This window comes from Rhodopseudomonas sp. BR0G17 (assembly GCF_010907025.1).
Classification (GTDB): domain Bacteria; phylum Pseudomonadota; class Alphaproteobacteria; order Rhizobiales; family Xanthobacteraceae; genus Rhodopseudomonas; species Rhodopseudomonas palustris_H.
In genome coordinates, this window is sequence record NZ_QUML01000005.1 from 115,344 (window position 1) to 173,014 (window position 57,671).

The 57,671-nt window shown below is 66.0% G+C and carries 48 protein-coding genes (2 of these 48 cut by a window edge); 21 read left to right on the forward strand and 27 right to left on the reverse strand.

Features of this window, described 5'->3' with window-relative positions; translation table 11 throughout:
- A protein-coding gene (locus DY467_RS06245; protein ID WP_164634628.1) for an efflux RND transporter periplasmic adaptor subunit crosses the window boundary here: on the reverse strand, positions 1-939 show its 5' portion. 150 nt of this gene lie to the left of the window's left edge; the window shows 939 of its 1,089 coding nt (coding positions 1-939); the start codon lies at positions 937-939; its stop codon lies beyond the left edge, outside the window.
- A gap of 79 nt (positions 940-1,018) precedes the next feature.
- Between DY467_RS06245 and DY467_RS06250 the strand changes: the two genes are divergently transcribed.
- The 4 genes from DY467_RS06250 to DY467_RS06265 all read left to right on the forward strand — a co-directional run bounded on the left by DY467_RS06250 (position 1,019) and on the right by DY467_RS06265 (position 5,627).
- On the forward strand, positions 1,019-1,642 hold the full coding sequence (locus DY467_RS06250; RefSeq protein ID WP_107343920.1) for a TetR/AcrR family transcriptional regulator: 624 nt from the start codon (positions 1,019-1,021) through the stop codon (positions 1,640-1,642).
- A 111-nt stretch (positions 1,643-1,753) separates the two neighbouring features.
- Entirely contained in the window at positions 1,754-2,770 is a 1,017-nt protein-coding gene (locus tag DY467_RS06255; protein WP_164634630.1) for an LLM class flavin-dependent oxidoreductase, read from the forward strand.
- Between the two features lie 125 nt (positions 2,771-2,895).
- Positions 2,896-4,419, forward strand: a complete 1,524-nt coding sequence (locus DY467_RS06260) for a helicase HerA domain-containing protein (protein WP_164634632.1) — start codon at positions 2,896-2,898, stop codon at positions 4,417-4,419.
- Positions 4,420-4,517: 98 nt separating this feature from the next.
- Positions 4,518-5,627, forward strand: coding sequence for an S-(hydroxymethyl)glutathione dehydrogenase/class III alcohol dehydrogenase (locus tag DY467_RS06265; RefSeq protein WP_164634634.1), 1,110 nt, complete (start codon positions 4,518-4,520; stop codon positions 5,625-5,627).
- A gap of 280 nt (positions 5,628-5,907) precedes the next feature.
- Here DY467_RS06265 and DY467_RS06270 read toward each other — a convergent pair whose 3' ends face one another.
- The gene (locus DY467_RS06270) at positions 5,908-6,588 is read right to left on the reverse strand and encodes a TetR/AcrR family transcriptional regulator (RefSeq protein ID WP_164634636.1); all 681 of its coding nucleotides are present in this window, start codon (positions 6,586-6,588) and stop codon (positions 5,908-5,910) included.
- A gap of 162 nt (positions 6,589-6,750) precedes the next feature.
- Here DY467_RS06270 and DY467_RS06275 point away from each other — a divergent pair, with 162 nt between their 5' ends.
- Genes DY467_RS06275 through DY467_RS06285 form a run of 3 tightly spaced genes read left to right on the forward strand, consistent with a single transcriptional unit; the run spans position 6,751 to position 9,859 of the window.
- Entirely contained in the window at positions 6,751-8,763 is a 2,013-nt protein-coding gene (locus DY467_RS06275) for an FUSC family protein (RefSeq protein WP_164634638.1), read from the forward strand.
- Positions 8,763-8,972: a DUF1656 domain-containing protein gene (locus DY467_RS06280; RefSeq protein WP_011157507.1), complete on the forward strand. Its 210-nt coding sequence runs from the start codon at positions 8,763-8,765 to the stop codon at positions 8,970-8,972. Before DY467_RS06275 ends, DY467_RS06280 begins: the two co-directional genes overlap by 1 nt.
- Positions 8,973-8,983: 11 nt before the next feature.
- The gene (locus DY467_RS06285; RefSeq protein WP_164634640.1) at positions 8,984-9,859 is read left to right on the forward strand and encodes an efflux RND transporter periplasmic adaptor subunit; all 876 of its coding nucleotides are present in this window, start codon (positions 8,984-8,986) and stop codon (positions 9,857-9,859) included.
- 254 nt (positions 9,860-10,113) lie between these two features.
- On the opposite strand, the gene pqqE is transcribed toward DY467_RS06285, so the two are convergent.
- The 5 genes from pqqE to pqqA all read right to left on the reverse strand — a co-directional run bounded on the left by pqqE (position 10,114) and on the right by pqqA (position 13,482).
- Positions 10,114-11,208 carry a pyrroloquinoline quinone biosynthesis protein PqqE gene (pqqE, locus tag DY467_RS06290; protein ID WP_246701474.1) on the reverse strand — a complete coding sequence of 365 codons (1,095 nt, stop codon included), beginning with the start codon at positions 11,206-11,208 and terminating at the stop codon, positions 10,114-10,116.
- Positions 11,209-11,288: 80 nt separating this feature from the next.
- A complete protein-coding gene (pqqD, locus tag DY467_RS06295) occupies positions 11,289-11,597 on the reverse strand; it encodes a pyrroloquinoline quinone biosynthesis peptide chaperone PqqD (RefSeq protein WP_164634642.1) in 309 nt (102 codons plus the stop codon).
- 4 nt (positions 11,598-11,601) lie between these two features.
- Positions 11,602-12,366 (reverse strand): pyrroloquinoline-quinone synthase PqqC, encoded by a 765-nt coding sequence (gene pqqC, locus DY467_RS06300; RefSeq protein ID WP_349627614.1) that lies wholly within the window; start codon positions 12,364-12,366, stop codon positions 11,602-11,604.
- A complete protein-coding gene (gene pqqB, locus DY467_RS06305) occupies positions 12,363-13,289 on the reverse strand; it encodes a pyrroloquinoline quinone biosynthesis protein PqqB (protein WP_164634646.1) in 927 nt (308 codons plus the stop codon). The genes pqqC and pqqB overlap by 4 nt, the downstream gene beginning before the upstream one ends.
- Positions 13,290-13,401: 112 nt before the next feature.
- Positions 13,402-13,482, reverse strand: coding sequence for a pyrroloquinoline quinone precursor peptide PqqA (gene pqqA, locus DY467_RS06310; RefSeq protein ID WP_013503240.1), 81 nt, complete (start codon positions 13,480-13,482; stop codon positions 13,402-13,404).
- A gap of 331 nt (positions 13,483-13,813) precedes the next feature.
- Between pqqA and DY467_RS06315 the strand changes: the two genes are divergently transcribed.
- From DY467_RS06315 to DY467_RS06355, 9 genes are all read left to right on the forward strand, one after another.
- Positions 13,814-14,545: a GntR family transcriptional regulator gene (locus DY467_RS06315; protein WP_164634647.1), complete on the forward strand. Its 732-nt coding sequence runs from the start codon at positions 13,814-13,816 to the stop codon at positions 14,543-14,545.
- 146 nt (positions 14,546-14,691) lie between these two features.
- Positions 14,692-15,969 (forward strand): formyl-CoA transferase, encoded by a 1,278-nt coding sequence (frc, locus tag DY467_RS06320; protein WP_164634649.1) that lies wholly within the window; start codon positions 14,692-14,694, stop codon positions 15,967-15,969.
- Positions 15,970-16,137: 168 nt separating this feature from the next.
- The gene (gene oxlT, locus DY467_RS06325; protein ID WP_107355133.1) at positions 16,138-17,430 is read left to right on the forward strand and encodes an oxalate/formate MFS antiporter; all 1,293 of its coding nucleotides are present in this window, start codon (positions 16,138-16,140) and stop codon (positions 17,428-17,430) included.
- A 100-nt stretch (positions 17,431-17,530) separates the two neighbouring features.
- Positions 17,531-18,511: a 2-dehydropantoate 2-reductase gene (locus DY467_RS06330; RefSeq protein WP_164634651.1), complete on the forward strand. Its 981-nt coding sequence runs from the start codon at positions 17,531-17,533 to the stop codon at positions 18,509-18,511.
- Between the two features lie 218 nt (positions 18,512-18,729).
- The gene (locus DY467_RS06335) at positions 18,730-19,515 is read left to right on the forward strand and encodes a fumarylacetoacetate hydrolase family protein (RefSeq protein ID WP_164634653.1); all 786 of its coding nucleotides are present in this window, start codon (positions 18,730-18,732) and stop codon (positions 19,513-19,515) included.
- A 240-nt stretch (positions 19,516-19,755) separates the two neighbouring features.
- Positions 19,756-20,751, forward strand: coding sequence for an NAD(P)H-dependent flavin oxidoreductase (locus DY467_RS06340; RefSeq protein WP_164634655.1), 996 nt, complete (start codon positions 19,756-19,758; stop codon positions 20,749-20,751).
- Between the two features lie 45 nt (positions 20,752-20,796).
- Entirely contained in the window at positions 20,797-21,765 is a 969-nt protein-coding gene (locus tag DY467_RS06345) for a zinc-binding dehydrogenase (RefSeq protein WP_164634657.1), read from the forward strand.
- Between the two features lie 123 nt (positions 21,766-21,888).
- A complete protein-coding gene (locus DY467_RS06350; protein ID WP_107343903.1) occupies positions 21,889-23,268 on the forward strand; it encodes a cation-efflux pump in 1,380 nt (459 codons plus the stop codon).
- 217 nt (positions 23,269-23,485) lie between these two features.
- Positions 23,486-25,795 carry a PAS domain-containing sensor histidine kinase gene (locus DY467_RS06355; RefSeq protein WP_164634659.1) on the forward strand — a complete coding sequence of 770 codons (2,310 nt, stop codon included), beginning with the start codon at positions 23,486-23,488 and terminating at the stop codon, positions 25,793-25,795.
- Positions 25,796-26,163: 368 nt separating this feature from the next.
- On the opposite strand, the gene DY467_RS06360 is transcribed toward DY467_RS06355, so the two are convergent.
- A complete protein-coding gene (locus DY467_RS06360) occupies positions 26,164-29,562 on the reverse strand; it encodes an autotransporter domain-containing protein (protein WP_246701471.1) in 3,399 nt (1,132 codons plus the stop codon).
- A gap of 465 nt (positions 29,563-30,027) precedes the next feature.
- Between DY467_RS06360 and DY467_RS06365 the strand changes: the two genes are divergently transcribed.
- A complete protein-coding gene (locus DY467_RS06365) occupies positions 30,028-31,050 on the forward strand; it encodes a helix-turn-helix domain-containing protein (RefSeq protein ID WP_164572182.1) in 1,023 nt (340 codons plus the stop codon).
- A gap of 100 nt (positions 31,051-31,150) precedes the next feature.
- On the forward strand, positions 31,151-31,402 hold the full coding sequence (locus DY467_RS06370) for a hypothetical protein (protein WP_164634663.1): 252 nt from the start codon (positions 31,151-31,153) through the stop codon (positions 31,400-31,402).
- Between the two features lie 57 nt (positions 31,403-31,459).
- Here DY467_RS06370 and DY467_RS06375 read toward each other — a convergent pair whose 3' ends face one another.
- The 5 genes from DY467_RS06375 to DY467_RS06395 form a co-directional block, all read right to left on the reverse strand.
- Positions 31,460-34,432, reverse strand: a complete 2,973-nt coding sequence (locus tag DY467_RS06375) for a bifunctional [glutamine synthetase] adenylyltransferase/[glutamine synthetase]-adenylyl-L-tyrosine phosphorylase (RefSeq protein WP_164634665.1) — start codon at positions 34,430-34,432, stop codon at positions 31,460-31,462.
- On the reverse strand, positions 34,429-35,877 hold the full coding sequence (locus DY467_RS06380) for a sensor histidine kinase (RefSeq protein ID WP_164634667.1): 1,449 nt from the start codon (positions 35,875-35,877) through the stop codon (positions 34,429-34,431). The genes DY467_RS06375 and DY467_RS06380 overlap by 4 nt, the downstream gene beginning before the upstream one ends.
- 228 nt (positions 35,878-36,105) lie before the next feature.
- The gene (locus DY467_RS26460) at positions 36,106-37,392 is read right to left on the reverse strand and encodes a methyl-accepting chemotaxis protein (RefSeq protein ID WP_164634669.1); all 1,287 of its coding nucleotides are present in this window, start codon (positions 37,390-37,392) and stop codon (positions 36,106-36,108) included.
- Positions 37,393-37,638: 246 nt separating this feature from the next.
- The gene (locus DY467_RS06390) at positions 37,639-38,319 is read right to left on the reverse strand and encodes a response regulator transcription factor (RefSeq protein WP_107346534.1); all 681 of its coding nucleotides are present in this window, start codon (positions 38,317-38,319) and stop codon (positions 37,639-37,641) included.
- A gap of 277 nt (positions 38,320-38,596) precedes the next feature.
- On the reverse strand, positions 38,597-40,168 hold the full coding sequence (locus tag DY467_RS06395; RefSeq protein ID WP_164634671.1) for a Do family serine endopeptidase: 1,572 nt from the start codon (positions 40,166-40,168) through the stop codon (positions 38,597-38,599).
- Between the two features lie 368 nt (positions 40,169-40,536).
- On the opposite strand from DY467_RS06395, the gene DY467_RS06400 reads away from it, so the two are divergent.
- The 3 genes from DY467_RS06400 to DY467_RS06410 all read left to right on the forward strand — a co-directional run bounded on the left by DY467_RS06400 (position 40,537) and on the right by DY467_RS06410 (position 43,417).
- Positions 40,537-41,445: a ferritin family protein gene (locus DY467_RS06400; protein ID WP_107355122.1), complete on the forward strand. Its 909-nt coding sequence runs from the start codon at positions 40,537-40,539 to the stop codon at positions 41,443-41,445.
- A gap of 53 nt (positions 41,446-41,498) precedes the next feature.
- On the forward strand, positions 41,499-41,987 hold the full coding sequence (locus DY467_RS06405; RefSeq protein WP_107355121.1) for a ferritin-like domain-containing protein: 489 nt from the start codon (positions 41,499-41,501) through the stop codon (positions 41,985-41,987).
- A 407-nt stretch (positions 41,988-42,394) separates the two neighbouring features.
- Complete coding sequence (locus tag DY467_RS06410) at positions 42,395-43,417, forward strand: formamidase (RefSeq protein WP_164634673.1); 1,023 nt, start codon at positions 42,395-42,397, stop codon at positions 43,415-43,417.
- A gap of 115 nt (positions 43,418-43,532) precedes the next feature.
- Here DY467_RS06410 and DY467_RS06415 read toward each other — a convergent pair whose 3' ends face one another.
- The 14 genes from DY467_RS06415 to DY467_RS06480 form a co-directional block, all read right to left on the reverse strand.
- Positions 43,533-44,030, reverse strand: a complete 498-nt coding sequence (locus tag DY467_RS06415; protein WP_164634675.1) for a cytochrome c-type biogenesis protein — start codon at positions 44,028-44,030, stop codon at positions 43,533-43,535.
- A gap of 13 nt (positions 44,031-44,043) precedes the next feature.
- Positions 44,044-46,026, reverse strand: a complete 1,983-nt coding sequence (locus DY467_RS06420) for a heme lyase CcmF/NrfE family subunit (protein WP_164634678.1) — start codon at positions 46,024-46,026, stop codon at positions 44,044-44,046.
- Positions 46,023-46,526, reverse strand: coding sequence for a cytochrome c maturation protein CcmE (gene ccmE / locus DY467_RS06425; protein WP_164571753.1), 504 nt, complete (start codon positions 46,524-46,526; stop codon positions 46,023-46,025). The genes DY467_RS06420 and ccmE overlap by 4 nt, the downstream gene beginning before the upstream one ends.
- 113 nt (positions 46,527-46,639) lie before the next feature.
- Entirely contained in the window at positions 46,640-47,746 is a 1,107-nt protein-coding gene (gene ccmI, locus DY467_RS06430; protein ID WP_164571752.1) for a c-type cytochrome biogenesis protein CcmI, read from the reverse strand.
- Between the two features lie 162 nt (positions 47,747-47,908).
- Positions 47,909-49,312: a hypothetical protein gene (locus tag DY467_RS06435; protein ID WP_107346533.1), complete on the reverse strand. Its 1,404-nt coding sequence runs from the start codon at positions 49,310-49,312 to the stop codon at positions 47,909-47,911.
- Between the two features lie 187 nt (positions 49,313-49,499).
- The gene (locus tag DY467_RS06440; protein WP_164634681.1) at positions 49,500-49,940 is read right to left on the reverse strand and encodes a hypothetical protein; all 441 of its coding nucleotides are present in this window, start codon (positions 49,938-49,940) and stop codon (positions 49,500-49,502) included.
- A 15-nt stretch (positions 49,941-49,955) separates the two neighbouring features.
- Positions 49,956-50,135 (reverse strand): hypothetical protein, encoded by a 180-nt coding sequence (locus DY467_RS06445; RefSeq protein ID WP_164634683.1) that lies wholly within the window; start codon positions 50,133-50,135, stop codon positions 49,956-49,958.
- 285 nt (positions 50,136-50,420) lie between these two features.
- A complete protein-coding gene (locus tag DY467_RS06450) occupies positions 50,421-50,885 on the reverse strand; it encodes an RT0821/Lpp0805 family surface protein (RefSeq protein WP_107343885.1) in 465 nt (154 codons plus the stop codon).
- A gap of 96 nt (positions 50,886-50,981) precedes the next feature.
- Positions 50,982-52,373: an ATP-binding protein gene (locus tag DY467_RS06455; protein ID WP_164634685.1), complete on the reverse strand. Its 1,392-nt coding sequence runs from the start codon at positions 52,371-52,373 to the stop codon at positions 50,982-50,984.
- A 15-nt stretch (positions 52,374-52,388) separates the two neighbouring features.
- Positions 52,389-53,063 carry a response regulator transcription factor gene (locus DY467_RS06460; protein ID WP_011157420.1) on the reverse strand — a complete coding sequence of 225 codons (675 nt, stop codon included), beginning with the start codon at positions 53,061-53,063 and terminating at the stop codon, positions 52,389-52,391.
- A gap of 111 nt (positions 53,064-53,174) precedes the next feature.
- Complete coding sequence (locus tag DY467_RS06465; protein WP_164634687.1) at positions 53,175-53,747, reverse strand: 3TM-type holin; 573 nt, start codon at positions 53,745-53,747, stop codon at positions 53,175-53,177.
- 2 nt (positions 53,748-53,749) lie between these two features.
- Complete coding sequence (locus DY467_RS06470) at positions 53,750-54,517, reverse strand: glycoside hydrolase family 19 protein (protein WP_164634689.1); 768 nt, start codon at positions 54,515-54,517, stop codon at positions 53,750-53,752.
- A gap of 130 nt (positions 54,518-54,647) precedes the next feature.
- Entirely contained in the window at positions 54,648-56,015 is a 1,368-nt protein-coding gene (locus DY467_RS06475) for a DUF2793 domain-containing protein (RefSeq protein ID WP_164634691.1), read from the reverse strand.
- Between the two features lie 9 nt (positions 56,016-56,024).
- On the reverse strand, positions 56,025-57,671 hold the 3' portion of the coding sequence (locus tag DY467_RS06480; RefSeq protein ID WP_164634693.1) for a baseplate multidomain protein megatron. 2,226 nt of this gene lie beyond the right edge of the window; 1,647 of the gene's 3,873 nt are visible here — the last part of the coding sequence; the start codon falls outside the window, past its right edge; the stop codon is at positions 56,025-56,027.

Consider the following 57,671-nt stretch of genomic DNA (forward strand, 5'->3'; position numbering starts at 1 on the left):
GGCATGGGTCTTCGGATCGACCACCCACACCGCAGCGCCGCTCTGATCGGCGGTCAGCGCGCTCCACGGCAGCACGATCTTGTCCAGCGTCTGGCTGAAGCCCTCGCCGACCACGACGCTGCCGAGCGTCATCTCGGGCGGCGGATTCTCGATCGACAGTTTGACCCGGACCGAACCGGTCTTCGGATCGACGGTCGGCGAGATTTCGCGCGGCTTGGCCACGGCGGTAATTGCCGGGTTCGACACCAGCGACAGCTTGATGGAGTCGCTGCCGACCGGGATCAGGAAGATCGCCTCATAGACGTCGAACACCGCATCCCGGGCGCCGTCTTCGGCGAGCGTGTAGGCCGACTGCGCCGACTGCGCGACCTGACCGACTTCGACGTTGCGTGCGGTGATGATGCCGGCGGCGCTGGCGCGCAGCTCGGTGTAGCCGAGCGCATCCTTGGCGATGCCGAGTTGCGCCTTCGCGGTGTCGACAGAGCCCTCGGCGGCGCGCAGCCCCTCCTGCGCCTGGTCATAGGCAACACGGGTGGTAAAGCCGGACCCCATCAGCGTCTTCTGGCGTTCGTAGGTCGCGGTGGCGAGACGGAGCTGGGCTTCGGCGGCAGTCAGGGCCGCCTGGGCGCCGACCAGATCGGCGCGCTGTTCGGTCGGATCGAGCCGCGCCAGCAGATCGCCGGCATTGACGTGGGCGCCGACGTCGACCAGGCGCTCGACCACCCGGCCGCTGACACGGAACGACAATTCGGTGGAAACCCGGGCCTGAACGTCGCCGGTCACCCGAATGACCGTGCTGCGGGGCTGGGTGTGGACCACCTCGGTCTTCACCAGGGTCACCGGGCGTTCCCGCCGGGCCTCCTCGCCGCATCCCGCCAGAGAGGCGGCAATCATCAGCAGCACCACGGGTCTGAGCCAAAGCATCAGGAATTCGCCCATTCGATCAAGCGCATTGCAGTGCAATATTATTGACTGACTCGAAAGTCAATATTAAAACTACGTGATCGGAGTTCGCCCCATGCCGCCTGCCGTCACCAAACGCGCCCGCCGCAAAGCCGAGCGCCCATCGGAAATCCTCGACGCCGCGTTCGAGGAATTCGTCGTGCACGGCTATGCGGCCACCCGCCTCGAGGATGTCGCGGCGCGCGCAGGCGTGACCAAGGGCACGATCTATTTTTACTTCGACACCAAGGAGCGGGTGTTCGAGGAGATGGTCCGGCATAAATCGCAGTCGTTTCTGCCGGGCTTGAAGGACCACGCGCTCACCCTCTCCGGCTCGGCCACCGAACGGCTGCGCGGCTTGATCGCCTTCACCTATGGCCACATTGCGGAGAACCGCGAGTCCCGCGAAATTCTGCGCTTCCTGATCGCCGAGGGCTGCCGCTTTCCGGATCTGGTCGACCGTCACTACGACGAATTCGTCGCACCGATCATGGATCAGTTCAGGCAGGTGATCGACGACGGCGTCGCCGCGGGCGAATTCCGCGATGCGCCGGCGGCTGCCTTCACCGAGATCGTGATGAGTCCCGCAGTACTGCTCAGCCTGTGGTCGCTCTTGTTCGGCACCCGCAAGGAAGTCGATTTCGTCGCCTTCACTGAAGCGAGTGTCGATCTGCTGCTGCGCGGCTTGGCGAACGATTGAGGCATCACGCGCGGCGCGCGTGCTGATCGATCACCGCCATGCGCCAGCGAAGGCTTTTCTGAAACGCCAGGCGCACTATCTACAGCCTTCACATCGTCAGGGCTGCCCTCCATGAAGAAGATCGGTTTTCTCTCGTTCGGCCATTGGTCGCCGCAATCACGCACGCGTTCGGCCGCCGATGCGCTGCTCGAAACCATCGATCTAGCGCAGGCTGCCGAACAGCTCGGCGCCGATGGCGCCTACGTCCGCGTGCATCATTTCGCCCGGCAACTCGCCTCGCCCTTCCCGCTGCTCGCCGCGATCGGCGCCAGAACCAAGCGCATCGAGATCGGCACCGCTGTGATCGACATGCGCTACGAGAATCCGCTGTACATGGCTGAAGATGCCGGCGCCGCCGATCTGATCGCTGGCGGCCGGCTGCAGCTTGGCATCAGCCGCGGTTCGCCCGAGCAGGTGATCGATGGCTGGCGCTATTTCGGCTATCAGCCCGCCGAGGGCGAGACCGACGCCGACATGGGCCGCCGCCACGCCGAAGTGCTGCTCGACCTTTTGCGCGGCCAGGGCTTCGCGCAGCCCAACCCGCGGCCAATGTTTCCCAATCCGCCGGGTCTATTGCGGCTCGAGCCGTATTCGGAAGGCCTGCGCGACCGCATCTGGTGGGGTGCCGGCTCCAACGCCACCGCGGTGTGGGCCGCCAAGCTCGGCATGAATCTGCAAAGCTCGACGCTGAAGAACGACGAGACCGGCGAGCCGTTTCACGTTCAGCAGGCGGCGCAGATTCGCGCCTATCGCGAAGCGTGGAAACAGGCCGGCCACACCCGCACGCCGCGCGTCTCGGTTAGCCGCAGCATCTTCCCGCTGGTCGACGATCGCGACCGCGCCTATTTCGGCCGCGAAGGCCAGCAGCAGGATCAGATCGGCTATCTCGACGAACAGACCCGCGCGATCTTCGGCCGCTCCTATGCGGCTGAGCCCGACGCGCTGATCGAACAGCTCAAGGCTGACGAGGCGATCGCCGAAGCCGACACGCTGTTGCTGACGATCCCCAATCAGCTCGGCGTCGATTACAACGCCCATGTGATCGAGGCCGTTCTCACTCACGTCGCGCCGGCGCTCGGCTGGCGCTGATTCGCGGCTTGTCACGCAACGCTGATGTGCGTGCATAACACCGGGCGGAACCGCCGCAGGTGCTCGACGCGGCGCGCCCAGGTTGTTAAGCCCCCTGCTCGCGAAAGGAGACCTCGGGCCGAGCCATGACCGTTGCGATCGAAATGGGGCAAACCAATTCAGGCGCAACCGCGGCTCTCGATCTCGAGGAACTGCTGGCGACGCGCCTGTTGGTGCAGGGCAATTCCGGCTCGGGCAAATCGCATCTGTTGCGCCGCCTGCTGGAGCAGAGCGCGCCCTGGGTACAGCAGGCGATCATCGATCCCGAAGGCGACTTCGTCACGCTGGCGGAGCGATTCGGCCATCTGGTCATCAACGCCGAAGACCACACCGAGCGCGGCCTGCAGGTTGCCGGCGAGCGCGCCCGCATCCATCGCGTCTCGGCGGTGCTCAATCTCGAAGGACTGGATGCCGAAAACCAGATGCGCCGCGCGGCGGCGTATCTCGACGGCATGTTCAACACCGCGCGCGACCATTGGTACCCGATGTTGGTGGTGGTCGACGAAGCACAGCTGTTCGCGCCCGCCGTCGCTGGCGAAGTCTCGGACGAAGCGCGAAAACTGTCGCTCGGCGCGATGACCAACCTGATGTGCCGCGGCCGCAAGCGCGGCCTCGCCGGCGTGATCGCGACCCAGCGCCTCGCCAAGCTCGCCAAGAACGTCGCGGCGGAAGCCTCGAACTTCCTGATGGGCCGCACCTTCCTCGATATCGACATGGCGCGCGCGGCCGACCTGCTCGGCATGGAGCGGCGGCAGGCCGAAGCGTTTCGCGATCTCGAACGCGGCCAGTTCATGGCGCTCGGCCCGGCGCTGTCGCGCCGCCCGCTTGGCTTGCGGATCGGGCCGACCGAGACGCATCCGCGCAACTCCACGCCGCGCCTGATGCCGCTGCCGGAAGCCGGGCTCGAAGACGCGCGCGCCGTGATCCTCGCCGCGCCGCCGCCGGAGACCACCGCAACGCGGCCGCAGCGCCGCGCCCCCGCGCCGGATCTGCTCAGCCAGTTGATGGCGGCGAAGTCTGTCGCGATCGACACCACGCCCGAGCCCGAAGCGCCGCCGCTCAGCGACGAACAGATCGCCGAGCGCCGCGAACGGCTCGACCGTATCCTGCGCGCGATCCTGGCCGAGCCGGACGCCGGCTTCCGCGCCATCGGCGTGCTGTATCAGGAATTCGTGGTGCGTTGCCGGATCGAAGGCCTGGCCACCGCGATTCCGGACATGACCGAGTTTCGGCGGATGCTGACGCACGCTCGCGCCGGCCTCACCACCGAGATGGCTGCCGATGATGCGTGGCAGGACGTGACGCTGCGCGCCTCCACCCTGCCCGACGATATGCAGGGCGTGTTCATGATCATCGCCCGCGCCGCCAAGGAAGGCTGGCCCTGCCCCGGCGACGCCGCGATCGCGCGGGCCTATGGCACGCACTCGCTGCGCCGCGCCCGGCGCCTGCTGACCTACATCGAAGAACAGGGCTTGATCGTCTGCCAATTCGACGGCGCCGGCCGTCGCACCGTGACGCTGGTCGAACTCGCCTGGGCCACCGCGCCCGGCGATCCCAACGCGCCCGACGACCTGCCGCTCGAAGACGATTGCCGCGCCGCTTCGGCATGAGCCCCGTCGCCTCACCAGGCTAGAAAACGGTTCAAGTCGGCGCGCCGATTTGCGATACGAGAGGCAATCGCAGTTTCGCTGATGCCAGGAGGATCGCCATGAAGACACGGGCCGCCGTCGCGTTCGAGGCCAAGAAGCCGCTCGAAATCGTCGAGCTGGATCTCGAAGGGCCAAAGGCCGGCGAGGTGCTGGTCGAGATCAAGGCCACCGGCATCTGCCACACCGACGCCTACACGCTCGACGGCTTCGATAGCGAAGGCATCTTTCCCTCGATCCTCGGCCATGAAGGCGCGGGCATCGTCCGCGAAGTCGGCGCCGGCGTCACCTCGGTGAAGCCGGGCGATCACGTCATTCCGCTGTACACGCCGGAATGCCGGCAGTGCAAAAGCTGCCTGAGCCAGAAGACCAATCTCTGCACCGCGATCCGCGCCACGCAGGGCAAGGGCCTGATGCCGGACGGCACCTCGCGCTTTTCCTACAAGGGCCAGACCATCTATCACTACATGGGCTGCTCGACGTTCTCGAACTTCACCGTGCTGCCGGAGATCGCAGTCGCGAAGATCCGTGAGGACGCGCCGTTCGACAAGAGCTGCTACATCGGCTGCGGCGTCACCACCGGCGTTGGCGCGGTGGTCAACACCGCCAAGGTCACGCCCGGCTCCAACGTCGTGGTGTTCGGCCTCGGCGGCATCGGCCTCAACGTCATCCAGGGCGCCAAGATGGTCGGGGCCGACAAGATCGTCGGCGTCGACATCAATGACGACAAGGAAGAATGGGGCCGCCGCTTCGGCATGACCCACTTCGTCAACCCGAAGAAGGTCGACGACGACATCGTCCAGCATCTCGTCGGGCTCACCGATGGCGGCGCCGACTACACGTTCGACTGCACCGGCAACACCAATGTGATGCGCCAGGCGCTCGAAGCCTGCCATCGCGGCTGGGGCGTCTCGGTGGTGATCGGCGTCGCTGAAGCCGGCAAGGAAATCTCGACCCGCCCGTTCCAGCTCGTCACCGGCCGTGTCTGGAAAGGCAGCGCGTTCGGCGGCGCCCGCGGCCGCACCGACGTGCCGAAGATCGTCGACTGGTACATGAACGGCAAGATCGAGATCGACCCGATGATCACCCACGTGCTGAAGCTCGAAGAGATCAACAAGGGGTTTGATCTGATGCACCAGGGCAAGTCGATCCGTTCGGTGGTGGTGTTCTAGAGCCGTTCATCACCTGATCGAAGCGGATTTGGCCCTTGCCAAGGGCAAAGGTCCTCATCCTGAGGAGCCCGGCAAAGCCGGGCGTCTCGAAGGATGAGGAGCCACATCGCCTGCGGCGCATGGTTCGAGACGGCGCTTCGCGCCTCCTCACCATGAGGTTGTGCCTGTTGTGAGCACTCCGAACCGCGGTCCCGGTTCTATCAAAAGCAGAACTACTCGAGCCCGAACTCACGACGTCTGGCTCTCTTGGGACGAAAGCGGCCAAAGTCCTGTTCGTCCCTCACCGCCCTGGCTCGCCGGAAAACATCAATTCCAGCTGCGCCTCGAATAGGCCTGCGATGTCGACCGGGTGGTCGCGATCGATCAGCTGGTTGTTGAGAATGCCCATCCACACCGGCGCGATCAGCAGATGCGGGTGGCGGATCAACCGATCATCCGGCAGCTCGCCGCGCCGGCGCGCCACCGGCGCCAGTCGTTTGATCTGGTCGAGCACCGGATCGAACATCTCGCGGCGATAGATCTCGACCAGCGCCGGAAACCGCACGCCCTCGACGATCACCAGGCGGGCCATCGCCGCCCTCCCCTTGCGCTCGATCTCGCCGAGCGCGATCAGCAGCGTTCGGCGCAGGAAAGCCTGCACGCTCTCGTCCCGCCCGCGCCTCTCCTCCAGGATATCACCGAGCGCGCCGACCAGCTCCTGCTGCACCACGCCGGCGAACAGTGCTTCCTTTGTGGCGAAGTAACGATAAGGCGTGCCTTTGGCGACGCCGGCACGCTGCGCCACGCCCGCGATTGTGGCGTCCGCAAAACCCTTGTCGAGAAACTCCGCGAGTGCCGCCCGCACGATGCTCGCTTTGGTTTGCGCGGTCTTGTCCGGGCTCGGCCCGCGCGCGACCCGTTTGGAGCGAACCGCCGCATTGCTGGTCAGCGTTTTTGCAGGCGTTTGTTTGGGCTTAGGCATGGTCGCGTCCTGAGCGATGAAGCACGGCACAATTCTGGCGGGTCGTCATCTTGACATAAAATGACCCCATGGTCATTTATGTAAAGGTCGCGCCAGATACCAGCCCTTTTCACCCGAGAAGGCGCCGCGCGTCCCTCCTTTTGGAATCTAGGATTTCCGCCGATGTCGCTGCCCGACGAGCAGCAATGGCTGTTTGCGTTCAAAACCTTCGCCGCTGCGATGCTGGCGATGGCGATCGGGCTGTGGCTCGATCTGCCGCGGCCGTATTGGGCGGTGGCGACGGTCTACATCACCTCGCATCCGCTCTCCGGCACGACGCGGTCGAAGGCGGTGTTTCGCGTCCTCGGCACCCTGATCGGCGCCTGCGTCGCCGTGGCGATCGTGCCCAATCTCGCCGGCGCGCCGCCGCTGCTGGTGCTCGCGATCGCGCTATGGTCGGCGCTGTGCATCTACGTGTCGGTGCTCGACCGCTCGCCGCGCAGCTACGTGGCGATGCTGGCCGGCTACACCACCGCGCTGATCGGCTTTCCGACTGTCGACACGCCGAACCAGATCTTCGACATCGCGCTGGCGCGGACCGAGGAAATCGTGCTCGGCATCACCTGCGCGGCCGTGGTCTCCAGCGTGGTGTTTCCGCGCTCGGTCGGCCCGCTCGCGGCGCAGCGGGTCAAGGCATGGTTCAAGCACGCCCATGCCAGCGTTCGCGACGCGGTCAGCCTGAACAAAAGCCCGGCGGCCGAAACCCATCGTCTGCAGGTCGCCGCCGACTCCGCCGACATCGAAAACCTCGTCACCTTCCTCAGCTACGACACCAATCTCGACCAGAGCGCGACGCGTTGGATCAAGCAATTGCAGCCGCGGATGCTGCTGCTGTTGCCGGTGATGTCATCGGTCGCCGATCGCCTCGACGAACTGCAGCCGCTGGGCGGCCCTTCGGCCCCGGTCGCGGCGCTGGTGGAGCGCACCCGCGTCTGGATGGAAGGCGACGAGCCCGGCGACGCCGCGGTCCGTGATGCCTTGCTGGCTGACGTTCAGGCCGAGATTGATCAGCACCCGCATCGCGGCACCTGGCGCGACCTGCTCGAACTCGGACTGCTGATGCGGCTTCGGGATCTGCTCAACATCCAATCCGACTGTATCGCGCTGGCGGCGGCAACCACCGGCAACGCCACGACGCTCGATGCGCCCTTGCACTATCCGATCGAACAGCATGTCGCGGTGGTGAAGCATCAGGACCACGGCATGGCGCTGCTCGCCGCCTTCGTCACGCTGTTCACCGTGATCACCTGCTGCACCTTCTGGATCGTGTGCGCCTGGCCGGCCGGCGGCACCGCCGCGATGATGGCGACGGTCGGCACCAGCCTGTTCGCCGCACGCGACGATCCGTATCCGTCGATCGTCGGCCTGACCAAATGGACCATCGTGGCCGCTTTTGCTGCGGCGGCCTATCTGCTGCTGATCCTGCCGGCGGTGCACAATTTCGAAAGTCTGGCGCTGGTGCTGGCACCCGCGTTCATTCTGTACGGCGTGCTGATGGGCGCACCCGCGACCTATCCGATCGGGCTCGGCCTCGCCGTCAACACCGGCAGTCTGATCGCGCTGCAGGAGATGTACACCTTCGACACCGCAAGCTTCCTGAACTCGACAGTCGCGGTGGTCACCGGCACCGGCCTCGCCGCGCTGGTCACCGCCGTGCTGCGGCCTGTCGGCGCCGAATGGAGCGCGCTGCGGCTGATCAACGCCAACCGCGCCACGCTGGCTCAGGCCGCCGATATCAGCAGCGAGAACCAACGCGCCAGCGTCGCGGGCCTGATGATCGACCGGATGATGCTGCTGGCCCCCCGCGCCGCCGCTGCCGGCCACACCATGCCGGAAGCGCTGCGCGAGCTGCGCGCCGGCTTCAACATTCTCGACCTGCACCGGGCGCGACTTGAGCTGTCGCGCGGCGCCCGTCGCCGGCTCGAACTGTTGCTGATCCGGCTGGAGCGGCACTACGCGTCGGCTTCGATAGCGCCGCCGGCCGGACTGCTCAGAACACTCGACCGCGCCCTCGCCGCCGTGCGCGACGAGCCGAGCGGCACGGCGCGGCGCGCAGTGCTCGGCCTCGTCGGCCTGCGCCGCTGCCTGTTTCCGACCGCGAAGCCGCCGCGCCTCGCCCTTCAGGAGGCCGCCTGATGACTGCTGAACTCAACATCCTCGGCGTGTTCGTGCCGACCATCCTGATCTGCGCCGCCGCGGCCTTCATTCTCACCAGCCTGGTGTCGCGCCTGCTGGTGTGGCTCAACTTCTATCACCTCGTCTGGCATCACACCTTGTTCAATCTCACCATCTTCGTCGTCATCGTGTTCGTCGCTCTCGGTCTCGTTTCGGGGTGGCCGCAATGAAAGGGCCAGCCATGGGAAAGACTCCGCTTCTGCTCGTCCGCCTCAGTGTCACCACGCTCGGCGTCCTGGTCGCCGCACTGATCGGCTGGCGGCTGTGGGTGCACTACGAGATCGAGCCGTGGACGCGCGACGGCCGGGTTCGCGCCGACGTCGTCGCGGTGGCGCCAGACGTCTCCGGTCTCATCTCGGAGGTGCTGGTCGTCGACAACCAGGTGGTGAAGAAAGGCGACATCCTGTTCCGGATCGATCGCGAGCGCTTCACTCTGGCACTACGCCAGGCCGAAGCCGCGGTCGAAGGCCGCGTGGCTGCGCTCGACGCCGCCAACAAGGATCTGGCGCGCTACCGCAATCTCAGCAGCGACGCCGTCACCGAACAGAAGCGCGAGCAGATCACCGCCACCCAGGCCGAGGCCGAAGCGGCGTTGCACCAGGCGATCGCAGACCGCGACCTCGCCAAGCTCAATCTCGACCGCTCCGAGGTCCGCGCGCAGGTCGGCGGGCTGATCACCAATTTCGATCTGCGCCCCGGCGCCTATGTCAACGCTGGTAGCGGCGTCGCAGCGCTGATCGATCAGGCGACGCTGCATGTCGATGGTTACTTCGAGGAAACCAAGCTGCCGTCGATCAAGGTCGGCGACCGTGCCGAGGTGCGGCTGATGGGCGAGCGCAGCCCGCTCTACGGTCACGTCCAGAGCATCGCCGGCGGCATCGAGGATCGCGACCGCAGCGCCGGCGCCAAGCTGCTGCCGAACGTCAACCCGACGTTCAATTGGGTGCGGCTGGCACAGCGCATCCCGGTTCGCATCGCGCTCGATCAGGTGCCGCCCGACGTCCGCCTCGTGGTCGGCCGCACCGCGACGGTGGTGATCGAGCGCCGCGGCGGCTGACCGCGCGCTACACGACCTATCTTCCGTCATTCCGGATTGCGCGCTCTTGCGCGCAAGTCCGGAATCCATAGTCCCTGGACTCGCGGTGAAGCATAGCGGCGGCGAAGCTTCCTCTAGAACCGAGGCTGCTGGTTATGGATTCCGGGCTCGCGCTCCGCGCGCCTCGGAATGACGAAGGTTGGACTGTATTTGTGGTGGAGAAGCCGGGGGCGCTCACGGCGTCGAGCGCCCCGGAATGACATGGCGAGGTTATGCTACGCGCCCTCGGCCGTGCCGCCGGCAAAATTGCGATACAGGAAGCGGTCGCTGCCGGACGCGGCCTCCGCTTCTGCGGTCTTGAAGATGCGGTCGTGCAGCGGCGACAGAGCGCAGGCTGGGTCGGTCGCGGCGGCATCTCCGGCCAGCGCGAAGGCCTGACAGCGACAGCCGCCGAAATCGATCTCCTTGAACGCGCAGCTGGCGCAAGGTTGCTGCATCCATCCGGTGCCGCGATAGCGATTGAACGCCTCGGCGCTCCGCCAGATCTCGGCGATCGACGCGCCGCCCCTCACCGACGGGAAGTCGAGCCCGGTGATGGTTTCAGCCGCATGGCACGGCAGCACCTTGCCACTCGGCGAGATGTTGAAGAATTGCCGGCCCCAGCCGCCCATGCATTTCTTCGGCCGCGCCGCGTAGTAGTCCGGGATTACGTAGTCGATCGCCAGCACGCCTTTCAGCTGGTCGCGTGCCGCCTCGACTGTGGCGGTGCAATCCTCGATCTGCGCTAGCGTCGGCATCAGCGCGGCGCGGTTCTTCAGCGCCCAGCCGTAATACTGCACATTGGCGACTTCGAGCCGGTCGGCGTCGAGCTTCACCGCCATCTCGATGATGTCGGGCAGCAGGTGCAGGTTCTGCCGGTGCATCACCGCATTGACGGTGAGCGGCAGATCGAGCTCACGGGTCCAGCGCGCCACCTCGAGCTTCTTGGTGTGCCCGCCGGCATAGCCGCCGACACGATCGGCGATCTCTGCCTCGCTGCCCTGAAAACTGATCTGCACATGCGCGAGCCCGGCATCGGCCAGCGCTACCAGCCGCTCGCGGCTCAGCAGCACCGCGGAAGTGATCAGATTGGTATAGAGCCCGACCTCGGTGGCGTGACGCACCAGTTCGACCAGATCCTTGCGTGCGGTTGGTTCGCCGCCGGAGAAATGCACCTGCAGCACGCCGATGCTCGCAAGCTCACTCAGCACCCGCTTCCACTCGTCGGTCGACAGCTCCGCGCCACCCCGCTCCAGCTCCAGCGGATTGGAGCAATACGGGCATTGCAGCGGGCAGCGATGCGTCAGCTCCAGCAGCACGGCGAGCGGCATGCCGAACGTCTCCGCGACGCTGCCCGGCTTCTCCAGCACGGCGACGCCATCGGAACCCGCAACGTTGGTGGCAGTCTCGGTCACGGCGCCGTCTCCCGCGCCTCGGTGAGAAAGCCCTTGTCGGCGAGGTCCTGCAGCATCGCGACCACATCGCGGCCGATCTCGGCGCGATCGGCGGTGTACTTCGCCGCCAGTGCATCGATGATCGCCGCCACATCGCGCGCACCGTCGCAAAATTGCAGGATTTCAACCGCGATCTCGTCCGGTGCCAGCACCCGCTCCGGCGCGAGGATCACCCAGCGCTGCCTTGTGTCGTCGAACTTCAGCCGGGCGTGGCGCGGCAGCACCGGACGGCTCGCCTCGCTGACGCTGATGCGGCGCGGCGCCATGGACTCAGACTCCTTCCGGCACGAAGGCGCCGGGCGGGATGTGGCCGTCGACATAGGCGTGATGCAGCGCGTCGAGCTGCGCCCACAGCACGTTGGTCTTGAAGATCAGCGCGTTGCACACCGCCTCGCGCTCGGCCGGGGTGGTGGCGTGCTGCTTGACGTAGCGCAGCGCAAAGTCGGCATCACGCGGCGCCTGTTCCAGCCGGCGCTTGAAGTAGCTCATGATCTCTGGATTGACGAAGTCGTAATGCGCCAGCATGCCCGCAATGCGCTCTTCGTGCAGATTGGGCGCAAACAGCTCGGTCAGCGATGACGCGATCGCTTCCAGCGGCGTGCGGTCGCGGACGAAGTGCACATAGGCGTCCACCGCAAACCGTGTCGCCGGCAGAATGCCTTGGGTGGATTCGACATAAGCGCTGTCGAGGCCGAGCCCTTCGGTCAGTTTCAGCCAGCGCTCGATGCCGCCTTCGCTTCCAAGATCGCCGTCGTGGTCCTCGATCCGGTGCCGCCACTCGACGCGGGTAGCGCGGTCGCGAAAACGCGAGATCACGACCGCGTCCTTGATCGGGATCGAGCTCTGATAATAGTAGCGGTTCAGCGCCCAGGCTTGCACCTGGCCTTTGTTGAGCTTGCCACCGTGCAGCAGGCGATGAAACGGATGCAGATTGTGATAGCGGGCGGCACCGATCTGGCGCAGGGCCGCTTCCAGCTCATCGGCATTGGCGAGCGGCGCGGCGCCGTTCAGCGAAAACGCGGTCATCGCATTCACAGCGTCACCTCCGTGCCGTCCGCAGGGATCTGCCAGCCGGCCGCTTCGATCTGCCCGCGCTCGGCCGAGTGAGCCAGCAGCGCCGGATTAGAATTGTTGACGTGAACGAACAGCTTTTGCCCGATGCCGAGATCGGCCAGCGCAGCGATCGCGCCATTACCGCCCGCCATCGCGATGTGTCCCATCGCCTGGCCGGTCTTGGTGCCGAGGCCGGCCGCGATCAGTTCGTCGTCGCGCCACACCGTGCCGTCGAACAGGACCAGCGGCGCGCCAGCGAGCCGTGTCTTGAGATCCTCGGTGACGCGCGCGCACGCGGTCAGCACATGCATTGTGTGGCCGGTCGCGGTCTCGGTGATGGTCAGGCCGAGCGTATCGCCCTCGCCGTCTGCACCGCCGGGATGGGTCTGCCCTTCCAGATACCAAGCGCCCTTCCCCGGCACCGCAAAGGCGCTCACCTCAAGGCCGGACGGCGCGCCGTCCGGGAGCCGAAGGGCGAACGGCTGATCGACCGCAATCGGCTGCCGCGCCACCAGCTTTTCATTCAGCACGTTGAAGATGCTGTTGGCCTTCAGGATCGCCAGCACCTTGGCGTGTGCATAGATCGTGAACGGCGAGCCCTCGCGCATCGACAACAGACCGGCGACGGCATCGACCTCGCCATTGGTCAGGATCACACCGGCGATCGGGCTGTGCCGCAACGCGCCGGGCCGCGGATGCAGGTGCGGCGTGGCGATGATCTGCTGGCGTAAATCCGGGGCGGCGTTGATCAGGAACCAGTGCGCGCCATCTGCGCTGATGGCCACCGACGCCTGAGTGCGGCGAAGTTCTGGATCGGCAAAGGCCGCGCGGCAGACCGGACAACCGCAATTCCACTGCGGCACCCCGCCGCCGGCTGCGGCGCCGAGAACGATCACCCGCAGCATCGACCGCCTTCCACTCAAGTCTTCAACGACGACGCACCAACGCCGACCGTCGCGACCGACAGAAACTGCCGGCCGCGCCGTGTGCCGTCGTCACAACGAAGCTGCGATTCGATTACTTGCGCGCCGCGCAGGCGTACATGTTGATTTCCATGCCGACCGCGATCTCGACGATTTCCGGTTTCTTCCAGGCCATGAGGTCCTCCCGATTTGCTGGTCTGATGCCGCAATGGAGTGAGGATAGGTCTGCTTCCTAACCCGCGCAAGCAAACAGCGTTGCGCGGTGCAGCGATCACTCCACGGTGAACGGCGACCGACCAACATGGAAGACACCCGCCTCTGGTCGTAATCTCGCCCCGGCTTCCCGCTGGGAAAGCGGACCAGTGGCACCTCCAAATGCTGGCATGCCAGAACGTCCCGCGAACACTCCGCGAACGCACAAACTCCCTTGAGAACGCCTTGACCGCTTGGCATCTGGTATGCCAGAGCTGAGCCGACGGCGGCCCTCCATCCGCCTGAGGACCTCCATGATCGCACGTGCCCGCCCCACTCCGAACGAGACGCCCGCCGAGCCCGAGCTCGGCATCATGCGGCTCGCGCCGGAGACCAGCTTCAAGACCAAGGCCTACGAGGCGCTGAAGCAGGCGATCCTGAAGATGGACATCTACACCACGCCCGAGCCGGTGATGCTCGATGAGCGCGCGCTGTCGGACAAGCTCGGCGTCAGCCGCACGCCGATCCGTGAAGCGATCGCGATGCTCGAACAGGAAGGCCTGGTGAAGGCGGTGCCGCGCCGGGGCATCATCGTGGTACGCCGGACCAAAGCCGAGATCGTCGACATGATCCGCGCCTGGGCGGCGCTGGAGAGCATGGCGGCGCGGCTGATCACCATCGTGGCGCGCAAGCGCGACATCGCGGCGCTGCGCGACGTGTTCAAGGAGTTCGGTCCGGACCGGCTACCGCAGGATCACATCGACGAGTATTCCCGCGCCAACATCGTGTTCCACCAGACGCTGATCTCGCTAAGCGAGTCGCCGGTGCTGGTCGACATGACCAACGACATCCTGATCCACGTCCGCGGCTATCGCCAGCTCACCATCGGCCGCAAGGAGCGCATCGCCGCCTCCCTGCCCGAGCATCTGGCGATGATCGAGGCGCTCGAAACCCGCGATACCGAACTCGCCGAAAAGCTGGCGCGCGATCACACGCTGCGGCTGGCCGCTTATGTCGAGACTCACGGCCAGGAGCTGTTCGCCTGACGCACGCCTATCCACGTCATTGCGAGCCGAAGGCGAAGCAATCCAGGACGCAAGCACGGGCCGCTGGATTGCTTCGTCGCTTCGCTCCTCGAATGACGAACTGAGAGCTGACCTCGACAAGAAATTGAACACCACGGAGTAACCAGATGACCAAGGCGCTCGACGGCGTTCGCGTTCTCGACTTCACCCATGTCCAATCCGGCCCGACCTGCACGCAGCTGTTGGCGTGGTTCGGCGCCGACGTCATCAAGGTGGAGCGTCCTGGCGGCGGCGACATCACCCGCGGTCAGCTGCAGGACATCCCGAAAGTGGACAGCCTGTATTTCACCATGCTGAACCACAACAAGCGGTCGATCACGCTCGACACCAAGAACCCGAAGGGCAAGGAGGTGCTGACCGCGCTGATCCGCACCTGCGACGTGCTGGTGGAGAACTTCGGCCCCGGCGTGCTCGACCGTATGGGCTTCACCTGGGAGAAGATCCAGGAGATCAACCCGCGGATGATCGTCGCCTCGATCAAGGGCTTCGGCCCCGGCCCGTATGAAGACTGCAAGGTGTACGAGAACGTCGCGCAGTGCACCGGCGGCGCGGCCTCGACCACCGGCTTCCGCGAAGGCCTGCCGCTGGTCACCGGCGCGCAGATCGGCGACAGCGGCACCGGCCTGCATCTTGCGCTCGGCATCGTCACCGCGCTGTATCAGCGCCACCACACCGGCCGCGGCCAGCGTGTCACCGCCGCAATGCAGGACGGCGTGCTCAACCTCTGCCGCGTCAAGCTGCGCGATCAGCAGCGCCTCGCCCACGGCCCGCTCAAGGAATACAGCCAGTTCGGCGAAGGCATCCCGTTCGGCGACGCGGTGCCGCGCGCCGGCAACGATTCCGGCGGCGGCCAGCCCGGCCGCATCCTGAAGTGCAAAGGCTGGGAGCAGGATCCGAACGCCTACATCTACGTCATCACCCAGGCCCCGGTGTGGGAGAAGATCTGCGACGTGATCGGCGAGACCGGCTGGAAGACGCATCCGGACTACGCCACGCCGCCAGCGCGGCTGTCGCGGCTGAACGAGATCTTCGCGCGGATCGAACAGTGGACCATGACCAAGACCAAGTTCGAGGCCATGGAGATCCTCAACGCCGACGATATCCCCTGCGGCCCGATCCTGTCGATGAAGGAACTCGCCGAGGACCAGTCGCTGCGCGCCACCGGCACCATCGTCGAAGTCGATCACCCCGCCCGCGGCAAGTATCTGTCGGTCGGCAACCCGATCAAGCTGTCGGATTCCCCCACCGAGGTGAAGCGCTCGCCGCTGCTCGGCGAGCACACCGACGAAATCCTACGCGAAGTCCTCGGCTACAGCGACGCGCACGTCGCCGAGATCCACGATTCCGGCGCGACCGCCCCGCCGCGCAAGCAAGCGGCGGAGTAATTGCTGCATCGCATCCGCCGCGCCCGAATACCACGGGCGCGGTCGGACTAACTTGTCCGCACGTCATAACAAGTCAGGTTGTTATTTCCCTCCTTGCGCCTGGTGATTAGCACGATCACAATGGCGACGGTACGGCTCCCGACAGAGGCGCCGGCTCACGGAGGAAACATGACGGACACGGTGCACGGGGTGGCCGCCGCGCAGACGCGGCGCGTGAGTGAGAGCTATCGCTGGACGCAACTCGCCATCGGCGTCGGCGCGATGGTGATGATCGCCAACTATCAATACGGCTGGACGTTCTTCGTCCCCGACATTCAGAAAACCTTCGGCTGGGACCGCGCCTCGATCCAATGGGCATTCACCCTCTTCGTATTGTTCGAGACCTGGCTGGTGCCGATCGAGGGCTGGTTCGTGGACAAATACGGTCCGCGTCTGGTGGTGCTGATCGGCGGCATCCTGTGTGCGATCGGCTGGGCGATCAACGCGCAGGCGACGACACTGTCGGGCTACTATCTCGGCATGATCGTGGCGGGCATCGGCGCCGGTGCGGTGTACGGCACTTGCGTCGGCAACGCGCTGAAATGGTTTCCGGACAAGCGGGGATTGGCTGCGGGATTGACGGCGGCGGGCTTTGGGGCCGGCTCGGCGCTCACCGTGGCGCCGATCCAGGCGATGATCCGCGACTCCGGCTTTCAGACCACCTTCATGTATTTCGGTCTCGGCCAGGGCATCGTGATCGTGTTCCTGTCGCTGCTGCTGCTGGCGCCGAAGCCGGGACAGGTGCCCTCGCCCACCCGCAACGCCAACGTGTTCCAGACGCGGCGCGACTACCGGCCGACCGAGGTACTGCGGCAACCGGTGTTCTGGCTGATGTACTTCATGTTCGTGATCGTCGGCGCCGGCGGGCTGATGGTCACTGCCAATCTGAAGCCGATCGCCGCCGACTGGAAGATCGCCGACACGCCCGTCACGCTGATGGCGATGACCATGACGGCGGTGACCTTCGCGGCGACCTTCGATCGCATCCTCAACGGCCTGACGCGGCCGTTCTTCGGCTGGATCTCCGACAAGATCGGCCGCGAGAACACGATGTTCATCGCGTTCGGGCTCGAAGGCATCGGCATCTACGCGCTGTATGCGCTGGGTCAGGATCCGGTGTGGTTCGTGCTGCTGTCGGGTCTGGTGTTCTTCGCCTGGGGCGAGATCTACTCGCTGTTCCCTTCGACCTGCACCGACACCTTCGGGGCGAAGTTCGCCGCCACCAATGCGGGGCTGCTGTACACCGCCAAGGGCACCGCGGCGCTGCTGGTGCCGCTCGCCAACTCGCTGCAGCAATCCAGCGGCAGTTGGGATCTGGTGTTCCTGCTCGCGGCAGCCGCCAACATCCTGGCGTCGCTGCTCGCGCTGCTGGTGCTCAAACCTTGGCGGCGCAGCGTCGTCGCCAAGAGCGAAATGGTCTGATCGGCGCGGCGGCAACGCGCGCGACGCAGACCAATCCGGTGTCACCGCGGCGTGGCCGATCGGCCCCGCCTGTCTTGTCGTCTGTCTGATGGGAAATCGCATGAAAGTCTGTATCTATGGCGCCGGCGCGATCGGCGGTTATCTCGGCGTCCAGCTCGCTCACTCCAGCGCCGCCGACGTCAGCCTGGTGGCGCGCGGCGCGCATCTGCAGGCGATGAAAGAGAACGGGCTCAAGCTGCTGATCGAGGGCGAAGAGCGGGTGATCAAGCCCAACGCCACCGACAAGCCGGCCGAGCTCGGCGTGCAGGACTTCATCATCATCTGCCTGAAGGCGCATTCGATCACCGGCGCGATCGAGTCGATGAAGCCGCTGCTCGGCTCGCACACCCGCATTGTCACCGCGGTGAACGGCGTGCCGTATTGGTACTTCTACAAGCACGGCGGCAATGAGTTCGAAGGCCGCACCCTGGAGAGCATCGATCCGGGCGGCCGGCAGTGGAAAGAACTCGGCCCCGAGCGCGGCATCGGCTGCATCGTCTATCCGGCAACCGAGATCGAAGCGCCCGGCGTGATCCGCCACGTCTATGGCGACAAATTCCCGATCGGCGAGCCGTCGGGCGAAACCACCCCCGACGTCGAGAACCTGTCGAAGGTGTTCGAAGCCGCCAGGCTGAAGGCGCCGATCCTCGACCGTATCCGCGACGAGATCTGGCTGAAGCTGTGGGGCAACGTCTGCTTCAATCCGATCAGCGCGCTGACGCATGCGACGCTGGATGTGATCGCGTCCGATCCGGCGACGCGGGCACTGTCGAAGGCGATGATGCTGGAAGCGCAGCAGATCGCTGAGACCTTCGGCGTCAAGTTCCGCGTCGACGTCGAGCGCCGCATCGAAGGCGCCCGCAAGGTCGGTGCGCACAAGACCTCGATGCTGCAGGACCTCGAACGCGGACGCCCGATGGAGATCGATCCGCTCGTCACCGTGGTGCAGGAGATGGGCCGGATGACCAACATCCCCACCCCCGCGATCGACTCGGTGCTCGGCCTCGTGATCCAGCGCGCCAAGGTGGCGGGGCTGTACTGACGGTTCACCGTCCGACGCCCCGTCATTCCGGGGCGCTCGCGCCCGCGAGCGAACCCGGAATCCCGAGGTTGTTAGCAACGAAGCCTCTCCCCGTCATTGCGAGCGCAGCGAAGCAATCCAGAAGCGCCAAGCACGGAGCTGGATTGCTTCGTCGCTACGCTCCTCGCAATGACGCTGAAACAGCTTGAGTTATAGGAACGACAAAGGAGACCATCGCCGTGACCAAATGGGTTCGTTTTCGCGCCAAGGGCGCGGCCGGGTTCGGCACTATCGCGCATTCCGACATCACCGTGCATGACGGCGACATGTTCGGCGCCAACAAACCGACCGGGCAGACGCTGCAGCTCGGCGATGTCGAGCTGCTCAGCCCATGCGCACCCAGCAAGATCATCGGGCTTTGGAACAATTTTCGCGCGCTCGCTGCGAAGCTCAATCAGTCGATTCCGCCGGAGCCTTTGTACTTCCTCAAAGCCACCACCAGCGTCGCATCGCACGGCGCCGTGGTGAACCGCCCCGCCTCTTACGACGGCAAGGTGGTGTATGAGGGCGAGCTCGGCATCGTCATCGGCAAGCGCGCCAGCAACATTTCCGAAGCCGACGCCGCGTCGCACATCTTCGGCTACACCTGCGTCAACGACATCACCGCGGCCGATATCCTCAATCGCGACCCGAGCTTCCCGCAATGGGCGCGCGCCAAGAGCTTCGACGGCTTCGGTCCGTTCGGCCCGGCGATCGCCACCGGGCTCGATCCGATGGCCCTGTCGATCCGCACCATCCTGAATGGCGCCGAGCGGCAGAACTATCCGGTCGCCGACATGATCTTTGCTCCGCACAAGCTCGTCAGCCTGCTGTCGCACGACATGACGCTGGAGCCCGGCGACCTGATCTGCTGCGGCACCTCGGTCGGCGTCGGCGTGATGAAAGAACCGGTCAACGCCGTCACCATCGCGATCGAAGGCATCGGCGAACTGCACAACGAATTCCGTCAGACGGCGAAAGCCTGACACTCTCTACACGCGCCGTCATTCCGGGGCGCGAACGAAAGTTCGCGAACCCGGAATCTGGAGATTGTTTGAACACTGAGATTCCGGGTTCGCTCGCTGGCGCGAGCGCCCCGGAATGACTCGGTGAGATGACGCTCCCCTCCCCACGCATTGGACATTTCGCTGTCGCTTCGGCAATCTCCCGGCCGCCAGCAACAGCAACAGGCGCGTCAGGCGCCGGCATGTCCAAGGGGGACCCAAATGATCAAGACCCGTTTCACCGAAGCCTTCGGCGTCGAGCATCCGATCGTGCAAGGCGGCATGCAATGGGTCGGCCGGGCCGAGCTGGTCGCCGCCGTCGCCAATGCCGGCGCACTCGGCATGATCACCGCGCTGACGCAGCCGACGCCGGAAGATCTCGCCAAGGAAATCGCGCGCTGCCGCGAGATGACCGACAAGCCGTTCGGCGTCAATCTCACCATCCTGCCGGCGATCAAGCCGCCGCCTTACGCCGAGTATCGCCGCGTCATCATCGAGAGCGGCGTCAAGATCGTCGAGACCGCCGGCAACAAGCCGCAGGAGCACGTCGAGGACTTCAAGAAGCACGGCGTCAAGGTGCTGCACAAATGCACCAGCGTCCGCCACGCGCTGTCGGCAGAGCGGATGGGCGTCGACGGCATCTCGATCGACGGCTTCGAATGCGCCGGCCACCCGGGCGAGGACGACACCCCCGGCCTGGTGCTGATCCCGGCCGCCGCCGACAAGATCAAGATCCCGATGATCGCCTCCGGCGGCTTCGCCGATGCGCGCGGCCTGGTCGCGGCGCTGGCGCTCGGCGCCGACGGCATCAACATGGGCACCCGCTTCATGTGCACCAAGGAGAGCCCGATCCATCAGGCGGTGAAGGAAAAGATCGTCGCCAATGACGAGCGCTCCACCGACCTGATCTTCCGCACCCTGCGCAACACCTCGCGGGTCGCCAAGAATGCGATCAGCCAGCAGGTGATCGAGCTGGAGAAGCAGGGCGCGACCTTCGAGCAGGTCAAGGAGCTGGTCGCCGGGTCGCGCGGCAAGATGGTCTATGTCAACGGCGACACCGACGAAGGCGTATGGTCGGCGGGCATGGTGCAGGGCCTGATCCATGATATTCCAAGCTGCGCCGAGCTGGTGTCGCGGATCGTGCGCGAGGCGGAAGCGATCATCCGCGGCCGGCTCGAAGCCATGACCTCGGGCGGCGCACGGGAGGCCGCGGAGTAAGACGCGCGCGCCGGGCCGGCGCTGCGAGAACAGGACGAGCTTGCGATGAAAGCCTATGTCTACGGCGCCGCCGGCGCCGCCATCACCGAAGTCGACAAGCCGGCGCCGAAAGGCCCGCAAGTCCTGATCCGGGTCCGCGCCTGCGGGCTCAACCGCGCCGACCTCGGCATGACCAAGGGCCACGCTCACGGCGCCGCTGGCGGCGTGGGCGCGGTGCTCGGCATGGAGTTTGCCGGCGAAGTCGTAGCGCTCGGCGACGAGGCCTATGGCTGCAAGGTCGGCGACCGCGTGATGGGCTCCACGGCCGGCGCGTTCGGCGAGTACACCCTCGCCGATCACGGACGGCTGCTGCCGATCCCGGACGGCATGAGCTTCGAAGACGCCGCCACCCTGCCGGTCGCCCTCACCACGATGCACAATGCGGTGGTGGCGATCGGCAAGCTGCGCTCCGGACAGTCGGTGCTGGTGCAAGGCGCCAGCTCCGGCGTCGGGCTGATGGCGATGCAGATCGCCAAGCTGAAAGGCGCCCGCAAGGTGATCGGCTCGTCGACCGACAAGAGCCGCCGCGAAAAGCTGCATCAGTTCGGTGCGGATCTGGCGATCGACTCCTCCGGCGACGGCTGGGTCGATCAGGTGCTCGCCGCCACCGGCGGCGCCGGCGTCGATCTCGTGATCGACCAGGTCTCCGGCAAGGTCGCCAACCAGAACCTCGCCGCGACGCGGGTGCTTGGCCGCATCGTCAATGTCGGCAGGCTCGGCGGCACCCATGCGGACTTCAATTTCGATCTGCACGCCGCGCGCCGGATCGACTATGTCGGCGTCACCTTCCGCAGCCGCAGCGTCGAGGAAGTCCGCGAAATCTTCCGCCAGGTCCGCGGCGACATCTGGCCGGCGGTCGAAGCACGCATCTTGAAGGTGCCGGTCGACAAGGTGTTTGCGTTCGCGGAGATCGGTGCCGCCTTCGCCCACATGGAAGCCAACCGCCACCTCGGCAAGATCGTGGTGACGCTGTAACGGCCGCCAGCGACGACGCCCTAAACTGAGACTAATTCGCAGCTAGTCCAAACCGCCCCGTTACCACCAGGGTAACGGGGCGCGCGCCTTTTCGGCGTCGCACGAGGCTGCTAAATCCCCGCCATGAACGACATCGCCAGCACCAAGTCACGAGTGGCCGCGGTCTCCGTTGTGGCGAGTGCCACCATGGCGGCGGCGAAATTCGCCATCGGCATCGCCATCGGTTCGCTGGCGCTGATTTCCGAAGCTCTGCACAGCTCGATCGATCTGGTCGCCACCATCATCACCTGGTTCGTGGTGCGGATCTCCGATCGCCCCGCCGACGATGCGCATCACTACGGCCACGGCAAGATCGAGAGCCTGTCGGCGCTCGGCGTGATCGCGATGCTGTACGTGTTGGCCGGCGGCATTCTGGTCGAGGCCTATAGCCGGCTGCGCGAAGGCGCACCGCCGCCGACCTTCTCGTATCTGGCCTTCGCCATTCTCGGCGTCGATATCGTCGTCAATCTGTGGCGTGCCTGGGCCCTGCACCGGACCGCGGTCGCCACCAAGAGCCAGGCGCTCGCCGCCGACGCGCTGCATTTTGCTTCCGACGTGCTCGGCTCGTTCGCGGTGATCGCCGGCCTCGCGCTGGCCGCTGCGGGCTTTCACTGGGGCGACGCTGCGGCTGCGATCGGCGTCGCGGTGATGATCTCGCTGCTCGGCCTGCGGCTCGGCCGCTCGACCATCCAGACCCTGCTCGACCGCGCGCCCGAAGGCGTCTCTGACAAAGCACGCGAGGCGATCGGCGCGGTGCCGGGCGTGGTCGGCATCGAACGGCTGCGCGCCCGCATGGTCGGCCCGACGCATTTTATCGACGCCCTCGTCGAAGTGCCCCGCACCTACCCGATCGACCGCATCGACGAGATCAAGCGCAAGGCGCAGGAATCGATGTCGGCGATGTTCGGTGATGCCGACCTCACCTTCACGGCGATTCCGGTGGCGCGCGACAATGAAAGCGTGCGCGAGCGCATCATGGTGATCGCGCGCAATTCCGGTCTCGCGGTCCACCACGTCACTGTGCACGATCTTGGTCACAAGCTGATCGTCAGCATCGATCTCGAGGTCGACGGCGATATGCCGCTGATCGAAGCGCACGACATCGCACACAAGCTCGAGGATCACATCCGCGAGGACTTCGGTGCCGATGTCGAAGTCGACACCCACATCGAGCCGCTGGAGCCGGAGCTGCCGCAGGGCTCCGACGCAGCACCTGCGCGCGTCGAAGAGATTCGGCTGGCGCTGCGCCGCCTCACCCACGACGGCGCGATCCATGACGTACACAGCGTCCGTGTGCGCGACACCGAGGCCGGCGAGATCGTCAACTTCCACTGCTACGCCGATCCGTCGATGAGCGTGATCTCGGTGCACGAGCACGTCGACGAAATCGAGCGCAAGCTGCGCGCCAAGTTCCCCTCGGTGAAGCGCGTGATCAGTCACGCCGAACCGCCGAACGCCGACTGAGACGAACAGCGCAGCAATAAACTTTGCGGCCGTTCTTGTTTCGGACTCGACTCACGAAAAAATGTCGGCGCGATTCACCTTTGGATAAGAATTTTTCCGACGGGCTGAGTCGTTGACTCTCGACAGCCCCCTAAAAGTCGATTCAAATCCTAATCATGATTCGAACGGCGCTCGCTGCTTCGAACGGGTGCTGACGGATACTTGGTGGGGGCCACGTATGGCGCGCGTGCAGGCAGCGGACGCCTGCGCTCAATCCGATTCCATTAAAGGATTGGCGCAGTCGATCGCTAAACCCGCCTATCATCGGCTGCTGAATGCAGAGCCGGTGTTGCGGCGCGCGGTGCCTTTGCTGATCATCGCATTTCTGGTCACCATCTTCTTCGGTGCGGCTGTTCAGATCATCGAGCAGAGCAAGCAGAAGCGCGGTGCGATGAACCGCGATCTCAGCGCACTCGCCGATCTGATCGCCGAACGGCTCGAGCATATCGGCGTGGTCCGTCTCGACCGCCCCGCCTCGATCGAACGGCTGCAGAATCTGCTGCCCGGACTGATCCCGACCTGGGGCATCGCTGCGGGTCGGCACGTCATCGTCACCAGCGCCGATCAGCGGATTCTCGCGCGCGTGCCGATCGGCGTCGAACCCAGCCTCGACAACCGTTTCCTCGAAGTGCTCGGCGCAGCGTCGCTGACCAAATCCGGTCAGTCGAATGGCGTCACCGAAATCACCCTGCCCGGCGGCGCTTCTGCGCTGGCCACAATGCACGTGGTGAAGTCGCTGCCCGGCCAGGTCGTCATCATCCAGGAAGACACCGGCTCGGTGCTGCGATCGGACACCGCACTGCAGGTGACGCTATCGGCGACCACCGGTTTCGTGGTGCTGATCCTCGGCTTCGCCTTCCATTGGCAATCGACCCGCGCCCGCGAGGGCGACCTGATCAACGACGCCGTGCGCAGCCGGATCGACACCGCGCTCAACCGCGGCCGCTGCGGCCTATGGGATTGGGACCTCAGCCGCGGCCGGATCTTCTGGTCGCAGTCGATGTTCACGATCCTCGGCCTCGAGAGCCGCAACGACCTCCTCACCTTCGGTGAGGTCAATGCACTGGTGAAGGGCGAGGACATCGACCTGTTCGCGATCGCCGACGAACTGATGGCCGGCCGGGTCGATCACATCGACCACAGCTTCCAGATGCGTCACGCCCATGGCCATTGGATCTGGCTGCGGATGCGCTGCGAGCTCACCCAGGAGTCCGGCTCGACCGAGAAGCACCTGATCGGTATCGCGGTCGACATCACCGAGCAGAAGAGCCTCGCCGAGCGCTCGGTCGAAGCCGATCTGCGCCTGCGCGACGCGATCGAGACCATCCCGGAAGCCTTCGTGCTGTGGGACGCCGAGAACCGTCTGGTGCTGTGCAATTCGCACTTCCAGCGGCTGCATAAGCTGCCCGACTCGGCGGTGACGCCCGGCACCTCCTACGAGACCATTCTCGAAGTCGGCCGCATGCCGCAGCTCCGCACCAGGCTATGCGACAACGGCGCGGTGATGCCCGGCGCCCGCACCTTCGAGGCGCAGCTCGACGACGGCAGCTGGCTGCACATCAGCGAGCGCCGCACCAAGGACGGCGGCTACGTCGCGGTCGGCACCGACATCACCAGGATCAAGGCGCACGAACAGAAGCTGGTCGACAACGATCTGCGGCTGCGCGCTACCGTCGCCGATCTCAAGATCACGCAGTCGAAACTGGAGAAGCAGGCGCTCGAACTCGCCGACCTCGCCCGCAAATACGCCGACGAAAAACGGCGGGCCGAGGAAGCCAATCAGACCAAGTCGAAATTCCTGGCCAATATGAGCCACGAGCTGCGCACGCCGCTCAACGCCATCATCGGCTTCTCGGAGATCATGGGCAGCGGCATGTTCGGCACGCTGGGCTCGGAGAAGTATCAGGAATACTGCCACGACATCATGACCAGCGGTCACTATCTGCTGGAGGTGATCAACGACATCCTCGACATGTCGAAGATCGAAGCCGGCCGGATGCGGCTGGAGATGGAGCCGCTCGATCTCGCCAAGACCATCGGCGAGTCGCTGAAAGTCGTGGCCGGCCGCGCCGAGCACAAGCATCTCGACCTGCGCTCCGAGCTCAACGACCAGATTCCAATCGTCGCCGACCGCCGCGCCATCAAGCAGATCCTGATCAACCTATTGTCGAACGCGGTGAAGTTCACCCCGGATGCCGGCCGGGTGACGGTACGCGGACGCATCGCCGGCGGCTCGATCGTGCTGATGATCGCCGACACTGGCATCGGCATTCCGCCGCAATCGCTGCGCCGCCTCGGCCAGCCGTTCGAACAGGTCGAGAGCCAGCTCACCAAGAGCTATCACGGCTCTGGCCTTGGCCTTGCGATCGCCAAGTCGCTGGTCAATCTGCACGGCGGCTCGATGCGGCTGCGCTCGACGCTCGGCGCCGGCACCATCGTGATGGTGAGCCTACCCCGCACCTGCCAGCAGCGCCCCCTCGCCGCCTGATCTCTTCCTTCTCTTCTCGCTCGGTCTCTTTCACGCCTCGTCTCTGCCGTTGCGCAGCGGTGGCGAGTCTCTCTCTGCACCTGCGAAGGAGATTCCGGGTTCGCGCTCCGCGCGCCCCGGAATGACTCGTGGTGAGTTCGGACGCTCTACACAACGTCATTCCGGCGCGAGCGCAGCTCGCGAACCCGGAATCCCAAGATGCTCTGATACCCGGCCTCCACGCAATCGACCGGCGACCACATCGCGAGAGGCGTGCTGTCCGGTTGCCCCCTCTTCCGCATCAGCCAATGCCTTCCACCGACGTGCAAAAACAAGCCCCGGTTCTGATGGCTCAGAACCGGGGCTTGCTTGAGCAATGAGAGCTTCGCTTACCAGTTGACGCGGGCGCCCGCCGAGACCTGGTGGCTGGTGGCGTTGCTGCGATACTCGCCGGTGTAGGCGGCGAACATCCGGAACGTCTCGGTGCGCCAGCCCGACAGCTTGGCGCTCACCAGCGCGGCGTTGCGGCCCGGCTGCGCGGCATCGACCAGGAACGCTTGATCGAGCAGCGCGGCTTCGCTGACCAGCGTGCTGTCACGCAGGTCGTAGCCCCAGCCGACCTTCAGCTCCGGCGCCAGCGTGGTGCCGTCGGTGGTGCGCAGCCGCGCGCTCACCGCCGCGCCGACCGTGGAGGTCAGCTTGTCGTAGGTCCGCGCCGCATAGACGAGGCCGATCGGCAGTTGGCTTTCGCTGTACGCGTCGCGGCGGAAGCCCTGCCAGGTCATGCCGACGAACGGCTTCAGCGTCACGTCGTGGCCCATCGCAAACCGATAGCCCGCCTCGAACGTGGTGCCGACGCCGACGCCATTAGCGCTGCCCTGGAGACTGGTCGGCGACAACAGGATCTGGCGGCTGGTCGCCATCTGACTCGGACCGGCCGCGATGCGGAAGTCGAGCACGGCGGCGCCCGGCGTCCAGCTTGCATAGGCGGCGCCCGCATAGGTATCGACGGTGCCCTGCATGTCGGTGCTGGTCGCCGTAGTGCGCGCGTAGCCGAACGCGCCGCCGGCGTTGAAGCTGTTAGAGAACCGCCGATCGACACCGACCGCGAAGCCGGCGCTGACTGCCTTCGAGCCAGACAGATCGCCGCTATCGCCGACCCGGCTGTTGCGGCCGAAGCCCTGGCCCCACACCGACCAGCCGTCCTGCACCCGCTCTGCCGGCGAGATGCTGGCGAACGCATTCATTGCCGCATTGGTGCCGGCGCTCATCGTGTTGCTGCCCGCATAGGACATCGCGAAGGATTGCGCGGTGCCGTTCTGGCCGATCTCGCTGCCCGACGTCAGCATGTCCTGGCGATCGCCGATCGCGCCGAGGAAGCCGGTGAACGCCTGCAACGGCGCGCTGGCCATCGCCGGCTGGCCGGAACCGGGGAGCTGATTCAGCGCCTTGTCGAACTCGGCCTGGGTGTTGAGCTTGTACAGCGCGTCGTACAGCGCCTTCTCGTTGGCACTCGGCATCACGCCCGAGGCCGCACGCTTGTTGTCGAGGATGCGGGCGATCGACTGCTGTGTCGGCCCCAGCCTGTCGGCTTCGGCGAGCTGGCTGAAGCTCGACGGCGTTACCGCCAAGGCGATCGAGGTCGGGTTGTAGATCAGGTCGAAGCGGCCGTTGGCCGGCAGCCCCGAGGTCGGCTGCTCCAGCTTGGAGAAGCTGCCCGCGGTGCTGGCGCCATCGGTCGCCTGCACAAACGCGAACTTGGCGCCGATTGCCGGCGTATAGTTGCTGACGGTGCCGACGCTGCCGCGCAGCACCGGCGTCAGCGTGCCGGCCGCATAGAACACGTTGCCGGCGCCAGTGACGTAGATCTTGTCGTAAGTGCCGGGGCCGCCCGGCACGATCAGCGAGCCGTCGATATCGATCCGCGTCGTGGCGGTCGAGGTCAGCGTCACGTTGCCATTGAAGGTCAGCGTGCCGACCGAGTTGCCGTTCAGTACGGTGCCGGCCGGCACCACGTTGTTGTTCACCAGGTCGCCGATATTGGCCATCTTGCCCGGCGACAGCGTGCCCGCGATCACGGTGTCGCCGGCGATCGTGCCGAAGCCGGCCAGGGTTGCGGGCTGCGCCACTTCGAGGCGATGGCCCGCCGACATCGTCAGCGTGCCGTCGACCGCGAGCGTGCCGAGCTGCGCAAACACATTGCCGCCGGCGTTGGTGCGGCCGGAAATGCTCAGGATGCCGGTGCCGACCTTGGAGAAATCACCATCGGTGGTGAGCAGCCGGCTCCAATAGGTAGTCTGGTCGGCGGCAACCGACTCCACAGCGTTGGCCGCCAGAGTGGTCGGGCCGTCGGTCGCCCGATCGAGCCGGATCAGACCATAGCCGAACACGGCATCGACGCCCGGCGCGCCGAGATCCTCAGTGGTCGAGAACAACAGGCGCGACAGGTCCTGCGCGTTGTAGCTCGGATTGGCCTGGATCAGCACCGCGATCGCGCCCGACACTGTCGGCGCCGCCATCGAGGTGCCTTGCGCGAAGCCGTAGGTGTTCACCGGCACGGTCGAATACACCAGTGCGCCCGTTGCATCATCGCCGCCGGGCGCGGCAACGCACCAGCTCGCGGTCACGCCGCAGAGATTCGAATAGGACGCGGCCGCCTTGGTGATGCCCACCGACATGACCGAAATGATCTGTCCCTGCTGATGTTGAAGGGCAGATCCGTCGAGCTGCTGTCCCTGATCGTCATAGACGCCAAGCCCGGCATGCGCCGGATTGAAGAACGGCATCAACGCGATGCCGTTGGCATTGCGGGCGGCGATAGGATTCTCGGCGCGGTCGTTGCCGGCGGCGGCGACAATGATCTTGCCCGCTTTGAGGACATTGAACGCGGCATTCGCCTCGTCGTCGATGTTTCCGACGGTCCAAAGCTTCAGATTGGTCAGACCGTCGGAGTTCGGACCGTAGCTGGCGTTATACACCATCGTCCCGCTCAGGCCGGCGAAGTAGTTCAGCGCCAGCGCGGAGGAGTCGACGTTCCCGTATGTGGTGTAGCCTTTCTCGGTGATCGCGCGCAGCGGAATGATGCTGGCATCGTAAGCTACGCCGTGCGCATCGACATTGTCGAACTTCTCAGCCGCGATAATGCCGGCGACGTGCGACCCATGGATGTCGGTCTTCTGCGCGCTCTCCGGAGAGAGATCGTTCGGATCGAACGCCTTGCCGATCTCGACGACGTAGTTCTTGCCGAGGTTGGTGCGCAGCTTGTTGACGAGGCCGGCATTGGTCGTGTCGAAGCCGGTATCAGCCACTGTCACGGTGACGCCGGCGCCGGTGAAACCGCGGTTATAGGCGCCCTGGGCGCCGATCATATCCAAGTTCCAGGTTTGTTCGGTCGTGGTCGGCAGCGGGTTCGGCAGATTCGGCGAGTTGTTCACCGCCATCGCAACGTTCTGATACGACGACGCAGTCAATCCCGAGACCGACGCGCTACGGGTCGCGAGCACTTGCGCAGCGTTCGGCGCGAGCACCATGCGCTGGCCGGAGGTCAGCACGCCGAGATCTGCAGCCGTGGTGACGTCGCGCACCGCCGTCGGCGCCAGCGTGGAGACATGGCGCACCACCGCGTCGCGTAGTCCGGGATCGCGATACGTGCTGTCGTAGGCCTGCGCGATCAGCGCGCGCTCGCCCTGCCGCATCGCGTCGGAGAATTTCGCCTTCAGTTCGGGCGACAACGCAGCCTTGGCAACCGATTTCGAAGGCGACTCCGCCGCATACAACGCGGCTGACATCGGAGCGCTGACAAGAAACGTCGTACACAACAGCAGCGACGAGAGATGACGAAAACGCCCCACGGTGCTCACGGACTTTCCCTTCCTGTCCGAGCAGGCGCCTCAGCCGCGCATGCTCAGTGTCTGTCTCGATCGGCGAACTGACGAACACTTCGCCTCGGTGTTCGCGTAGTTCTAAATCGGTGCTAATGCGTCGCGACAGAGCGGAGCGGCCGGATTCAGGTTGAAGGCGGCGCTTTCCTTTGACTTTGCGTCTCAGAACAGGATGGGCGGGAGTGTCGGCGACCTCTTCGCCTTGGCGCGGGCACACGCGGAGCGCGCAATCTATCGCGACCGCGTCCTGTCGGCTGGCGGCGCGGAGACGCATCGTCTTTCCTGGAAAAACCCGCTAAGCTGAAGGCACTTGGCCGCCGGCGGCGCAACTGCCGATGGCCTGTCGAGCCGGCTTGAAGATCAATCGACCCGATGGCGTCCCTTCCCCGACTCTATTACGTGACCTCCGGCCTCGACGAGGCGAACGCATTCGCGACCTGGCGTGCGGTGATCTCGCCGCTGTTCGAGCCGCGTCCGTGCGGGCCGAGCCGCAAGACGCCGACCGGATCGGCCTACGGCATCATCATCGGCGATCTGGTGGTCGCCAAGGTGGCGTTCAACGCTCAGGATTTTGTCCGCGACGCCCACCGCATCTCCGTGACGCCGGATCATCTGCTGCTGCACCTCTACGTGTCGGGCGGCTTCAACGGCGAGGTGACGCGGCAGCAGACCGTGATCGGCCCCGGCAAGGTGGCGCTGATCGATCTCGCCTGCCCGATCTCGACCCGGGCATTCGCATCGAACACGATGTGCCTGATCGTGCCGCGCAAGCTGCTCGCGGGGCTGCCGCTGCACGCGCTCAAGCCGAAGCTCGATCCGCTGCGCAACGATCTGCTCGCCGCCTATATCCGCTCGCTGCAGGAGCGCAGCGCGCAGCTGACCGAGGCCGACGTGGCAACGACAGTGGCGGAGACCGCCGACTTCCTGCGCCGCCTGCTGGCGCCGTCCGCCGAAGCGGATCTCGCTCCGCAGCGCGGCGCCGACGAGACCATTCTGGCGCTGACCGAGGCGCTGATCCGCGACAACCTCGCGCAGCCGGAGCTGTCGCCTGACTGGCTGGCGCAGCAGCTCGACGTGTCGCGCGCCTCGCTGTACCGGCTGTTCGCCGAGCGCGGCGGGGTGATGCGTTATGTCCAGGAACGCCGGCTGCTCGCGGTGCAGGCCGCGCTGGCCGATCCGGTGGAGACGCGGCGGCTGTCGCGCCTCGCCTCCGATCTCGGGTTCAAGAGCGAGGCGCATTTCAGCCGCTCGTTCCGCGCCCGGTTCGGCATCACCGCCAGCGCCTATCGCAAGGCGCAGCTCGATGCCTCAGCCGCAATCCAGCTCACCAGCCCGGCGGTGGTGCAGCAATGGTGGACCGCGGTGGCGCGCGATCCATTCCGGCAGGCCGTCTGAGCGCGAGCATTCCGAGCAACGCTGTAGCCTAAAATCCGGCTTGTCCGCGTTCGGAGCGGCCGTGTAAGAGCGAACCGACGATTGATGCGAGGAGCCCGGCGTGGATTTCAGCACCGCCTTCCACCAGACCTCGGTTTGGATGTTTCGACTGGCGTTCGTCGGCGCCGCGGTCGGCATCGGCTACATCGTCATGACCAAGCAGGACGAGGCACCGGAAACGGCGCCCGCCTCTATCGCGGCTCCGATCGACGATGGCGTGACCGGCTGCAAGCCGATCGGCCAGACCGCGAGCGGCAAGCTGGTGTATTCGATGGATTGCGAACAACTGCCCTCCGCCGACGCCGCGAAGTAATCGCGCCGGCCGTCACAACTCCCCGATCGAGAGAACTGCAGCGCGCGAAGCTGCGCCTTAAGCGTCCTCGCCGCCGATCAGGCGGTTGAAGATCGCACGCACGTCGGACTGGGTCTCTTTCACCCGCGCCTGCAGCGACGAGAAGTCCGGCGCGTCGCCGGCACGCACCATCACCCGCAACAGATCATCGCCGGCGGTGTCCGGATTGAACTTCTCGCTGACGCAGAGCCGCAGGATCTGCGTCAGGTCCTGATACAGCCGCGCTGCCGGCCGCAGCACTTCGGCATCGGCCTGTGCCAGGAAACCGAGCCGGGTCGCATGATCGAGCGCGGTGAGCGTATTGACGTGCAGGATGTCGGGGGCCTCGGACGCATGCACGAGCTGCAGATACTGCGCGATGAAGTCGATATCGACCATGCCGCCGGCGGCATATTTCAGATCCCAGACGTCGTCCTCGCCCTTCTCCTGCGCGATCGCGCGGCGCATTTCGGCGACGTCGTTGGCGATGACTGCCGCGTCGCGCGGTCGCGTCAGCACCGCACGGATCACCTGCTCGATCCTGCTGCGAAACTCCGGCGCGGCCGAGATCACCCGCGCCCTGGTCAGAGCGAGATGCTCCCAGGTCCAGGCTTCCTGTTCCTGATAGGCGGCAAACGCATCGAGCCGCGACGCCACCGGGCCGGCGCGGCCCGACGGCCGCAGCCGCATGTCGACGTCGTACAGCACGCCGTAGTTAGTCCGCGTCGTGAACGCCGAGATCAGTCGCTGGGTAAACCGCGCGAAGTACTGCGCACCGTGCAGCGAGCGCTCGCCGTCGCTGTCGGGCTGATCGTCGTCGAAATCATAGATCAGGATCAGGTCGAGGTCGGACGACGCCGTCATCTCGCGGCTGCCGAGCTTGCCCATCGCCAGGATCGCAGTCTGCTGTCCTTTGACCCGTCCATAGGTCGAGGCGAACTGCTCGCTGACCAGGCCATGCACCGTGCCGACGATGCCTTCGGCGACGTCGGCGAATGCCACCGCCGCCTGCTGCGTCGGAACCGTCCCGGACAGAATCCGCGTTCCGATTAGGAACAGGCTCTCCTGCCCGAACAGCCGTAGCCGATCGAGAAACTCTTCGTACGACCCCGCATCCGCCAGCGTCACCGCCAGCCGCGCCGACAGTTCGGTCTGATCCGGCATCGCGCCGAAGAACCGCGGATCGATCAGGCCGTCGAGGATCTGCGGCTGCCGTGCCAGCATGTCGCCGAGCCGCGGCGCGGCGCCGAGCACCAGCGCCACCAGCGTCAAGAGTTCGCGGTTCTGGCTCAGTAGCGAAATCAACCGACCGCCGCGATGCAGCGCCTGCAGCAGGCGATCGAACGCATTGACGGCGTCGTCCGGCTGTTCGGCGCGCGCCAGCTCCTCGATCAGCGCCGGCACGAATTCGCGGAACGCGCGCTGCGTGGTCTCGACCTTGAGCACGCGGTAGCCGCCGGTCATCCACTGCTGCAGCGTGGTCGCGATCATCAGCGGCTTCTTGTAGCCGAGCGACAGCAGGTGATCGAGGAGCCGCGTGTCTTCGGGACCGGCGCCGTAATCGACCGGCGGCAGCTTGGCGGTGCCGGTCGGATCGCCCTCGAACAGCTTGGCGTAATGGCCCTGCACCCGTTCGAGATAGCCGAGCAGATCACGCGCAAACGAGTCCCGGCTGTCGTAGCCGAGGAAACGCGAAAACCGCTCGATCGCCTCGACGGTGTCGGGCAGCGCGTGGGTCTGCTCGTCGGCGATCATCTGCACGCGGTGCTCGACCTTGCGCAGGAACAGATACGCTTCGGTCAGCTCGTCGCGCGCCTGCCAGGTGATCCAGTTGCGCGCCGCCAGAATCTCCAGCGCCTCCAGCGTCGGCCGCACGCGTAGTTCGGGATGGCGGCCGCCGGCGATCAGTTGCTGGGTCTGGGCAAAGAACTCGATCTCGCGGATGCCGCCGCGGCCGACCTTGACGTTGTGGCCTTCGACCGCGATCTCGGTCTGGCCGCGATAGGTCTGCATCTGCCGCTTCATGTCGTGGACGTCGGACAGCGCGGCGAAGTCGAGATGCTTGCGCCAGACGAACGGCGCGATCTCCGACAGCAGCGCTTCGCCCGCCACGAGGTCGCCGGCGCAGGGCCGCGCCTTGATCATCGCGGCGCGTTCCCACGTGCGGCCTTCGCGTTCGTAGTAATTGAGCGCCGACACGGTCGAGAGCGCCACCGGCGTCGACGCCGGATCGGGCCGCAGCCGCAGGTCGACGCGGAACACGTAACCGTCACCACGGCGCTGCTGCAGAATCCGGCTGAGACCCTGCGTGACGCGGACGAAGAACGGCTGCGGTTCGATGTCGGGTGCGAGCGTCGGCGCATCGAGCTCGTAGAACACGATCAGGTCGATGTCGCTCGAATAGTTCAGTTCGCCGGCGCCCATCTTGCCCATCGCCAGCACGATGAGGCCGGAGCCCTGCTCCGGGCAATCGGGATTGGGCGGCACGATCCGGCCACGGCCGGCTTCCTGGCGCAGCAGGAAGCGCAGCGTCATCTGCACCGAGCGGCCGGCGAGATCGGTGAGCGCCTGCGTCACCTGCATCACCGGCCAGATCCCGCCGATGTCGCACAGCGCGATCAACAGTGCCGCCTCGGCCTTGAGCCGGCGCAGCGCCGCCATCACCTCGTCTTCGGCCGACGCTGCAGCGACGTACGTCTCGGCGTCTTCGAGGAGCTTGGCGAGCCTCTGTTCCGGTGCGCCGCGCAGCACCCGCAGCAGCCGCACCGGATCGGCCCGGATCAGATCGAACAGATAGGGCGAAGCCTCGGCGATCGACTGCAGCGCGATCTGCAGGTCCGGGAACGCGTTGCCGAGAGCGGCGATGGCATCGGCCTGTTCAGGCGCCAGATCGCCCAGCCAGCCAGCCCACCGCTCCGCCGCCAGTACGGGATCGTACAGGCGCGGTCCGGCACCGAAGCGCGCGGCCAAAGCGGTCTGGTCGAGGTCCGCGGTGATCGCGGAAAAAATCATGCCGGCGCCGGTTCGAGAGTTGTTGCGGAGGCCTGTCCTTCGCCCGTGCGGGCCGGAATTGCAAGCGTGGCGCGCAAACCCGGGTCCGCGTCGGCAAGTCGCAGTTCGCCGCCGTGCAGCCGCGCCACCGCCGAGGCGAGGCTGAGGCCGAGCCCGGAGCCCGGCAGCGTGCGGCTGGCCTCGAGCCGGACGAAGCGCTCGATCGCGTGCTTGCGGTCGCCTTCCGGAATGCCGATGCCGTGGTCGGTGACGCTGAGCAGCACCTGATCGCCATCGCGCCGCGCCTCGATCAGCACGGTGGCGGCGGCGGCCTCGGCGCTGCCATCCGCCGGCGGCTGCGGCTTGCCGTATTTGATCGCGTTCTCGACCAGATTGGCGAGCGCCTGGCTGATCAATTCCCGATTGCCGCGGACCGGCGCGGCCAGAGCCTCGACCTGCAGGCTGAGCTCGTTGTCTTCCGCCAGCGGCTCGTACAATTCGTGGATATCGCGTGCGATCTCGGCGGCGTCGAAATCGCTCATGTCCCCGCTGGCGTAACCGGCTTCGGCGCGCGCGATCATCAACAGCGCGTTGAAGGTGCGGATCAGGCCGTCGGACTCCTCAATCGTGCGCTCCAGCGCAACGCGATAGTCGGAGTCGCTGGAGGCCCGCGCCAGCGCCTCCTCGGCGCGGTTGCGCAGCCGCGTCAGCGGCGTCTTCAGATCGTGCGCGATGTTGTCGGAGACCTCCTTCATCCCCGACATCAGGGCTTCGATCCGCTCCAGCATCGCGTTGAGATTTTCCGCCAGACGGTCGAGTTCGTCGCCGCTGCGCCCGACCGGCAACCGGCCTGATAGATCGCCCGCCATGATCCGCTGCGTGGTGCCGGTCATCGCATCGATCCGCCGCAGCACGCGGCGCGCCGCGAACACGCCGCCGCCGAGGCCGAGCACGACGACGATCAGCACCGACCATTGCGCCGCCGAGCGCACCACCTTGTTCAGCCGCCGCCGCTCTTCGAGGTCGCGGCCGACCAGCAGGCGAAAGCCGCTCGACAGCTCGGTGACGCGCACCAGCGCGCGGTGATCGGAGCGTTCCTGATCGTCGAGCCGGCGATAGAACGTCTCGCTCCAGCCGAGCTTGCTCATCACGCCCGGTGCCAGCGCGCCGACATTGCCGGCGACCGCCTGCCCGGCCGGCGTGGTGACGAGATAGAGATTGGCGCCCGGCCGCAGCGCGCGGTTCTCCAGCGTGAACACCACGCCGCGCAGGCCGCGTCGGCCGTAGATGTCGTTGATCTCGGCGATCTCGGCATCGACCGTGGTGGTGATCTGATCGGTGATCAGCTTGCGCGTGGTCCAGGCGAAGTACGCCACCAGCGAGGCCGCGAACAGACCGAACAGAAACAGATAGACCAGCGTCAGCCGAAACGCGGTGGTTCGGATCAGTTTACCGAAAGCGGTCACGGATCACGTCCCGGCGGCGATGCTCTTGAAGGGTTTTCATGCCGGCAAATTAGACACTTCGGCCCTGAATCCAAAGTGACAAATCGTTCAAGTAGCGAACCGCTACGCCTGCAGCGCTCAAGGAGCCGGACATAGCAAAAACCGAGGCGCCGCCCTTGGACAGGCGACGCCTCGGTGTGAGTGATAGCTGGAATAGCACAGTCCGCCGCAGCAAGCGGCGAGTTGGGGCTATGAGGCGCGCACGGTGCGAAGGAAGCGGCTCACTTCGTCTTCGAGCCGGCCGCTTTCCTGCGACAGCGACTGCGCCGACGACAACAGTTGCGTCGACGACGAGCCGGTTTCGACCGCGCCGCGCTTGACGTCCAGGATGGTGGCGGAAACGCGCTCGGTGCCCTGCGCAGTCTGCTGAATGTTGCGCGAGATCTCCTGCGTCGCCGCGCCCTGCTCTTCCACCGCGGACGCGATGTGCGCGGAGATTTCCGACAGCTTCTCGATGGTGCCGCTGATCTCGCTGATCGCGCCGACCGACTCCTGCGTCGCCGACTGAATGCGGCTGATCTGCTGGCCGATCTCGCCGGTGGCCTTCGCGGTCTGCTCGGCCAGCGCCTTCACTTCGGCCGCGACGACCGAGAAGCCGCGACCGGCTTCACCGGCGCGGGCAGCCTCGATGGTGGCATTCAGCGCCAGCAAATTGGTCTGGCCCGCGATGGTGTTGATCAGTTCGACGACGTCGCCGATCCGGGTCGCGGCCTTCGACAGTTCGCTGACGCGCTCGGTGGTGTTGCGCGCCTGGCCGACAGCGTCACCGGCGATCCGCGCCGATTCCTGCACCTGCTGGCTGATCTCACGGATCGACGAGGACAACTGATCGGTCGCCGACGCGACCGACTGCACGTTGCAGGTCGCTTCTTCGGACGCGGCCGCGACATTGCTGGCGAGGTGCTGCGAAGTGTCGGCCGTGGTGGCGAGCTGGCGCGCCGAGCTTTCGAGATCGGCCGACGCGGTCGACACCGTCCTGACAATCTTGCCGATCGCGCTTTCGAAATCGCTGGCGAGCTGATGGATCGAGTCGCGCTTCTGGTTCTCCGCCTTCACCAGTTCGTCGATGTCGACCAGCGAGCCGCAGGCGCGCCGCGGCTTGCGGCTCTCATCGAGCACCACACCACCGGTGGCACGGAACCAGCGATAGCTGCCGTCCTTGACCTTGAGGCGATATTTGACGTCGTAACCAACGCCGGTCTGGCAGGTCTGGGTGAAGGCCGCGAAGGTCGGCGCGACATCGTCGGGATGCAAGCGGTCCGACCAGGACTGCACGACGTTCGGGAATTCGGCTTCGGAGCTGTAGCCGCACAGCCGGCGAAATTCGGACGACCAGGTCCACCGCGCCTTGGGATGCATCGCATCGCCTTCGTGCAGGATCGCGTCCCACAATCCGATGCCGCAATGAAGCGACAGGGTGTCGAGCCATTCGGCCTTCTGCAGCAGCTCCTGTTTCTTCTGGCGTCCCATCAACATGCGGCTTTTCACATCCCTGATTAGCAGTGAGTTTGCAGGACGTTCGCATGTGAAAGTTAAGAAACGATGGGTGCGCTGTATTTAGATACCCAGAAACACTACGGGGGTAGTGCTTTTGCAGCCAACCGCCACCACTGAGCAGCGCTACGCAGACGGCGTCAGACTGGGTGTCTGCGCGGCCGTCGAGCACCTGTTTGGTCTTGTCGGAGAGCCTCGCCGCCGGCGCGACGAGGCACTGAGCGAGGCTCAGCGCAGCCCGTCGCGGATCATGTAGCCGGCGCCGCGGATGGTGTGCAGCAGCGGGTGATCGAAGCCCTTGTCGATCTTGGCGCGCAGCCGGGAGATGTGGACGTCGATGACGTTGGTCTGCGGATCGAAGTGGTAGTCCCAGACGTTCTCCAGCAGCATGGTGCGGGTCACCACCTGGCCGGCGTGCTTCATCAGATATTCGAGCAGCCTGAATTCGCGCGGCTGCAGCGTCAGCTCCTCGCCGCCGCGGGTGACGCGATGCGACAGCCGGTCGAGTTCGAGATCGGCGACGCGGTAGCTGGTTTCTTCCGCCGGTCCGCCGTGACGGCGCGACAGCACCTCGACCCGCGCCAGCAGTTCGGCGAAGGCGTAGGGCTTCGGCAGATAGTCGTCGCCGCCGGCACGCAGGCCCTTGATGCGATCGTCGACCTGGCCGAGCGCGGACAGGATCAGCACCGGCGTGCGGTTGCCTTTGTCACGCAGGCTGCCGATCACCGACAGGCCGTCGCGCTTCGGCAGCATGCGATCGACCACCAGCACGTCGTAGTCGCCGCTCTCCGCCATCGCCAGGCCCTCTTCGCCGTCGCTGGCGAGATCGGCGATGTGGCCGACCTCGCGAAACGCCTTGACGAGATAGTCGGCGGATTCGCGGTCGTCCTCGATGATCAACAGACGCATATTGCTGTCGGATTTGTTCAAACTCTGCGGGCTCTGATGCAACATGACGCGGCTTCAGCCTCCTTGCAAGGCGGCTCGATCGGACCCCAAGGGGGGAACGGGCGATGGAGCTGGGGGACTCCACCGCCCGCCTAGACCTTCCGACGGAGGGGGGCTGAACTCCTTCCGGAAGGTGTAAAGGCGGGGACGAGCGGGGTTGCGACCCGTCCCCGGGACAGCGCCGTCGGCTGGGGGCGACGATTGCCGGCGACACTCTCCAATTTCTCAGCGCGGGCGATCAGCCCTTGGCGATCGGGATCGCGACGAAGCGCGAGGCGCCTCCGCTGCGGACCCGGACCAGCACGCTGTTCTTGTTCTCGGTCTTCGCGGTGGCGAGCACGTCGCGGACATCCGCCGGGCTCGACACGTTCTTGCCGGCGACCTCGAGGATCACGTCGCCTTCCTTGAACCCGCGATCGGCCGCGGCGCCCTTCGGGTCGACGTCGGTGACCACCACGCCGTCCTTGCCGGCACCGGCGACCGAGCTGGCCGGCGCCAGCGTCAGGCCGAGCTTGGGCAAATCGAGGCCCTGATTGGCGCCGCCGCGATCGCCGCGGTCGGTGTTGTTGCTGGCTTCGATCTTGTTCGGCAGTTCGCCGAGCGTCAGCGTCAGCTCACGCTCCTTGCCCTTGTGGAACACGGTGAGCTTCACCGAATGCCCCGGCGCGAACGCACCGATGGTGCGGGCGAGCTCGCGAGCGTCCTTCACCGAGGTGCCATCGACCGCGGTGATCACGTCGCCGGACTCGATGCCGGCTTTGGCGGCGGGGCCGTTCGACTGCGGCTCGGCGACCAGGGCGCCTTCCGCCTTCTTCAGGCCGAGGCTGTCGGCAATCTCCGGGGTCACCGGCTGCACCTGCACGCCGATCCAGCCACGGCTCACCGTGCCGCGATCCTTGAGCTGCTCGACCACCGCCTTGACGGTGTTGGCCGGGATCGAGAACGCGATGCCGATGCTGCCGCCCGACGGCGAGTAGATCGCGGTGTTGACGCCGACCACTTCGCCCGCGGTGTTGAATGCCGGGCCACCGGAGTTGCCCTTGTTCACCGGCGCGTCGATCTGGATGAAATCGTCATACGGACCGTTGCCGATGTCGCGGCCCATCGCAGAGACGATGCCGGCCGTGACGGTGCCGCCGAGGCCGAACGGATTGCCGACCGCCAGCACCCAGTCGCCGATCCGCGGCTTGCCTTCCGACAGCTTGGCGTACGGGAAGTTGGACGCGCCTTCGACCTTGATCAGTGCCAGGTCGGTGCGCGGATCGGTGCCGATCACCTTGGCCTTGTGTGTCTTGCCGTCGTCGGTGGTGACTTCGACCTTGTCGGCACCTTCGACCACATGATTGTTGGTCACCGCGTAGCCGTCGGCCGAGATGAAGAAACCCGAGCCCTGGCCGGTGATCATGCCGCCGCCGCGATGGCCGCGCAGGCCGGGGGGCATCTCACCGCCGAACCGGCGGAAGAAGCGCTCCATCGGCGAGCCGGGCGGCAGCGAGAAGTCCTCACGGTCTTCGTTCTTGGCCATTTTGTCGGCGATGTTGACCTTCACCGAGATCACCGACGGCTTCACCTTGTCGACGATGTCGGCGAAACCGACCGGCTGCTGCGACGGCTGAACGTTGGCGCCGACCTGCTGCGCATGCGCCGGCGTGGCGATCAGATCGAACGGACCATGGCCGAGCCCGACAGCGCCCGCGCCGAGACCGGCGACCACCGAGGCCATCAGCGCGAACTTGCGCGCCGACAGCAGCGACCTCGACAACGGCCGGTGCGAAGACTGCGTGGACAGGACGGGACGACGATCGTGCATTGCGTGAGGCTCCGAAGACCAGTTGAAACGGAAGGTGCCGACTGATCAGCACCGTTGCTTCGGAAGATGGGGGCTGGAGCCTTACGGCGGTCTGGCGAGGGAATTAAACTTTTGTAATTTTGGCGGTATTCGGCCGCCGCGGGGCGCGACGGATGGTCGCTTACCCGCCCTGCCCCGGCCCGCGGAATTGTCGCCGTTCGTACATTCGTGTCGGGAATCCGATCCGCCTTTGGTCGCAGCCGGCGACCGCCCAGGCGCTGCAACTAACTGAATTACTTAGTGATCACTGCTGGCCTGGTTCTTGCCAAGGCGCTGCCGGAGGGCGCCGGCAAGGCGTCGATCAACCCCTGACGACAGGAGAGTGCGACGTGGCGAACATTACCTTCTCATCCCCGGTCATGGCGAAGGACGTCACCGTATATGCGGTGGCGGGCGATCGCGGGACCATTCTGGCGGTTGCGAAATCGCACAACATTCCGATTCCATTCGATTGCCAGGACGGCGAATGCGGCTCCTGCCTGGTGCAGGTCGAGCACTTCAATCCGAAAGCGAAGTCGGCGGTGGCGCTGACCGAGAAGGAAAAGGAAGTGCTGCGCCAGCTCGGCAAGATCACCAAGGACGAGATCGCCAACGCCGAAGTCAACGACATCCCGCCGCGCTATCGCCTCGCCTGCCAGTGCTTCGTCCGCAACGAAGACATCCTGGTGCGGTTCGAGGGCGACAAGACCAAGCCGCAGCGCCTCGCGGTGACACCGGCCGCCGCGCACTACAAGGGCGGCATGGAGATCAACACGCCGCAGGAGTTCTTCAGCTACGCCGCCAAGGTCGAGGAAGACGCCGCGCTGCACTACGACAGCCTCGCCAAGGCGATGGCGGACGCCGGCAACGCGCCGGTGGCGAAGCTGTTCGCGCAGCTCGCCGACTTCTCGCGGCTGCATCTGGCCGAAGTGAAGTCGCGCGCCGGCAGCGTCGACCTCAGCAAGAACGTGCCGCCGGACTACGCCTGGCCCGACCACGCGACGCCGGAACGCGCCGCGGTGTGGGCCTCGGACACCACCCTCACCCGGCTCGGCGCGCTGAAGGCGGCGCTGCAGGGCGAGCGTCGCGGCTATGAGTTTTATCGCGCGGTCGAAGCCACCACCAAATCGCCCGAGGTCGCCGCGGCGGCCAAGGAATTCGTCAACGAAGAAGCCGAGCACGTCCGCATTCTCGAGGCCTGGATCACCCAGGAGGAATGGTCGCTCAAGCACGCCTCCAAGGCTGCGGAGAACGCCTGACGACAGCGACGGCCGTCGCCACTCCGGCGACGGCCGAACAAGGAGAGACGACGATGGAAACAGTCGAAGAGTTTCTGGCGCATTCGATCAAGCTCGAGCAGGAAGCCGCGCTGCGGTTCGGTCAGCTCGCCGACGCGATGGATAGTTGCGGCAACAAGGAAGTATCGAAGCTGTTCCGCCAGCTCGCGGACTACTCGCGGATGCATCAGGCCGACGCGCAGGCTCGCGCCGGCTTCCGCGACATCCCGCAGATGGAGCCCGGCGACTTCCAATGGCCTGGCCTCGAAAGCCCGGAAGCCGCCGCGATCTGGGGCACCGACCCGTTCATCGGCCGCGACCTCGCGCTGCAGATCGCGCTGGAAGCGGAAACCGGTGCGTTCGACTGGTACAAGAACGTGCTCGACACCACCGACAACCCCGAGATCAAGATGCTGGCCAAGGAGTTCGTCGCTGAGGAAAGCGGCCACGTCGCCGAACTGCACCGCTGGATCGCGCTGCACAAGGCCGGCAAGCCGCTGCCGATGGAAATTACACCGTTCTAAGCCGCGGCGGCTCCCCGCCCCGCCGACTGCCAGCCGATCGAACTGCGCGAGGCCGACGACGGCCTCGCCACTATTTGCTGCGATCTGATCGCAAGACACAGTGCAGCATTCGTGGCTAGCAGATCGCAATCGTCGGCATGCTCGCATCGATGATCCGCGACCGCGTTATCACCGCGTGCTGGAGCGATCGCTGGCCAATCCCGATCCTGCCACGATCTTCGATCTCTCGAACTACCACCGCCTGTCAGATCCGTTTCCACGACAGCGACGGTAACCAACGCAGCTTGAAAGCATTATCCGATCGTCTCTGCTCAAGATTACGAAGCACGTTACGTAGAACAGCGTATTCGCCCCTGACCGCTGCGGTTCCATAGACCTGACGTTCTAACGTTACATGGAGCCAAGTTATGGCAAGTACCGGAAGCGTAAGCGCGTGGGACGAAGCCCTGCTCGTCGCAATGATCCAATATCCCGTGCCGGTGGTCAGCGGGCCGGAGGATATCCAAACCCAGGTCAAGCAGATCTGCCGCGCGGTCGACACCACCAAAGCCGGCTACCCCGATCTCGATCTGATCGTGTTCCCCGAATATTCGACTCAAGGTCTCAACACCGCGATCTGGACCTATGACGAGATGCTGCTGACGGTGGATTCGCCGGAGATCGGCGCCTTCAAGGCGGCGTGCAAGCGCAACAAGGTCTGGGGCGTGTTCTCGCTGATGGAGCGTAACGACGATCCGTCGCTGCCGCCGTTCAACACCGCGATCATCATCAACGCCGACGGCGAACTGGCGCTGCATTATCGCAAGCTGCAGCCTTGGGTTCCGATCGAACCGTGGTCGCCGGGCAATTACGGCATGCCGGTGTGCGACGGCCCGAAGGGCGCCAAGCTGGCGGTGTGCATCTGCCACGACGGCATGTTCCCGGAGCTGGCGCGCGAGGCCGCCTACAAGGGCGCCAACGTCTACATCCGGATCTCCGGCTATTCGACCCAGGTCAACGATCAATGGATCTGGACCAACCGGACCAACGCCTGGCAGAACCTGATGTACACCATGTCGGTCAACCTGGCCGGCTACGACGGCGTGTTCTATTACTTCGGCGAAGGTACGGTGTGCAATTACGACGGCAACGTCATCCAGCAGGGCCACCGCAATCCCTGGGAGATCGTCACCGCCGAGCTGTTCCCCCGCCTGGTCGACAAGGCGCGCGAGAACTGGGCGCTGGAGAACAACATCTTCAACCTCGGCTGCCGCGCCTATGTCGGCAAGCCCGGCGGCGAGAAGGCGAACTACCTGACCTGGGTACGTGATCTCGCCGAGGGCAACTACAAGCTTCCCTGGGACGACAAGATCAAGGTCCGTGACGGCTGGAAGTATTATCCGGACGGCGTCAAGCTCGGTCCGATGCCGAAAGCGATCGCGGCGGAGTAGCTCCCACCGATCTCGTCATCTCAAGGGAGACCCGGCCGCCACGGCGACCGGGTCCTTGAGCGAGGGGGCTTGAATGCCGGACCGGCCTCCAACACTTCGCCACTCTGCTGCAAGGTTAGCGCGCTTGATCCGCGCCCTCGGCCAGCAGTTTGTCCAGCCGGGCCTGTTCGTCGGCGCTGAGCGGCTTCGGGGCGTCGGTGGTGCGAGCGGCGTCGCGGCTGCGGCGGCGGATGTGCAGCCACAGGCCGAGGCCGCCGGCGACCAGCACCAGCGGCGGCAGCAGCCAGAGCAGCAGCGTGTGGGTCTCGAACCGCGGCTTCAGCAGCACGAACTCACCGTAGCGCGACACCAGATAATCGATCACCTGCTTGTTGCTGTCGCCGGCCGCGATCCGCTCGCGCACCAAGAGCCGCAGATCCTTCGCGAGCGTCGCGTCGGAATCGTCGATCGACTGGTTCTGGCACACCATGCAGCGCAGCTCGCGCGACAGTTCGCGGGCGCGCGCTTCCTTCGCCGGATCGGCCATCACCTCGTCGGGCTGCACCGCATGGGCCAGCGGCGCCGCGACGACGGTCGCGCAAACGATCAACAGAGCGGCGAGCAGTTTCCGCATCGGTCTCTCCACCCTACTCGGCCGGCTGCAGCACGCGCGGCGCCTTGGCGGGCTTCGGCGCGCCGATCCGCAGGCGGCGATCGGACAACGACAGCAGGCCGCCGAGCGCCATCAGGATCGGGCCGAACCAGATCAGCAGCACCATCGGCTTGTGATAGATCCGCACCGTCACCGCGCCCTGCTCGTTGATGTCGCCGAGCGAGACGTAGAGCTGGCTGAAGCCGCGGGTCAGCAGCGCCGCCTCGGTGGTCGACGAGCCGCGGGTGATGAAGCTGCGCTTCGACGGCGCCATCCCGCCGATCAGCCGACCGTTTTCAGTGACCGTGAACTGCGTCAGCAATTCGCGGTAGTTCGGCCCTTGGCGCTGGTTGGCGCCTTCGAACTTGAACTCGTAGCCGGCGAGCTTGGTGCTGTCGCCCGGCTTCATCGCCGCGATGTATTCGCTGTTCCAGGTGGTCTCGCAGACGATGCCGATCAGCGTCACGCCGAGCGCCGCATGCGCGAACATCGTGCCCCAGGCCGAGCGCGGCAGGCCGGAGGCGCGGCGCAGCGAGATCGACAGCGGACCGCGGAACAGCGCGATGCGCTCGGCGATATCGACCAGCGCGCCGACGATCACGAACACGGCGAGCCCGATCGCCAGCGGCGCCAGCACCGCGCCGCCATGGACCCAGGCGTACACGAAGGCGACCGCCAGCAGCGCCACCACGCCGGCGGCGATCAGCCGCTGCGCGGCGCCGATCAGATCGCCGCGCTTCCAGGCCAGCAGCGGCCCGAACGGCACCGCCACCAGCAGCGGCACCATCAGCGGGCCGAAGGTGAGATTGAAGAACGGCGCGCCGACCGAGATCTTGTCGCCGGTCAGCACTTCCAGCGCCAGCGGATACAGCGTGCCGACGAACACCGTGGCGCAGGCGGTGGTGAGGAACAGATTGTTCAGCACCAGCGAGCCTTCGCGCGAGATCGGCGCGAACAGCCCGCCCTGCTTCAGCGACGACGCGCGCCAGGCGAACAGCGTCAGGCTGCCGCCGATGAACACGCACAGGATGATCAGGATGAATACGCCGCGCGACGGATCGGTGGCGAAGGCGTGCACCGAGGTGAGCACGCCGGAGCGGACCAGGAAGGTGCCGAGCAGCGACAGCGAGAAGGTCAGGATCGACAGCAGGATGGTCCAGACCTTCAGCGCGTTGCGCTTCTCCATCACCAGCGCCGAATGCAGCAGCGCGGTGCCGGCGAGCCACGGCATCAGCGAAGCGTTCTCGACCGGGTCCCAGAACCACCAGCCGCCCCAGCCGAGTTCGTAGTAGGCCCAATACGAGCCCATCGCGATGCCGAGGGTCAGGAAGATCCAGGCGATCAGCGTCCACGGCCGCACCCAGCGCGCCCAGGCGGCGTCGAGCCGGCCTTCCATCAGCGCGGCGGCGGCGAATGAGAACGAGATCGAGAACCCGACATAGCCGAGGTACAGCATCGGCGGATGCACCGCGAGGCCGATATCCTGCAGCACCGGATTGAGATCGCGGCCTTCGGCCGGCGCATTGGCCATCCGCGCGAACGGGTTCGAAGTGATCAGGATGAACAGATAGAACGCGGTCGCCACCCAGCCCTGCACCGCCAGCACGTGGGCGCGCAGCGACAGCGGCAGGTTGTTGCCGAACGCCGCGACCAGGCCGCCGAACAGCGCCAGGATCGCCACCCACAGCAGCATCGAGCCTTCGTGGTTCCCCCACACGCCGGTGATCTTGTAGAGCAGCGGCTTCATCGAGTGGGAGTTCTCGTAGACGTTTACCACCGAGAAGTCGGAGGTGACGTGCAGCCACACCAGCGCGGTGAACGACAGGCCGGCGAACAACAGCTGCACCAGCGCGGTCGAGCGCGCCACGTTCATCAGCGCGCCGTCATTGAGCCGGGCGCCGAGCAGCGGAACGGTGGACTGAATCAGCGCCAGAGCCAGCGCCAGAACCAGTGCGTAGTGCCCGGCCTCGGCGATCATTTGCCGCCCTCCGCCGCATTCGCCGAGGTCTGGCCGGCGGTCGCCTCACCGGGCGACTTCTTGCCGTAGTCGTCCTTCCAGTGGCCGTCCTTCTTCAAGGCGTCGGCGACTTCCTTCGGCATGTACTTCTCGTCGTGCTTGGCGAGCACGGTGTCGGCTTCGAACACCCCGGCCTTGTCGAGCGAGCCTTCGGCGATCACGCCCTGCCCTTCGCGGAACAGATCCGGCAGGATGCCCTTGTAGGCGACCGGCAGGGTGGCACTGCCGTCGGTGACCTTGAACGACACCCTCAGTTGCTCGCCACGCTGCAGCGAGCCGGGCTCGACCACACCGCCGAGCCGGAACCGGCGGCCGGCCTCGATGTGCTGTTCGGCCACCATCTTCGGCGTCGAGAAGAACACGATCGAGTCGCGCAGCGCGTTGAGCACCAGGCCCACTGCAATCACGAGCACCACGCCCGCGCCCCCGATCATCAACAACCGCCGCTGTTTACGCGTCATGGTTCGTTCGCCTCGGCGTCCTCTACCGGATGTTCACAAGCGACGCTTCGCGGCGTCGCTCGAAGTGTTTGTCTGACGAAGATGTCGAAAACACATCGTTCGTGCTGCAATCGTCAGCCGTCGAGCCCGAGGCCCTTAAGGCCGTCGTTGAGCTGCTTCAGCCGGTCGGGCTTGTCGGCGACCGCCTGGCGCGCTTCGGTCTGCGCGCTCTTGGCCTTGTCGGTGTCGCCAAGCACCATATAGGCGCGCACCAGCCGCAGCCAGCCATCGACATCGTCGCCGTTCTGCTTGAGCCGCGCTGCGAGCTTCGCAACCATGCCCTGGATCATCGCGGCACGTTCGGCTTCGCTCATGTTCTGCACGGCAGCGGCCGCGCCTTCCGGCAATGCCGGCTGCTTGGCGGTGCCGTCGACGCGGGCGAGCTCGGTCTGCAGCATCGGCCGCCACGGCGCGTCTGCCGGACCCTTCTCCAGCATCGCGCGCCAGATCGTCGCGGCGTCCTTCGGGCGGCCATCCTGCTCGGCCGCAAGGCCGAGGAAGTAGCGCGCCTTGGCTTCATCCGGATTGAGCGCGACCGCACGCTCGAACTCGGTCTTGGCATCGGCAGTGACGACGCCGCCCGCCGCCGAGGTCAGCACCTCGCCGAGATCGGCGCGGCGGTCGGCGGTCTCGCCGGCGTAAGTAATCGAATTGCGATAGGCGCGCGCCGCATCGTCGAACCGGCCGGTCTTGGCCAGCACCGGCGCCAGCACGGTCCAGCCGCGGCCATCGGTCGGGTTCTTTTCCAGATGCGCCTCGACCTGCGCCACCAGATTGTCGAGCGGCTGCGAACTCGGCGGCGCCTTGGCCCGCGCGGCCAGCGGTTCGTCCGGCAGCATCGGCGAGCCGAGCGGCAAATACACAGCGATCGCGAGCACCGGCAGTCCGATCAGCGCCACCACCGCGACCATGCGGCGCAGGCCGCGGCGGGTGGTGGTCGGCGTCGAGCGTTCGGCCTCGGCGCTGGCAAGCAGCCGGCGTCCGATCTCGACCTTGGCGGCGGAGGCTTCGGACGGGCCGATCAACCCGATCGCGGCATCGCGGTCGACTTCGGCGAGCTGGTCCTTGTAGACCGCCGCCTCGCTGCCATCGCGCTGCGCCTTGACGCTACGCCCGAGCGGCCACAGCACGGCGAACACCGCCACGGCCGTCATCATCGCGAACACAAACCAAAGCGCCATTCGAGCGAGGTTCCGGGTGAAGACTATGGAGCCGCGGCACCGGCCCGGCAGGTCGAAAATCCGGGCGGGTTACACCATGGTCGGACGATAGCCGCAATTGACATTTGCGGCACCGGATAAGGCGCCGCAGGGGACGAAACTTGATTTGAATCAAAGGGGAGTTCAGCCCGCCCGCGCCGCCGGCTTGCGTTCCACCACAACCATGGCGTTTTCGACCGCGCGACTCATCAGCGAGGCATAGTCGTGGCTGAACAGCAATTCGCAGAACCGGACCGCGGCCTGCGCCTGCTGATGCCGGAACGGCTTCACCCGCGCATCGGAGCCGCGCAGCGACTGCACCAGCGCATCGGTGGATTTTTCGACATATTGCTGCAGCTCGGAATAGGTCCGCTGCGTCACTTCATTGATCGCCAGCTCGCTGGCATAGGTGCGGCACACCGCGACGAAATCGATCAGCGCGGCAGTCTCGTCGACCTCGAGCTGGTCGAGTCTGGCACCGCTGGCGATGTCCTTGTCGGGACGCTGGCGCAGCAGCCGGCGCACCCTGCCCGGCACGCTTTCGATCTCCGACTTCACCGCATTGGAGATGTCGACGCGGATGGCGGCGAGCTGCTTGCCCCACGACGAGTCGCTGCGGATGTCGAGCTCGGTGCGCAGGCCGCGAATGCCGTCGTGAATCACTTTGAGATTCTCGGCGACGTTGCCGTAGTGGCCGCGGCGGATTTCCTCGCGCAGATCGGCGGTGAGCCGCGCCAGATCCTGGATCGCCATGGTGACCGCGACGCCGTAAGGCGTGGCGGCGACCTTGATCTCGTCGTCCGAGCCCGCGACCTTGATGGCCATCCGGACGATCTGCCACGGCTGGTTGAGGTGGTTGAGGATCAGCGTCAGCGCGAACGGCAGCAGGATCGGGGTCTGCAGCGCCGGCACGTTGAGCGCCGCGATCATCGAATTGACCTGGCTCTCGCCGAACACCCGCAGGTTGCTGGAGAGCTTGCCATTGAAGGTGTCGATGGCGTCGCGGTTCTTCAGCACCGCACCGATCGGCGCCAGATCTTCGACCGCCGACGGCGGACCGACGCGTGACATCGTGCGCTGGCGGTCGACGCCCGGCTCGGGGTTGATCAGCTTGTCGATCGCAGCGGCGGCGGCCTGCTGCAGCTTGCGGACCAGCTGCTCGACCTGCGATGCCGGCGCGCCGCGCAGGCCGATCAGCCCGGCTTCGAATTCGCGGATCTGATCCGGAATGCCCTCGCGCTCCAGCCACTGCCAGACCGAGGTCAGCGACGAGCGCCGGAGCTGTCCGGGCCGCGGCGATTCCTTCGGATCGATCAGGAACGGTTCCAGCACCCGGAACATCAGCCGGGCCGGATCTTCTGAGCGGGGCTTGTTGTCGTCCTCGGAGCCGCGAACGATCTTGCGCAACTCCTCCAGCACGAAGCTGGCGACCGCGACATCCTCGCCCCGTTCGAGCGCACGCTCGAATTCCCGCATCAGCAGCGCTTGGGACTGCGGCGGGAGCTGGGAGAGATAATCTCTCAGCCGTTCGGTGGGTGTCTGGCTCATGCGCCCAATGGTTTGCAGGCTGTCCGCACGCGTGGACTTGCGCACCGCTCGCATGGTGCCCGTCACGCCACGGCGCTACCCCCAGAGATAGCCACGGCGATGTTAAGAAGGGGTTGAGGTGACTGCTACAGCAGCAGAACCGAACATCTGCACCAGAATCTGCAAAGCCAGCTAATACGGTTCTACGTCAAGAAATGGTCCGACCGAGCTGCTTAAGCTCCTCGCGACGCCGAAGCTTCTTCCTGAATCTCTCGATCTGATCGTCGTTAAGGCAACCAGTTATGATCTGGCTGTTATGGGGTGGCGGGGCAAAAAACTCCTCCGCCCAAGGCAATCTTTGGAGAACGTCAAGATCGAAGCGGGTCGCCATGGTCAAGCCGAGGCGGTCGAGCTGCTCGGAATTCTGGATAACTAGATCGACGCCATCCCTATAACCCAGTTTAAGCCTTTTGGTGCCGTACGACACAACAACCGCAGATCGCGACGACTCGGTGTCGCGCATAACAGCGCGTACAATGGTCGGCCTAAGTTTGTTGCCCGGCACCCCAGAGTCATCCAACGGGAAGCGACACCAAACGATGTCGTATCGACGCGGTAAAGTTGAGGGATCGAAATAATGCAACTCCATAAGGAGCTGCAGATATCACGACTCCTGCTCGACCGTCACCCAATTTCCCGTTTCGAACTCTTTTCCAACCAGATCTTCGATCTTCCGAACCTGATCTTCGGTCACATCCTCGGAGTAGTCCACGACGTATTCGCTGCCGTTACCATTGCGCGTACGGAACACCGTGCGCTCCGACTTACTTCGCAATGCGGACATTTCAGGCTCCTTCGAGGCGTGGCAAACTTCGCCTCTTCTTCACTGCAGACTATACAGTCTACGCAGGACTCCAACGCGGAATCAGAGTGGCCAGTTCCATTTCAAGCCAAAGTGCTTTAGTTGCAACACCGCAACTATGCAACTTTCATCGGCGACGAGCCAGTCCTCATTTTGCACCTTTGCAGATAGACACTAACAAGGACTTGACCAGTGTCAAATGCGCAGTGCAGACGCCTCGCAATTTCATAAAGACTGATTGAATTGTCTAACGAAAATGCGCAGGGGCTAGCTTTGGGCGGTCCAGGGCGCGCCGTCATTGGCGCGGCAGGCGGTGCCGCGGGAGATCTCGATCTGCTGGCCGATCGTCACCGCGTGCGAATAGCCGCGGCAGGTCGAGCCCTGCTTCATATAGACCGGCCCCGGCACGATGTTGCCGTAGCGGCCCGAGGACGCGTTCTTCCACGCCACCGGCGCACCGGATTCGCCGCGATCGAGCGCCTCCAGCTCGGCCGCATAGGCCAGCCGGCGGTCTTCGGCATTGAGCAGCGCGCCGATCTTCGGCCCGATCAGGCCGCCCATCGCGGCGGCATCGACCGCGGCGCTGCCGTCATTGCGGCCGAAATCCGAAGTCGCGGTGCTGGTGAAGGAATCCACCCGGGCCACCAGCCCGGACGTGCGATCGCACCCGGCCAGCGCCAGCGCGCCGGCGAGCAGCAATAGCGGCTTCACCCCCCAAGACGTCATGGTCATCCCCAACGGCTCCCCGAAGGCCAACAGCCTACATCCATAACCGTTAAGGAAAACAAGATGCAAATTCTGGCGCCCCTGTGGCAATCGCGGGGCTCGTTATGCCGCAGGCAGGGTCAGCTCGGCGCGCAGGCCGCCGATCGGGGCGTTGTCGAGCTTCAGCTCGCCGCCGTAAAGCGCTGCAAGATCAACGACAATTGCCAATCCAAGGCCGGAGCCGGGCTTGCTCTCGTCGAGCCGTTTGCCGCGGCGGGCGACCAGCGCGCGCTGCTCAGCCGATAGCCCGATACCGTCGTCGTCGACGACGATCCGCAGTTTGGGCGGACCGCCGGGCTCGTCGCTCTTCTCGCCGATGACCGCGATGAACACCCGTCCCGCCGCCCATTTGCAGGCGTTATCGACCAGATTGCCGACCATCTCCTCGAGGTCCTGGCGCTCGCCGCGGAACTTGAGGCCGGGCGCAACCTCGGCGCGGACCTGGATGGCACGGTCGCGGTGGATCTTCTCCATGGTCCGGCGCAGCGCCTCGATCACCGGCTCGACCTCGGTGATGGTGCCGACCACAGTGAGCCGGGCCGCGATCCGGGCCCGCTCCAGGTGGTGGGTCACCTGGCTGCGCATCAGCTCGGCCTGCTCCATCACCTTCGCGGCCAGCGGGTCGCCGGGCCGGGCGCCCGCCTCGTTGACCAGCACCGACAGCGGCGTCTTGATCGCGTGCGCCAGGTTGCCGACGTGAGTGCGGGCGCGCTCGACGATCTCGCGATTGGCCTCGATCAGCGCATTGGTCTCACGCGCCAGCGTCGCGATCTCGACCGGGAACTGGCCCTCCAGCCGCTCGGCACGGCCGGACCGGACGTCGGCGATCGACTCCGAGATCCGCTTCAGCGGCGCGAGGCCGAACCGGACCTGGAAGATCGTGGTCAGCACCAGGCCGATCGACAGCGCCACGAAGGTGCCGGCGAGGTAGTAATCGAAGGTCCGGGTCTCTTCGAAGATCTCCGTGGCGTCGCCCGCAACGGTGACGACGAACTTGCCGTCGAGACCGAGATCGACCGGCCGCTCGACCATGCGCAGGGTCTGGCCTTCCGGGCCGTCGACATAGCCGTGCCGTACGCCGGACGGGCCAAGCTCGATGCCCTGATCTTCCAGCCGGGGCAGCTTGCGGTCCCACAACGACCGCGAGGCGCGGGTTTCCGGCTTCTCGCCGTCGGTGCGGACCACCTGCCAGTACCAGCCGGACAGCGGCAGATCGAACAGCGGCTCGCCGATCGACTGGAACGCCTCCTGGGTGGTGTCGGGGGTGGCGACCTCGGCGATGATGGTGCGCAGATAAAGGTTGAGCCGGCGGTCGAACGCGCGCTCCGAGGCGCCGCGATACACCGACGACAGCGCGATGCCGGTGATCGCCAGGATCACCACCACCCACGCGGTCGCCGACAGGAACAGCCGGGTGGCGAGCGAACTGCCGCGGCGGGAGGGTTTGGCGGTCACCGCGTCGCCGGCGCGCTAATGCGCGTCCGCGGCCGGCGGCGACAGCAGATAGCCGAGCCCGCGCACGGTCTGGATGATGTCGACGCCGAGCTTCTTGCGGATGCGGCCGACGAACACTTCGATGGTGTTGCTGTCGCGGTCGAAATCCTGATCGTACAGATGCTCGACCAGTTCGGTGCGCGACACCACCCGGCCGGAGTGGTGCATCAGATAGGCCAGCAGCCGATATTCGTGGCTGGTCAGCTTCACCGGATTGCCGCTGACGCTGACCCGGCCGGTGCGGGTGTCGAGCACCACCGGGCCGCAGGTCAGTTCGGATTGGGCATGGCCGGCGCTCCGCCGCAGCAGCGCGCGGATCCGCGCCAGCACCTCCTCGAGGTGGAACGGCTTGGCGACGTAATCGTCGGCGCCGGCGTCGAAGCCCTGCACCTTGTCGCTCCAGCGGTCGCGCGCAGTGAGGATCAGCACCGGCATCGCGCGGCTGTTGCGCCGCCACGCTTCCAGCACCGAAATGCCATCCATCTTCGGCAGGCCGATATCCAGCACGACGGCGTCGTACGGCTCGGTGTCGCCGAGGAAATGCCCCTCCTCGCCATCGAAGGCGCGGTCGACCACGTAACCGGCATCGGTCAGCGCGGTGGTGAGCTGGCGGTTGAGATCGGGGTCATCTTCGACGACGAGCAGACGCACCTTCAACTCCGGTCGTTTGATGCACTGGCAGGCGAAGCGCTGACAGCATGACGGATGTGAAGATGAGCGGCGGCGGGGTGAATGCGCGGTGAACGACGGCGCGGCGCCGGATTACTTTTTCTTCACGACCGCTTTGACCAGCCTGTCGATCATACCCGGGCTGTCCTGCCCGGTCGCGGCACAGACCTTTTCGCGGGTCCGACCGCTGACATAGACGCCTAGCACGCCGAATCGGAAACCCCAATAGGCGACCAGCAGCGCGGTGGCGCCGATCAGCGCGTTGATGGTGGCGACGTCGCCGGTCCAGAATTCGTGCACCAGCACCGCCCACAGCGCGGCGCATTCGGCGGTCAGCTCGAAGGCGTACACCGGCCGCCACCAGCGCTGCACCGGGTCGCTGGCGGCGAGCTCGGCCCGGATCGTCGCCTGGGTTTCGGCGATCGCGGTGCGCTGGGCTTCCGCCTCGGCGCGGACCGCCTCGCACCACCGTGCCTCGGCCTCCGCGATCCGCTCCGGCGCGGCCGCGGGCAGCGACGCCTGCACCACCTCCGGGGTCGGCACCGACGCGCCGAGCGCATCGGACAGGATCTTCCCCGCCGCGCCGCCGAGCGGTCCGCCGAGTGCGGTGCCCAACATCGGCGCGCCGAGCGCAATCACCTGTTTGGCGAGATCGGCCCAATCCATGGTCAGCTCCTCCGGAAGGCCGCGCGCAGCACGGCGACGAATTGGCTCCACCGCGACAGCGGCGGCGGCGATGGTTGGTTGTGCGGCAGAGACGGCACTTCGATGCGCGGCGGCGACGGCTGCGGCGATGCGATCACCACCGGCGCTTCGGCCAGCGCCGCCTTCCAGCTCGCCAGCCACGCCTTGCGTTCGGCGAGCCCGATGGTGCCGCCGTTGAGACGGCGGGTGACGCCGACGATGTCATCGGCTTGCGCGAACGGCAGACAGCCGCAGGCGACGAAGTCAGCGACGCCGCACAAGAGGAAGTAGCGCGGATCGATCAGCAGGTCGGGATCGTTCACCAGGTCGAGGCCGGTGAGCGCGGCGAGCCGCGCGTAGCCCTCGCGCCCAGTGGTCTGCGCCGCGCCGCGGCCGCGATAGCTCCAGCCGTCGTCGGAGCCGGCGCGATTGCCCATCCGGCCGTTATAGACCTTGTTGGCGAGCGCCCGCGGATCGTGGGCATAAGGCGCGGCGCTTGCCAGCGTCGGAAACCGCGACGGCCATACCTGCATCATCCGCGCCGCGGTGTAGTCGAGATTTTCGACCACCTCCTGCCCGGCCCCGCATTCGTGGCTGAGCTGCGCCATCACATGCGCAGCAATCGTGGACGTGGTGATGCCAAAGCGGACAAATACGCTCTCCGACGCCGCCGCGGTACCGACAATCAGTCCCGCCACGCGCCGATCGCCCCGCGGCCACAATCGCCGCAGCAAGAATTCGTCGATTTTCATGGTCGTCCTCGTGCTGTCGAAACGACCGTCATTGCGAGCGAAGCGAAGCAATCCAGTTTCGAGCACGAACCGTCTGGATTGCTTCGTCGCTTCGCTCCTCGCAATGACGCGGAGTTGAGATGTCGCGTAACTACCCAATCGCGCCGCGCGAGCCGAGCAGTGCCGCCGGCTCGGCGTACATCTGGAACAGCGCGACGTTGACCGAGGCCGCGGTGCTGCCGTTGTTCATCCACAGATGCGGAGTGAGGAATTGCGTGGCGATCGGCAGATCGCTGGTGACGACGCCGGTCGCGACATCGCCGGAGTTCAGCCGCTCGACGCGGTAGCGGATCTCACCGCCGTTCGGCTCTGCGGATAGTAACAACTCATACAGATCCTGCCCGCCGGTGGTCGGGAAACCGGCGCCGAGACTGGTCTTGGTCGCTGCACCGCTGCCATCGTTCGTAAGCAGCGACAGCGTGGTATCGCCGGAATCGAAACCAACGCCGATCAGGTTGAGCAGCGTGCTCGGAGCGACGTTGCCGATCGGGCTCGCCGAACCATACAGCCCGGCGAACAGCCGGCAATTGGTCTGAAACCATTCGATGCCGAACCGCATCAGCAGGTAGAAGCCGCCGAGGCTCGCAGCATTGCCGCGCCACAGCGTCAACGCCGATCCGCTCACCCCGGCCGAAGCGCCGCTGCTCGCGGCGGAGACGAGATCGAGCCGCGGCGACGATAGGAACAGATTGCCGGCCGACGGGCTCACCGCTGTCGCGGTGCCGGTGAGCGTGGCGCCGAGACCGACCATATCGAGCGTGGTACTGCCCGGCCGCGGCGACCATTGCAGCGGCTGACGGCGCCGCGCGTCCTTCAGGTCGAGCCGGCCGTGCAGCGCCGACCATCCGCGCAGGCTCGCGTAGTAATTCGCCGCATCCGGCGTCAGCTTGACGACGAAGTCGTCGCTGCCAAGCAGGCCGAGCAGCGCCCGCGAATTCCAGTTGTCCTGCAGGATCAGCCCGGCGTCTTTCGCGGCGGCGCTCTTGTTGATGGTCACGCGCATATGGCCGCTGCCGGGCGTGACGTCGTCATTCGACAGCAGCACGTTGTCGGACTTCACCGACAAGCGCCGACCGGAATCCGCCGTGGTGTTGACGCCGAGCAGCGGCAGGTTCTGAAACGCTGCCAGCGCGTTCACCCACGCCGCGCCGCTCCACGCTAAAAGGGTCTGCGTCGACAGATCATAGGCGAGCCAACCCGGGTTCGGTGCGAAGAACCGCCAGTCGCCGTCGTAGTAAGCGGCGACCTGTCCGCTTTTGCCGGCCCAGGCGCCGCTGGCGCTGGCCGCCACGATCCAGCGCTGCCCCTCGCCCGGCGACGACGGCGGCACGCTCAGCACCGACGACAGCACCGCGAGCTGCACCAGGCCGTCGAGGCTGAACAGTGCCTCGTTGTGAGTGACGTGCTTCTGCGCCTGGCTCGCCTCGATCAGCGGCAGGCCGAGATTGGCAGTGGTCATGATCAATCCTCACAGCGCGAAGATGGCGGTGGCGGCAAAACCCGGGCCGACGGTGGCGGACAGCTGCGCGACGCGGAGCGTGAGCGAGGCTTGCGCCGCGCCGAAGTCGGCGCGCTCGTCGGCGGCCGCATACAGCGCCTGCGGCACGGTTGTTTGCATGGTCCGCACCACCGCGCCGCCGCTGCCGAGGATGTCGACCGCATAGGCTTCGCTGTCTTCGCCGAGCGGCACCTCGACGCCCCAGCCGTCGCCGTCGATCCGGGTGCGGCGGATCCAGCCGATGCGAATGCCATCGGCAGTGCGGCGTGCAGACAGATGCACCGGCGCCAGCGGCCGTAGCGCGGTCAGCCCCGGCGTCACCGTCAGGTCGACCGCACTGGCATCGTCATGGCTGCGCCCGCTTGCTACGACGCGCAGGCGCAGGCTGCGGCCGAGCGCCGACAGCCCGCGCGCGATCGGCACCAGATGGGTGTCGAGCAGCACGAACCGGGCGCCGGCCGGGACCAGATCGCGCATCGCGCTGTCGCTGCCGGCCTGACCGCGCAGCAGATGCGACAGCCGATAAGTGTTGCCGTCGATCAGTTCGGCATTGGCGAATTGCAGGATCTCCCAGCCGCCATCGGGGGTCTGCACCGCCGCCGCGTTGCCGCCGGCCAGCACCCGCAGCTCCGACAGCGACGCCAGCGCGCCGCCGGCGATCTGGACGCGGAACGTGGTGACGCGGTCCCACAGCGCCAGCCGCCCGCGCGGCAGCGGATCAAGCGTGGTGCCGATGATGCTCCGCGCCGCCGCGCTGGCCAGCGGCTGATAGCTCGCACCATCGGCCGAGACGTAGATCGCCTCCGCCACAGGCCACGGATTGGCGAACACCGCGAGCCGCGTCAGCACGTCCGGCGCCGCGGCATCGATCACCGGCAGATCGAGCGCGATCACTTCAGCGGGGCCGAGCGCGGCCGGGATCGTCACCGCGGCCGGCGGCGGTGACCGCTGCGGCAGCGCGAATACGTCGGGATCGATGCTGCGCGCCGTCACCTGCCGCGTACTGGTGTCGACCAGTTCGTCGATCTCGAACAGCCGGCGCCGCCCGGCGAGCGTCAGCGCCACCACATCGCCGGGCGCGAGCCGCAGATGCCGCAGGCCGAGCGCGAAGCTGGCGCGCTCGCGGCCGGCCCACAGATCCTGCAGCACGATCTCGGCGCGCCGCGCCGCCGCCGCATCGTTGGTGACGACCGCGAGATCGGCCTTCACCATCCGCGCCGCACCGCCGACCAGCCGCCGCGAGCTAGCGGCGGCGCGGCGATAATCGGCCAGCGCATCGCTGTAGGCGATCGCGGTTTCGCGCGGCAGCTCGGTCTCCTGCGCCCGCGTCAGCCGCCACGGCGCGCCCTTGTCGGGCAGCACCAGGTCGTCCTCGTTCAGTTCGATCACCGGCGCCGCGCCGCGCTGCACGAAGCGCAGCACGCCGCCGGCAGCAAGCGCATCGAAGCTGTAGGCCAGCGCCAGCGGCTCGATCATCGCGCGCGGTGACATCGGCCGGTCGACCACATAGCCGTCGCAACCTTCGCGCAGATCGCGGCTATCGACGCCGCCGACGCCGGCATCGGCCAGCAGCGCGGCAATCAGCGCATCGAGCGGCGCGCCGCCAAGCCGGCCGGT

Coding starts and splice junctions, on each gene's coding strand:
- DY467_RS06250 (WP_107343920.1), top strand. CDS start 1,019: ATGCCGCCTGCCGTCACCAAACGCGCCCGCCGCAAAGCCGAGCGCCCA.
- DY467_RS06255 (WP_164634630.1), top strand. CDS start 1,754: ATGAAGAAGATCGGTTTTCTCTCGTTCGGCCATTGGTCGCCGCAATCA.
- DY467_RS06260 (WP_164634632.1), top strand. CDS start 2,896: ATGACCGTTGCGATCGAAATGGGGCAAACCAATTCAGGCGCAACCGCG.
- DY467_RS06265 (WP_164634634.1), top strand. CDS start 4,518: ATGAAGACACGGGCCGCCGTCGCGTTCGAGGCCAAGAAGCCGCTCGAA.
- DY467_RS06270 (WP_164634636.1), bottom strand. CDS start 6,588: ATGCCTAAGCCCAAACAAACGCCTGCAAAAACGCTGACCAGCAATGCG.
- DY467_RS06275 (WP_164634638.1), top strand. CDS start 6,751: ATGTCGCTGCCCGACGAGCAGCAATGGCTGTTTGCGTTCAAAACCTTC.
- DY467_RS06280 (WP_011157507.1), top strand. CDS start 8,763: ATGACTGCTGAACTCAACATCCTCGGCGTGTTCGTGCCGACCATCCTG.
- DY467_RS06285 (WP_164634640.1), top strand. CDS start 8,984: ATGGGAAAGACTCCGCTTCTGCTCGTCCGCCTCAGTGTCACCACGCTC.
- pqqE (WP_246701474.1), bottom strand. CDS start 11,208: ATGCCGCTCGCCGTGCTGCTGGAGCTGACGCATCGCTGCCCGCTGCAA.
- pqqD (WP_164634642.1), bottom strand. CDS start 11,597: ATGGCGCCGCGCCGCATCAGCGTCAGCGAGGCGAGCCGTCCGGTGCTG.
- pqqB (WP_164634646.1), bottom strand. CDS start 13,289: ATGCTGCGGGTGATCGTTCTCGGCGCCGCAGCCGGCGGCGGGGTGCCG.
- pqqA (WP_013503240.1), bottom strand. CDS start 13,482: ATGGCCTGGAAGAAACCGGAAATCGTCGAGATCGCGGTCGGCATGGAA.
- DY467_RS06315 (WP_164634647.1), top strand. CDS start 13,814: ATGATCGCACGTGCCCGCCCCACTCCGAACGAGACGCCCGCCGAGCCC.
- frc (WP_164634649.1), top strand. CDS start 14,692: ATGACCAAGGCGCTCGACGGCGTTCGCGTTCTCGACTTCACCCATGTC.
- oxlT (WP_107355133.1), top strand. CDS start 16,138: ATGACGGACACGGTGCACGGGGTGGCCGCCGCGCAGACGCGGCGCGTG.
- DY467_RS06330 (WP_164634651.1), top strand. CDS start 17,531: ATGAAAGTCTGTATCTATGGCGCCGGCGCGATCGGCGGTTATCTCGGC.
- DY467_RS06340 (WP_164634655.1), top strand. CDS start 19,756: ATGATCAAGACCCGTTTCACCGAAGCCTTCGGCGTCGAGCATCCGATC.
- DY467_RS06345 (WP_164634657.1), top strand. CDS start 20,797: ATGAAAGCCTATGTCTACGGCGCCGCCGGCGCCGCCATCACCGAAGTC.
- DY467_RS06350 (WP_107343903.1), top strand. CDS start 21,889: ATGAACGACATCGCCAGCACCAAGTCACGAGTGGCCGCGGTCTCCGTT.
- DY467_RS06355 (WP_164634659.1), top strand. CDS start 23,486: ATGGCGCGCGTGCAGGCAGCGGACGCCTGCGCTCAATCCGATTCCATT.
- DY467_RS06360 (WP_246701471.1), bottom strand. CDS start 29,562: ATGTCAGCCGCGTTGTATGCGGCGGAGTCGCCTTCGAAATCGGTTGCC.
- DY467_RS06365 (WP_164572182.1), top strand. CDS start 30,028: ATGGCGTCCCTTCCCCGACTCTATTACGTGACCTCCGGCCTCGACGAG.
- DY467_RS06375 (WP_164634665.1), bottom strand. CDS start 34,432: ATGATTTTTTCCGCGATCACCGCGGACCTCGACCAGACCGCTTTGGCC.
- DY467_RS26460 (WP_164634669.1), bottom strand. CDS start 37,392: ATGTTGATGGGACGCCAGAAGAAACAGGAGCTGCTGCAGAAGGCCGAA.
- DY467_RS06390 (WP_107346534.1), bottom strand. CDS start 38,319: ATGCGTCTGTTGATCATCGAGGACGACCGCGAATCCGCCGACTATCTC.
- DY467_RS06395 (WP_164634671.1), bottom strand. CDS start 40,168: ATGCACGATCGTCGTCCCGTCCTGTCCACGCAGTCTTCGCACCGGCCG.
- DY467_RS06405 (WP_107355121.1), top strand. CDS start 41,499: ATGGAAACAGTCGAAGAGTTTCTGGCGCATTCGATCAAGCTCGAGCAG.
- DY467_RS06410 (WP_164634673.1), top strand. CDS start 42,395: ATGGCAAGTACCGGAAGCGTAAGCGCGTGGGACGAAGCCCTGCTCGTC.
- DY467_RS06415 (WP_164634675.1), bottom strand. CDS start 44,030: ATGCGGAAACTGCTCGCCGCTCTGTTGATCGTTTGCGCGACCGTCGTC.
- DY467_RS06420 (WP_164634678.1), bottom strand. CDS start 46,026: ATGATCGCCGAGGCCGGGCACTACGCACTGGTTCTGGCGCTGGCTCTG.
- ccmE (WP_164571753.1), bottom strand. CDS start 46,526: ATGACGCGTAAACAGCGGCGGTTGTTGATGATCGGGGGCGCGGGCGTG.
- ccmI (WP_164571752.1), bottom strand. CDS start 47,746: ATGGCGCTTTGGTTTGTGTTCGCGATGATGACGGCCGTGGCGGTGTTC.
- DY467_RS06435 (WP_107346533.1), bottom strand. CDS start 49,312: ATGAGCCAGACACCCACCGAACGGCTGAGAGATTATCTCTCCCAGCTC.
- DY467_RS06440 (WP_164634681.1), bottom strand. CDS start 49,940: ATGGAGTTGCATTATTTCGATCCCTCAACTTTACCGCGTCGATACGAC.
- DY467_RS06445 (WP_164634683.1), bottom strand. CDS start 50,135: ATGTCCGCATTGCGAAGTAAGTCGGAGCGCACGGTGTTCCGTACGCGC.
- DY467_RS06450 (WP_107343885.1), bottom strand. CDS start 50,885: ATGACCATGACGTCTTGGGGGGTGAAGCCGCTATTGCTGCTCGCCGGC.
- DY467_RS06465 (WP_164634687.1), bottom strand. CDS start 53,747: ATGGATTGGGCCGATCTCGCCAAACAGGTGATTGCGCTCGGCGCGCCG.
- DY467_RS06470 (WP_164634689.1), bottom strand. CDS start 54,517: ATGAAAATCGACGAATTCTTGCTGCGGCGATTGTGGCCGCGGGGCGAT.
- DY467_RS06475 (WP_164634691.1), bottom strand. CDS start 56,015: ATGACCACTGCCAATCTCGGCCTGCCGCTGATCGAGGCGAGCCAGGCG.